General features: G+C 66.6%; 56 protein-coding genes and 1 other annotated feature (1 of these 57 only partly in view). Of the genes, 22 read left to right on the top strand and 34 right to left on the bottom strand.

The window, feature by feature from the left end:
- The 3 genes in view from sppA to HZY97_RS10365 are tightly spaced (at most 55 nt apart) and all read left to right on the top strand, a layout consistent with a single transcriptional unit that may run on beyond the window.
- Nucleotides 1–435, top strand: partial view of a signal peptide peptidase SppA gene (sppA, locus tag HZY97_RS10375; RefSeq protein WP_180143300.1) — the end only. Its footprint begins 1458 nt before the window's first position; only the last 435 of its 1893 coding nucleotides appear in the window; its start codon lies off the left edge, out of view; the stop codon is at nucleotides 433–435.
- Nucleotides 432–1001 carry a GNAT family N-acetyltransferase gene (locus HZY97_RS10370; protein ID WP_180143297.1) on the top strand — a complete coding sequence of 190 codons (570 nt, stop codon included), beginning with the start codon at nucleotides 432–434 and terminating at the stop codon, nucleotides 999–1001. Before sppA ends, HZY97_RS10370 begins: the two co-directional genes overlap by 4 nt.
- Nucleotides 1002–1056: 55 nt before the next feature.
- On the top strand, nucleotides 1057–1443 hold the full coding sequence (locus HZY97_RS10365) for an STAS/SEC14 domain-containing protein (protein WP_180143295.1): 387 nt from the start codon (nucleotides 1057–1059) through the stop codon (nucleotides 1441–1443).
- Here the strand turns inward: HZY97_RS10365 and HZY97_RS10360 are convergent.
- A complete protein-coding gene (locus HZY97_RS10360) occupies nucleotides 1440–2075 on the bottom strand; it encodes a trimeric intracellular cation channel family protein (RefSeq protein ID WP_180143293.1) in 636 nt (211 codons plus the stop codon). The two genes, HZY97_RS10365 and HZY97_RS10360, sit on opposite strands and share 4 nt — an antisense overlap.
- Nucleotides 2076–2137: 62 nt before the next feature.
- Between HZY97_RS10360 and HZY97_RS10355 the strand changes: the two genes are divergently transcribed.
- Nucleotides 2138–2803 carry a YoaK family protein gene (locus tag HZY97_RS10355; RefSeq protein WP_180143291.1) on the top strand — a complete coding sequence of 222 codons (666 nt, stop codon included), beginning with the start codon at nucleotides 2138–2140 and terminating at the stop codon, nucleotides 2801–2803.
- Here the strand turns inward: HZY97_RS10355 and HZY97_RS10350 are convergent.
- From HZY97_RS10350 to HZY97_RS10315, 8 genes are all read right to left on the bottom strand, one after another.
- Complete coding sequence (locus HZY97_RS10350; protein WP_218943017.1) at nucleotides 2800–3216, bottom strand: DUF1801 domain-containing protein; 417 nt, start codon at nucleotides 3214–3216, stop codon at nucleotides 2800–2802. The two genes, HZY97_RS10355 and HZY97_RS10350, sit on opposite strands and share 4 nt — an antisense overlap.
- A gap of 99 nt (nucleotides 3217–3315) precedes the next feature.
- Nucleotides 3316–4710 carry a dihydrolipoyl dehydrogenase gene (gene lpdA, locus HZY97_RS10345; RefSeq protein ID WP_180143288.1) on the bottom strand — a complete coding sequence of 465 codons (1395 nt, stop codon included), beginning with the start codon at nucleotides 4708–4710 and terminating at the stop codon, nucleotides 3316–3318.
- Nucleotides 4711–4846: 136 nt separating this feature from the next.
- Nucleotides 4847–6055, bottom strand: coding sequence for a 2-oxoglutarate dehydrogenase complex dihydrolipoyllysine-residue succinyltransferase (gene odhB, locus HZY97_RS10340; protein ID WP_180143287.1), 1209 nt, complete (start codon nucleotides 6053–6055; stop codon nucleotides 4847–4849).
- 27 nt (nucleotides 6056–6082) lie between these two features.
- Entirely contained in the window at nucleotides 6083–9019 is a 2937-nt protein-coding gene (locus tag HZY97_RS10335) for a 2-oxoglutarate dehydrogenase E1 component (RefSeq protein WP_180144477.1), read from the bottom strand.
- Nucleotides 9020–9086: 67 nt separating this feature from the next.
- Nucleotides 9087–9971, bottom strand: a complete 885-nt coding sequence (gene sucD / locus HZY97_RS10330; protein ID WP_180143286.1) for a succinate--CoA ligase subunit alpha — start codon at nucleotides 9969–9971, stop codon at nucleotides 9087–9089.
- A gap of 4 nt (nucleotides 9972–9975) precedes the next feature.
- Nucleotides 9976–10563, bottom strand: coding sequence for a hypothetical protein (locus HZY97_RS10325; protein WP_180143285.1), 588 nt, complete (start codon nucleotides 10561–10563; stop codon nucleotides 9976–9978).
- Nucleotides 10564–10673: 110 nt separating this feature from the next.
- Nucleotides 10674–11636, bottom strand: a complete 963-nt coding sequence (gene mdh / locus HZY97_RS10320; protein WP_180143283.1) for a malate dehydrogenase — start codon at nucleotides 11634–11636, stop codon at nucleotides 10674–10676.
- A 186-nt stretch (nucleotides 11637–11822) separates the two neighbouring features.
- Nucleotides 11823–12341: a winged helix-turn-helix transcriptional regulator gene (locus HZY97_RS10315; RefSeq protein WP_180143281.1), complete on the bottom strand. Its 519-nt coding sequence runs from the start codon at nucleotides 12339–12341 to the stop codon at nucleotides 11823–11825.
- A gap of 82 nt (nucleotides 12342–12423) precedes the next feature.
- Here HZY97_RS10315 and HZY97_RS10310 point away from each other — a divergent pair, with 82 nt between their 5' ends.
- Both HZY97_RS10310 and HZY97_RS10305 read left to right on the top strand, forming a co-directional pair.
- Entirely contained in the window at nucleotides 12424–12834 is a 411-nt protein-coding gene (locus HZY97_RS10310; RefSeq protein WP_180143279.1) for a VOC family protein, read from the top strand.
- A gap of 48 nt (nucleotides 12835–12882) precedes the next feature.
- Complete coding sequence (locus tag HZY97_RS10305) at nucleotides 12883–14028, top strand: acyltransferase (RefSeq protein WP_180143277.1); 1146 nt, start codon at nucleotides 12883–12885, stop codon at nucleotides 14026–14028.
- Here the strand turns inward: HZY97_RS10305 and HZY97_RS10300 are convergent.
- The 8 genes from HZY97_RS10300 to HZY97_RS10265 form a co-directional block, all read right to left on the bottom strand.
- Nucleotides 13969–15804 (bottom strand): glycoside hydrolase family 2 protein, encoded by a 1836-nt coding sequence (locus tag HZY97_RS10300; RefSeq protein WP_180143275.1) that lies wholly within the window; start codon nucleotides 15802–15804, stop codon nucleotides 13969–13971. The genes HZY97_RS10305 and HZY97_RS10300 overlap by 60 nt on opposite strands.
- A 76-nt stretch (nucleotides 15805–15880) precedes the next feature.
- Nucleotides 15881–16657, bottom strand: coding sequence for a hypothetical protein (locus tag HZY97_RS10295; RefSeq protein ID WP_180143273.1), 777 nt, complete (start codon nucleotides 16655–16657; stop codon nucleotides 15881–15883).
- A 9-nt stretch (nucleotides 16658–16666) separates the two neighbouring features.
- Nucleotides 16667–17398 carry a transporter gene (locus tag HZY97_RS10290; RefSeq protein ID WP_180143271.1) on the bottom strand — a complete coding sequence of 244 codons (732 nt, stop codon included), beginning with the start codon at nucleotides 17396–17398 and terminating at the stop codon, nucleotides 16667–16669.
- Nucleotides 17395–18510: a cell division protein ZapE gene (gene zapE, locus HZY97_RS10285; protein ID WP_180143269.1), complete on the bottom strand. Its 1116-nt coding sequence runs from the start codon at nucleotides 18508–18510 to the stop codon at nucleotides 17395–17397. The genes HZY97_RS10290 and zapE overlap by 4 nt, the downstream gene beginning before the upstream one ends.
- On the bottom strand, nucleotides 18507–18965 hold the full coding sequence (locus HZY97_RS10280) for a PaaI family thioesterase (protein ID WP_180143268.1): 459 nt from the start codon (nucleotides 18963–18965) through the stop codon (nucleotides 18507–18509). Before HZY97_RS10280 ends, zapE begins: the two co-directional genes overlap by 4 nt.
- On the bottom strand, nucleotides 18962–19747 hold the full coding sequence (locus HZY97_RS10275) for a succinate dehydrogenase iron-sulfur subunit (protein ID WP_180143266.1): 786 nt from the start codon (nucleotides 19745–19747) through the stop codon (nucleotides 18962–18964). The genes HZY97_RS10280 and HZY97_RS10275 overlap by 4 nt, the downstream gene beginning before the upstream one ends.
- A 60-nt stretch (nucleotides 19748–19807) precedes the next feature.
- Nucleotides 19808–20401, bottom strand: a complete 594-nt coding sequence (locus HZY97_RS20950; RefSeq protein ID WP_180144474.1) for an ATP-dependent Clp protease proteolytic subunit — start codon at nucleotides 20399–20401, stop codon at nucleotides 19808–19810.
- A gap of 274 nt (nucleotides 20402–20675) precedes the next feature.
- The gene (locus tag HZY97_RS10265; RefSeq protein WP_180143264.1) at nucleotides 20676–21650 is read right to left on the bottom strand and encodes a C13 family peptidase; all 975 of its coding nucleotides are present in this window, start codon (nucleotides 21648–21650) and stop codon (nucleotides 20676–20678) included.
- Nucleotides 21651–21777: 127 nt separating this feature from the next.
- Nucleotides 21778–21833 (top strand) — a sequence feature (sul1 is cis-regulatory element that is thought to sense ions involved in sulfur or methionine metabolism; They are found in Alphaproteobacteria).
- A 66-nt stretch (nucleotides 21834–21899) separates the two neighbouring features.
- Here HZY97_RS10265 and HZY97_RS10260 point away from each other — a divergent pair.
- A complete protein-coding gene (locus HZY97_RS10260; protein ID WP_180143262.1) occupies nucleotides 21900–23390 on the top strand; it encodes a SulP family inorganic anion transporter in 1491 nt (496 codons plus the stop codon).
- 19 nt (nucleotides 23391–23409) lie between these two features.
- On the opposite strand, the gene HZY97_RS10255 is transcribed toward HZY97_RS10260, so the two are convergent.
- The 4 genes from HZY97_RS10255 to sdhC form a co-directional block, all read right to left on the bottom strand.
- Nucleotides 23410–23961, bottom strand: coding sequence for a hypothetical protein (locus HZY97_RS10255; RefSeq protein ID WP_180143260.1), 552 nt, complete (start codon nucleotides 23959–23961; stop codon nucleotides 23410–23412).
- Nucleotides 23962–24065: 104 nt separating this feature from the next.
- Nucleotides 24066–25868: a succinate dehydrogenase flavoprotein subunit gene (sdhA, locus tag HZY97_RS10250; protein WP_180144471.1), complete on the bottom strand. Its 1803-nt coding sequence runs from the start codon at nucleotides 25866–25868 to the stop codon at nucleotides 24066–24068.
- Nucleotides 25865–26254, bottom strand: a complete 390-nt coding sequence (sdhD, locus tag HZY97_RS10245; RefSeq protein WP_180143258.1) for a succinate dehydrogenase, hydrophobic membrane anchor protein — start codon at nucleotides 26252–26254, stop codon at nucleotides 25865–25867. The genes sdhA and sdhD overlap by 4 nt, the downstream gene beginning before the upstream one ends.
- The gene (gene sdhC / locus HZY97_RS10240; RefSeq protein WP_180143256.1) at nucleotides 26247–26642 is read right to left on the bottom strand and encodes a succinate dehydrogenase, cytochrome b556 subunit; all 396 of its coding nucleotides are present in this window, start codon (nucleotides 26640–26642) and stop codon (nucleotides 26247–26249) included. The genes sdhD and sdhC overlap by 8 nt, the downstream gene beginning before the upstream one ends.
- A 227-nt stretch (nucleotides 26643–26869) precedes the next feature.
- On the opposite strand from sdhC, the gene HZY97_RS10235 reads away from it, so the two are divergent.
- The 4 genes from HZY97_RS10235 to HZY97_RS10220 all read left to right on the top strand — a co-directional run bounded on the left by HZY97_RS10235 (nucleotide 26870) and on the right by HZY97_RS10220 (nucleotide 31381).
- Nucleotides 26870–28213, top strand: a complete 1344-nt coding sequence (locus tag HZY97_RS10235) for a methyl-accepting chemotaxis protein (protein ID WP_180144468.1) — start codon at nucleotides 26870–26872, stop codon at nucleotides 28211–28213.
- Between the two features lie 9 nt (nucleotides 28214–28222).
- Complete coding sequence (locus HZY97_RS10230) at nucleotides 28223–29593, top strand: methyl-accepting chemotaxis protein (RefSeq protein ID WP_257214999.1); 1371 nt, start codon at nucleotides 28223–28225, stop codon at nucleotides 29591–29593.
- A 115-nt stretch (nucleotides 29594–29708) separates the two neighbouring features.
- Nucleotides 29709–30410, top strand: a complete 702-nt coding sequence (locus HZY97_RS10225) for an SDR family NAD(P)-dependent oxidoreductase (protein ID WP_180143254.1) — start codon at nucleotides 29709–29711, stop codon at nucleotides 30408–30410.
- Nucleotides 30407–31381 carry a 50S ribosomal protein L11 methyltransferase gene (locus tag HZY97_RS10220; RefSeq protein ID WP_180143252.1) on the top strand — a complete coding sequence of 325 codons (975 nt, stop codon included), beginning with the start codon at nucleotides 30407–30409 and terminating at the stop codon, nucleotides 31379–31381. Before HZY97_RS10225 ends, HZY97_RS10220 begins: the two co-directional genes overlap by 4 nt.
- Nucleotides 31382–31414: 33 nt before the next feature.
- Here HZY97_RS10220 and phhA read toward each other — a convergent pair whose 3' ends face one another.
- Nucleotides 31415–32284 (bottom strand): phenylalanine 4-monooxygenase, encoded by an 870-nt coding sequence (phhA, locus tag HZY97_RS10215; RefSeq protein WP_180143250.1) that lies wholly within the window; start codon nucleotides 32282–32284, stop codon nucleotides 31415–31417.
- Nucleotides 32285–32331: 47 nt separating this feature from the next.
- Here phhA and HZY97_RS10210 point away from each other — a divergent pair, with 47 nt between their 5' ends.
- A complete protein-coding gene (locus HZY97_RS10210) occupies nucleotides 32332–32961 on the top strand; it encodes a TIGR02117 family protein (protein ID WP_257214998.1) in 630 nt (209 codons plus the stop codon).
- Nucleotides 32958–33668: an alpha/beta fold hydrolase gene (locus HZY97_RS10205; RefSeq protein ID WP_180143248.1), complete on the top strand. Its 711-nt coding sequence runs from the start codon at nucleotides 32958–32960 to the stop codon at nucleotides 33666–33668. Before HZY97_RS10210 ends, HZY97_RS10205 begins: the two co-directional genes overlap by 4 nt.
- On the opposite strand, the gene HZY97_RS10200 is transcribed toward HZY97_RS10205, so the two are convergent.
- From HZY97_RS10200 to HZY97_RS10180, 5 genes are read right to left on the bottom strand one after another with little or no spacing between them, the layout of a single operon-like run.
- Nucleotides 33665–34096, bottom strand: coding sequence for a DUF5990 family protein (locus HZY97_RS10200; protein WP_180143246.1), 432 nt, complete (start codon nucleotides 34094–34096; stop codon nucleotides 33665–33667). The two genes, HZY97_RS10205 and HZY97_RS10200, sit on opposite strands and share 4 nt — an antisense overlap.
- A 2-nt stretch (nucleotides 34097–34098) precedes the next feature.
- Nucleotides 34099–34398, bottom strand: coding sequence for a putative quinol monooxygenase (locus HZY97_RS10195; RefSeq protein WP_180143244.1), 300 nt, complete (start codon nucleotides 34396–34398; stop codon nucleotides 34099–34101).
- Nucleotides 34398–35261, bottom strand: a complete 864-nt coding sequence (lepB, locus tag HZY97_RS10190; protein WP_180143242.1) for a signal peptidase I — start codon at nucleotides 35259–35261, stop codon at nucleotides 34398–34400. Before lepB ends, HZY97_RS10195 begins: the two co-directional genes overlap by 1 nt.
- A gap of 4 nt (nucleotides 35262–35265) precedes the next feature.
- The gene (locus tag HZY97_RS10185; protein WP_180143240.1) at nucleotides 35266–35622 is read right to left on the bottom strand and encodes a GntR family transcriptional regulator; all 357 of its coding nucleotides are present in this window, start codon (nucleotides 35620–35622) and stop codon (nucleotides 35266–35268) included.
- Nucleotides 35623–35640: 18 nt separating this feature from the next.
- The gene (locus tag HZY97_RS10180) at nucleotides 35641–36240 is read right to left on the bottom strand and encodes a nitroreductase (protein WP_180143238.1); all 600 of its coding nucleotides are present in this window, start codon (nucleotides 36238–36240) and stop codon (nucleotides 35641–35643) included.
- A gap of 168 nt (nucleotides 36241–36408) precedes the next feature.
- Here HZY97_RS10180 and HZY97_RS10175 point away from each other — a divergent pair, with 168 nt between their 5' ends.
- Nucleotides 36409–38205, top strand: coding sequence for a peptide MFS transporter (locus tag HZY97_RS10175; RefSeq protein WP_180143237.1), 1797 nt, complete (start codon nucleotides 36409–36411; stop codon nucleotides 38203–38205).
- 335 nt (nucleotides 38206–38540) lie between these two features.
- Here the strand turns inward: HZY97_RS10175 and HZY97_RS10170 are convergent, their stop codons facing one another.
- A complete protein-coding gene (locus HZY97_RS10170; protein WP_180143236.1) occupies nucleotides 38541–39191 on the bottom strand; it encodes a TetR/AcrR family transcriptional regulator in 651 nt (216 codons plus the stop codon).
- 83 nt (nucleotides 39192–39274) lie between these two features.
- Between HZY97_RS10170 and HZY97_RS10165 the strand changes: the two genes are divergently transcribed.
- Entirely contained in the window at nucleotides 39275–40015 is a 741-nt protein-coding gene (locus HZY97_RS10165) for a 3-oxoacyl-ACP reductase family protein (RefSeq protein ID WP_180143235.1), read from the top strand.
- A 63-nt stretch (nucleotides 40016–40078) separates the two neighbouring features.
- Here the strand turns inward: HZY97_RS10165 and HZY97_RS10160 are convergent, their stop codons facing one another.
- The 3 genes from HZY97_RS10160 to acs form a co-directional block, all read right to left on the bottom strand.
- Nucleotides 40079–42109 (bottom strand): M13 family metallopeptidase, encoded by a 2031-nt coding sequence (locus HZY97_RS10160; protein ID WP_373684335.1) that lies wholly within the window; start codon nucleotides 42107–42109, stop codon nucleotides 40079–40081.
- Between the two features lie 75 nt (nucleotides 42110–42184).
- Nucleotides 42185–42688, bottom strand: a complete 504-nt coding sequence (locus HZY97_RS10155; protein ID WP_180143233.1) for an O-acetyl-ADP-ribose deacetylase — start codon at nucleotides 42686–42688, stop codon at nucleotides 42185–42187.
- Nucleotides 42685–44628, bottom strand: a complete 1944-nt coding sequence (acs, locus tag HZY97_RS10150; RefSeq protein ID WP_180143231.1) for an acetate--CoA ligase — start codon at nucleotides 44626–44628, stop codon at nucleotides 42685–42687. Before acs ends, HZY97_RS10155 begins: the two co-directional genes overlap by 4 nt.
- A gap of 167 nt (nucleotides 44629–44795) precedes the next feature.
- Between acs and HZY97_RS10145 the strand changes: the two genes are divergently transcribed.
- The 4 genes from HZY97_RS10145 to HZY97_RS10130 are packed head-to-tail and all read left to right on the top strand — an operon-like array spanning nucleotide 44796 to nucleotide 49632.
- Nucleotides 44796–46271 (top strand): efflux transporter outer membrane subunit, encoded by a 1476-nt coding sequence (locus HZY97_RS10145; protein WP_180143229.1) that lies wholly within the window; start codon nucleotides 44796–44798, stop codon nucleotides 46269–46271.
- The gene (locus HZY97_RS10140; protein WP_180143227.1) at nucleotides 46261–47694 is read left to right on the top strand and encodes an efflux RND transporter periplasmic adaptor subunit; all 1434 of its coding nucleotides are present in this window, start codon (nucleotides 46261–46263) and stop codon (nucleotides 47692–47694) included. The genes HZY97_RS10145 and HZY97_RS10140 overlap by 11 nt, the downstream gene beginning before the upstream one ends.
- Nucleotides 47681–48424: an ABC transporter ATP-binding protein gene (locus HZY97_RS10135; protein ID WP_180143225.1), complete on the top strand. Its 744-nt coding sequence runs from the start codon at nucleotides 47681–47683 to the stop codon at nucleotides 48422–48424. Before HZY97_RS10140 ends, HZY97_RS10135 begins: the two co-directional genes overlap by 14 nt.
- Entirely contained in the window at nucleotides 48424–49632 is a 1209-nt protein-coding gene (locus HZY97_RS10130) for an ABC transporter permease (protein ID WP_180143223.1), read from the top strand. The genes HZY97_RS10135 and HZY97_RS10130 overlap by 1 nt, the downstream gene beginning before the upstream one ends.
- Here the strand turns inward: HZY97_RS10130 and HZY97_RS10125 are convergent.
- Together HZY97_RS10125 and HZY97_RS10120 are read right to left on the bottom strand one after the other, a co-directional pair.
- A complete protein-coding gene (locus tag HZY97_RS10125; RefSeq protein ID WP_180143222.1) occupies nucleotides 49601–50245 on the bottom strand; it encodes a nucleotidyltransferase family protein in 645 nt (214 codons plus the stop codon). The genes HZY97_RS10130 and HZY97_RS10125 overlap by 32 nt on opposite strands.
- The gene (locus tag HZY97_RS10120) at nucleotides 50232–51143 is read right to left on the bottom strand and encodes an XdhC family protein (RefSeq protein WP_180143220.1); all 912 of its coding nucleotides are present in this window, start codon (nucleotides 51141–51143) and stop codon (nucleotides 50232–50234) included. Before HZY97_RS10120 ends, HZY97_RS10125 begins: the two co-directional genes overlap by 14 nt.
- 88 nt (nucleotides 51144–51231) lie before the next feature.
- On the opposite strand from HZY97_RS10120, the gene HZY97_RS10115 reads away from it, so the two are divergent.
- From HZY97_RS10115 to HZY97_RS10105, 3 genes are all read left to right on the top strand, one after another.
- Nucleotides 51232–52278, top strand: coding sequence for a glycerophosphodiester phosphodiesterase (locus tag HZY97_RS10115; protein WP_373684364.1), 1047 nt, complete (start codon nucleotides 51232–51234; stop codon nucleotides 52276–52278).
- A gap of 7 nt (nucleotides 52279–52285) precedes the next feature.
- Nucleotides 52286–52585, top strand: a complete 300-nt coding sequence (locus HZY97_RS10110) for a hypothetical protein (protein ID WP_180143218.1) — start codon at nucleotides 52286–52288, stop codon at nucleotides 52583–52585.
- Between the two features lie 136 nt (nucleotides 52586–52721).
- The gene (locus HZY97_RS10105) at nucleotides 52722–54320 is read left to right on the top strand and encodes a hypothetical protein (RefSeq protein WP_180143216.1); all 1599 of its coding nucleotides are present in this window, start codon (nucleotides 52722–52724) and stop codon (nucleotides 54318–54320) included.
- Between the two features lie 17 nt (nucleotides 54321–54337).
- Here HZY97_RS10105 and HZY97_RS10100 read toward each other — a convergent pair.
- A partial coding sequence (locus tag HZY97_RS10100) for an acyl-CoA dehydrogenase C-terminal domain-containing protein (RefSeq protein ID WP_180143214.1) occupies nucleotides 54338–54927 on the bottom strand: 590 nt, incomplete at its 5' end.

Genomic DNA, 54927 nt, shown 5'->3' with positions numbered 1-54927 from the left:
CGCGTCAACGAGATCGCGCAGGGCCGCGTCTGGATCGGCGGCACCGCGCACCAGCTCGGGCTGGTCGACCGGTTCGGCGGGATCGACGACGCGATTGCCGAGGCGGCACGCCGGGCCAAGCTCGATCCGGCCAAGGTGCATGCCGTGTATCTCGAGAAGGAGCCTTCGAGCTGGGCCAAGCTGTTCGAGAGCCTGACCGAAGACAAGGACGAGGACGGCGACCGCACCGACGAGGCGGCGGGGCCGGACATGTTCGCGCGGGTGGCGATCGAGCAGCGCGCGATGTTCGCCCGGGCGCTGGGCGACGCGCGGCGGCTGGCGCATGGCGGATCGGTGCAGGCGCGCTGCCTCGAGTGCAGCGCGATGGGGCCGGCGACCGGAAGCCTGGAAGACCAGACGCTGTTCGACGCAATCGCTGCGCGGCTCGGCCTGTGATCGGTATCCGCGCTGCGGCGCCCGAGGATGCCGCCGCCATCGCCGCGATCTATGCGCCGCATGTGCTGACCGGCACCGCGAGCTTCGAGATTGAGGCGCCCGACAAGGCCGAGATGCGCAAGCGCATGGCGTCGAGCGACGGGCTCTACCCGTGGATCGTGGCGACCACCGGCGCGGCGGACGATCCCGATGCCGGGGTGATCGGCTATGCCTATGCCAGCAAGTTCCGTGACCGGCCGGCCTATCGCTATGTCTGCGAGACCTCGATCTATCTGACCGACACGTCGAGCGGGTCGGGGGTGGGGCGGCTGCTCTACAGCGCGCTGATCGACACGCTGCGCGCCCAGGGTTTCGTCCATGCGATCGGCGCGATCGCGCTGCCGAACGATCGCTCGATCCGGCTGCACGAAGCGGTGGGGTTCCGCCGCCAGGGTGTCTACCGCGAGGTCGGCTTCAAGCATGGCCAGTGGATCGATATCGGCTTCTGGCAGTGCGAATTGAACGAGCCGCGCGTTCCCCCGGTCGAGCCGCGGAAATTCGCCGATATGGGGATTGTCCGGGATTGAGGGGTCTTGAAGCGAGCGGCTAAGGGCGCCGCTTCCGTGGTTGAGGGACCCACGCATGTCCAATTCGGTTTCGCACAGCATTCAGGTCGATCGCGAGCGCAAGCTTGTCGATCTGCGCATCGGCGGGCTGATCGCGCCCGAGGACGCCGCCTGGATCGGCGAGGAGCTGCGCAGTGCGATCCGCTCGCTCGGCGACGATGTCGGCAAGCATGTGACGCTCTATGATGCCAGCGGCGTGCATGTCGTGCCGCAGGACACGGTGGAGCTGATCAAGAACACGCTCGACAATCCCGAGGTACGCAAGCTCTGGGCGCGCAAGATCGCGTTCGTGGTGAGCACCGCGCTCGCCCGGCTGCAGGTCCAGCGGCTCAAGGAAGTGCGGGCCGATATCGGCGTGTTCGACGATCGCGAGGCGGCGATCGCCTGGCTGATGGAGCCCTAACGCCGCCCGCGATAGGCAGGCAGGCCGAGCTTCCACACGATCGCCGCGGCGCGCAGGCCAAAGCCCGCGCTGGCGGCGAGCATTCCCGCGACGAATACCGGCAGCCCGGCAAGGGTGAGCACCACCTGCAGCATCGCAGTGAGCGCGGCGGCAGTGACGTAGAGCTCGGGGCGCATCAGGATCGACGGCTCGTTCGCCAGCACGTCGCGGATGATGCCGCCGGCGCAGGCCGTTACGACCCCCATCACTGCGGCGGGCACCGGCGGGATGCCGTAGCTGAGCGCCTTGGCCGCGCCGAACGCGGCATAGGCGGCGAGGCCGAAGGCATCGAGCCACGCGAAAGTATTGTCGCTCCACCAGCGCTGCGGGGTCATCCAGATCAGCACTGCGACGGCGAGGATCAGCGTGGCGACTGTCGCGTCATGCACCCAGAAGACCGGCGCGCCGATCAGCAGGTCGCGGATCGTGCCGCCGCCGACGCCGGTGACGAGCGCGAAGAAGGCGGCGGTGACGAAGGTCTGCGCGCGGTGCGCGGCGGCGAGCGCGCCGGTGGCGGCGAACACGGCGATGCCGAACAGGTCGAGCCAGGGCAGGATCGGCCCGATACGGGCGGCGGCGGTTACGGCTTCCATGAAAGATGTTTCATGCGGGGAACGGCTTGCTGTCAAATGCGCGGCTGGGGCATGAGAGCGCCATGCAGCGTACCGAGTCCCCCCTGATCGTCATCGCCATCTGCCTTGCCGCGCTTGCCGGCTTTGTCGATGCCCTCGCCTTCACCAGCCTGGGCGGCTTCTTCACCGCCTTTATGAGCGGCAACACGACTCGGCTCGGCGTGGGGCTGGGCGGCGATATTCCCGGGGACGCGGCGACCGCGGCGAGCCTGGTGCTGAGCTTCGTCAGCGGCGTGATCCTGGCGAGCGTGATCACGCGCTGGCGCCAGGCGCGGTTCCGCGAGAGCGTGATGGCGGCGGTGACGGTGCTTCTCGTGGTGGCCGCGACAGTCGCCAGCCTCGCGCCGGGGCCGCTCGTGCTGATCTTCCTCGCCATGGCGATGGGCTGCGAGAACGGCATCCTCAACCGCGAGGGCGAAGTGAGCGTGGGCGTGACCTATATGACCGGTTCGCTGGTCAAGATGGGGCAGAAGATGGCCGGCGCGCTGATGGGCGACAAGGACCGCTGGGGCTGGTCGCTCTATCTGTTCCTGTGGCTGGGCTTCCTCGCCGGCGTGGTGATGGGCGCGGCGAGCCATGTCCGCTGGGGCTGGACGGCCTTGTGGCTGGCGCCAATCGCCAGCGCGGTGATCAGCTTCGCGCTGGTGCGCATCCGGCCGAAGCTGAGCGGACCCTGGGCGGTCAATTAATCGCGGGCAGCGCCGTCGCGGATCGCGGCCTCGAGCGTGCTGAGGTCGATGTCCTTCAACGCCTTGAACCTGATGCAATAGCCGGTGACCTTGGCCTTGCCGAGCGTCGGCCCATAGGTTTCCGCCAGATGGTTCTTGTCCTCGATGCCGAGGATATAGACCGAGATGCCGGCGGTGTTCGCGCTCAGGCCGACCCGGTAGAATTCGCGCGTCTTGCCGTCGGCATAATGCATCGTGCGGGAGCCGAAGCCGATATTCGGATTGGAGACGATCTTGCCGGTATCGTCGGTGCCGTCGAGGAACCAGGTTTTGGCGCCGGGGAGTATCTGGAGGACGCGATCGTGCAGCGCCTGCAGGTCGCTGCGCTTGGGCTCGGGCTGGGCGGCGATATAGGCCGCGATCTGCGCTTCCACGGGCATAGGCAAGCCTGTCGTCAAAGACACCAGGCTCGATCCTAGGCGCGGGGCTTGGGTTGGCACAAGCGGCGCGGCAAAGCCGCGCCGTCGGCCGGCTCAGACGTGGATCGGCTTGCCGAGCACCGCCATCGCCGCTTCCTTGATCGCCTCGCTGTGCGTCGGGTGCGCGTGGCAGGTATAGGCGATGTCTTCCGAAGTCGCGCCGAACTCCATCGCCTGGGCGACCTGCGCGATCATCGTGCCGGCGACCGAGGTGATGATCCAGGTGCCGAGCACGCGGTCGGTCTTGGCGTCGGCGATCACCTTCACCCAGCCGACCGTGTCGTCGATCGCCTTGGCGCGGCTGTTGCCGGCCATCGGGAACTTGCCGACCTTGATCTCGCCGCGTGCCGAAGCCTGTTCTTCGGTCAGGCCGACGCCGGCGATCTCGGGGTGCGTGTAGACCACGCTCGGGATCACGTCGTGGTTCACGATGCCGGTGAGGCCGGCGATATTCTCGGCGACCGCAATGCCTTCGTCCTCGGCCTTGTGCGCGAGCATCGGGCCCGGGATGACGTCGCCGATCGCCCAGACGCCGTCGACGGCGGTGCGGAAGCTGTGATCGGTCTCGATCTGGCCGCGCTGGTTGGTGGCGAGGCCGATCTTGTCGAGGCCGAGGCCTTCGGTATTCGGACGGCGGCCGATCGAGACGAGGACGGCATCGGCCTCGAGCGTCTCGGCAGCGCCGCCGGCGGCGGGCTCGACCGTCACGGTCGCCTTGCCGCCACTCACGGTCACGCCGGTCACCTTGGTGGAGAGCTTGATCTCCATGCCCTGCTTCTTGAAGATCTTGGCGGCTTCCTTGCGGACCTCGCCGTCCATGCCCGGGAGCAGCTGGTCGAGGAACTCGACCACGGTGACCTTGGCGCCGAGGCGCTGCCAGACCGAGCCGAGCTCGAGGCCGATCACGCCGCCGCCGATCACGATCATGTGCTCGGGCACCTTGTCCAGCGCGATCGCGCCGGTCGAGTCGACGACGACCTTCTGGTCGATCTCGACGCCCGGAAGCGGGGTGACAGACGAGCCGGTGGCGATGACGATGTTCTTGGCAGTGACCTTGCGATCGCCGACCTGCACGGTGTGCGCGTCGATGAAGGTGCCGAGGCCCTTCACCCACTCGACCTTGTTCTTCTTGAACAGGAAGGCGACGCCGCCGGTGAGGCCGGTGACGGCCTTGTCCTTGTCGGCCATCATCGTCGGGAGGTCGAGCTCGACCGAGCCGAGCTTGATGCCGTGCTTGGCGAGGACGCCGTTCTTCGCCTCGTCGAACTTCTCCGACGCGTTGAGCAGTGCCTTGGAGGGGATGCAGCCGACGTTGAGGCAGGTGCCGCCAAGCGTCTCGCGGCTCTCGACGCAACCGGTGCGCAGGCCGAGCTGCGCTGCGCGGATCGCCGCGACATAGCCGCCGGGGCCCGAACCGATCACCAGGACGTCGAAATCATAGTCGGCCATGTTCTTCTCTTCCTTGTTCCCCGGCGAAGGCCGGGGCCCAGTATCGAGACGGAATCTGGTGCGCGTCTCGCCTAGTTTCAAACGTCATACCCAACTGGGCCCCGGCCTTCGCCGGGGATCAGCTGGTCTTCTGCGATCAAAGGTCGATCAGCAGACGGGTCGGATCCTCGATCGCGTTCTTGAGCGCGACGAGGAAGGTCACTGCCTCGCGGCCATCGACCAGGCGGTGGTCGTAGCTGAGCGCGAGATACATCATCGGGCGGACGACGACCTGGCCGTCGCGGACCACGGGGCGGTCCTCGATGCGGTGCAGGCCGAGCACGGCCGACTGGGGCGGGTTGATGATCGGAGTCGACATCAGCGAGCCGAACACGCCGCCGTTCGAGATGGTGAAGGTGCCGCCCTTCATTTCTTCCATCTTGAGCGTGCCGTCCTTGGCGCGCTTGCCGAAGTCGCCGATCGTCTTCTCGATGCCGGCGACCGAGAGCGTCTCGGCGTCGCGGATCACGGGGACGACCAGCCCCTGCGGGGCGGAGACGGCGACCGAGATGTCGCAATAATCGTGATAGACGATCTCATCGCCTTCGATCGAGCCGTTGACGCCGGGGATGTCCTTGAGCGCCATGCAGGCGGCCTTCACGAAGAAGCCCATGAAGCCCAGGCGAACACCGTGCTTCTTCTCGAACAGATCCTTGTACTTGGTCCGGGCCTCGATCACCGCGGTCATGTCCACGTCGTTGAACGTGGTGAGCATCGCGGCGGTGTTCTGCGCTTCCTTGAGGCGCTTGGCGACGGTCTGGCGCAGGCGCGTCATCTTGACGCGCTCTTCCTTGCGGCCATTGGCCGAGGAAGCAGCCGGCGCGGCGGCGGGGGCCGGGGTGGCGGCCGGAGCGGGCTTGTTGCTCGCCGCGGTCATCACATCGTCCTTGGTCAGGCGGCCGTCCTTGCCGGTGCCCTGCACGGTCGAGGGATCGACGCCGGTCTCGAGCACCGCGCGGCGAACCGACGGCGAGAGCGCAGCAGCTTCGTCGCTGGGCGCCGGAGCGGCAGCCGGGGCCGGGGTGGGAGCGGGCGCAGCGGCGGGCGCCGCGCTCGGTGCGGCAGCGGCGCCGCCCTCGGTCACCACCGCGATCACTGCGCCGACTTCGACCGTGTCACCGACCTTGGCGATCTGCTCACCCATCACGCCGGCAACCGGGCTGCCGACTTCGACCGAGACCTTGTCGGTCTCGAGGCTGGCGATCGGTTCGTCGAGCGCGACGGGATCGCCGGGGTTCTTCAGCCATTCGCCGACCGTTGCTTCGGTGATCGACTCGCCCAGCACCGGGACTTTAACGTCTGCCATTGTCTTTCCTCGTTCCTGGGGACGGGTTTACTGGTTGCGGGTCCGGCGAATTTCTTCGCGGACATTGTGACCGAGCGCGTCGGCGACGAGCGCCCCCTGCTCGGCCTGGTGGCGTTTCATCAGGCCGGTGGCGACCGCCGCGGCGGGCGCACGGCCGGCATAGCGCGCGCGCGCGACCTTCGAGCCGGCTTCCTTGAGGCTCGCCTCGATGAAGGGCTCGACGAAGGTCCAATAGCCGTTGTTCTTCGGCTCTTCCTGCGCCCAGATCACTTCCTCGACATTGGGCATGCGCGACAGGCGCTTGGCCAGTGCTTCGCCCGGGAAGGGATAGAGCTGCTCGACGCGGACGATCGCGGTATTCTTGTCGCCCGCCGCGTCGCGTGCCTCGATCAGGTCATAGGCGACCTTGCCCGAGCACAGGACGAGACGCTTCACATCGGTATCGGCCGGTGCGCTGGGGTCCGAGAGGATGCGCATGAAGTGGCTGTCGCCGAGGAAGTCCTCGGCCTTCGACACCGCCATCTTGTGGCGGAGCAGCGACTTCGGCGTCATCTGCACCAGCGGCTTGCGGAAGTTGCGGTGCATCTGGCGGCGCAGCAGGTGGAAGTAGTTTGCCGGCGTCGTGATGTTGACGACCTGCATATTGTCTTCCGCGCAGAGCTGGAGATAGCGCTCCGGACGTGCCGAGCTGTGCTCGGGGCCCTGGCCCTCATAGCCGTGCGGCAGCAGCATCACCAGGCCGTTGGCGCGCAGCCACTTGGCCTCGCCCGCGGCGATGAACTGGTCGATCATGATCTGCGCACCGTTGGCGAAGTCGCCGAACTGCGCTTCCCACAGCACCAGCGTCTTCGGATCGGCGAGTGCGTAACCATACTCGAAGCCAAGCACGCCATACTCGCTGAGCGGCGAGTCGAGCACCTCGAACGAACCGTGCGGGATCGTCGTGAGCGGCACATATTTGCGCTCGGTATTCTGGTCGACCCAGACGGCGTGGCGCTGCGAGAAGGTGCCGCGGCCCGAGTCCTGACCCGAGAGACGCACGCCATAGCCTTCCGACAGCAGCGCGCCGAAGGCCAAGGCCTCGCCGGTCGCCCAGTCGAAATTCTGGCCGGTCTGGAACATCGCGCGCTTGGCGTCGAGCACGCGGCCGAGCGTCTTGTGGATCTCGAGATCCGCCGGGACTTCGGTCAGCGTGCGGCCGAGGCTATCGAACAGCTTCTTCTCGATGCCGGTATCGACCGAACGACGCGCCGTCTCGGGATCGCCGGGAGCCGCGAGGCCCGACCAGCGGCCGCCGAACCAGTCGGCCTTGTTGGGGAGGTACGACTTGCCGGCCTCGAACTCGCCTTCGAGCAGCAGGTTGAACTGCTTGGTCTTCTCGTCGACGAAACCCTGGTCGATCGTGCCTTCGCCGATCAGGCGCTTGGTATAGACCGCGCTCACCGACGGATGCTGGCGGATCGCCTTGTACATCAGTGGCTGGGTGAACGAGGGCTCATCGCCTTCATTGTGGCCGAAGCGGCGATAGCACCACATGTCGATCACGACGTCGCGCTTGAAGGTCTGGCGGAACTCGATCGCCATCTTGCAGGCGAAGGTCACTGCCTCGGGATCGTCGCCATTGACGTGGAAGATCGGCGCCTGGACGCCCTTGGCGACGTCCGACGGATAGGGCGAGGAGCGCGCGAATTGCGGGCTCGTCGTGAAGCCGATCTGGTTGTTGATGATGAAGTGCAGGCAGCCGCCGGTATTGTAGCCGCGGATGCCCGAGAAGCCGAGGCACTCCCAGACGATGCCTTGGCCGGCGAACGCGGCGTCACCATGCAGCAGCACGGGCAGCGAGGCGGTGTGGTTCTCGAGATCGCCGGCGATCGTCTGGATCGCGCGGGTCTTGCCGAGCACGACCGGATCGGCGGCTTCCAGGTGCGAGGGGTTGGCGACCAGCGACATGTGGACGCTGATCCCATCGAACTCGCGATCGGTGCTGGTGCCGAGGTGATACTTCACGTCGCCCGAGCCGCCGACGTCATCGGGGTTGGCCGAGCCGCCCGAGAATTCGTGGAAGATCGCGCGGTACGGCTTGGACAGCACGTTGGCGAGCATGTTCAGCCGGCCGCGATGCGCCATGCCATAGACGATCTCACGCACGCCGAGCTGGCCGCCGTACTTGATGATGGCTTCCATCGCCGGGATCATCGCTTCGCCGCCGTCGAGGCCGAAGCGCTTGGTGCCGACGTATTTCTTGCCGCAGAAGCGCTCCCACTCCTCGGCCTCGATGACCTTGGAGAGGATCGCCTTCTTGCCGTCGACGGTGAACTGGATGGCCTTGTCCTTGCCCTCCATCCGCTCCTGGAGGAAGCGGCGCTCCTCGACGTCGGCGATGTGCATATACTCAAGGCCGACATTGCCGCAGTAGTTCGCGCGCAGCGTCTCGACGAGCTCGCGCACCGTCGCCTTTTCCAGCCCGAGCGCGCCGCCGAGATAGATCGGGCGATCGAGGTCGGCACCGGTGAAGCCGTGATATTCGGGCGTCATGTCCGCCGGCAGGTCCTGGCGGGCAAGGCCGAGCGGATCGAGCGTAGCGGCAAGGTGACCGCGCACCCGATAGGTGCGGATCAGCAGCATCGCGCGGATCGAATCGCCGGCAGCGCGGGCGATGTCGCTCTCCGACGCGGCCGGGCCGGCGGGCTTGGGCGCAGGCGCGGCGCCGCCCTTGGCGGGCTTGGGCGCCGGCTCCATCTGGGTCGGGTCGAGCCCGGCGGTGAGGGCGTCCGTCTCGGCGAGCGGCCAGCGCGGGTTCGCCCAGCTGGGGCCCGACGCCGTGTTCTCGAGTCCGTCGAAAAACTGCTGCCACTTGGGCTCGATGCCCGTGGGATCCGCCTTGTAGCGGCGGTACAACGTCTCGACGAATGCGGGGCTCACGCCGCCGGCGATGTCGTCGAAGTCCAGGCCCTCATAGCCCATGGTCACCAATCCAGTCTCTGTTAGCGCTCCCATTCCGTACAGGAGATAGGAGCGCTCCCGTTACAATTCAGCCCTTGAGCACTTCGACCAGCGTCGAGCCGAGCTCGGACGGGCTGGTCGCGACGCGGATGCCCGCTTCTTCCATCTTGGCGATCTTGCTCTCGGCATCGCCCTTGCCGCCCGATACGATCGCGCCGGCATGGCCCATGCGGCGGCCCGGAGGCGCCGTGCGACCCGCGATGAAGCCGGCCATCGGCTTCTTGCGGCCCTTCTTGGCCTCGTCGATCAGGAACTGCGCGGCTTCCTCTTCGGCCGAGCCGCCGATCTCGCCGATCATGATGATCGACTTGGTCGCCTCGTCGGCGAGGAACAGCTCGAGCACGTCGATGAAGTTGGTGCCGTTGACGGGATCGCCGCCGATGCCGACGGCCGTGGTCTGGCCGAGGCCTGCATTGGTGGTCTGGAACACTGCCTCATAGGTCAGCGTGCCCGAGCGCGAGACGACGCCCACCGAGCCCGGCGAGAAGATCGAGCCCGGCATGATGCCGATCTTGCACTGGTTCGGGGTCAGCACGCCGGGGCAGTTCGGGCCGATCAGGCGCGACTTGGAGCCCGAGAGGGCGCGCTTCACCTTGACCATGTCGAGCACCGGAATGCCTTCGGTGATGCAGACGATCAGCGGCACTTCGGCGTCGATCGCCTCGAGGATCGAGTCCGCGGCGAAGGGCGGCGGCACGTAGATCACGCTGGCATCGGCACCGGTCTTGGTGACGGCCTCGGCGACGGTGTCGAACACGGGCAGGCCGATATGCTCGGTGCCGCCCTTGCCGGGGGTCACGCCGCCGACCATCTGCGTGCCATAGGCAAGCGCCTGCTGGGTGTGGAAAGTGCCGGTCTCACCGGTCATCCCCTGGGTGATGACCTTGGTGTTCTTGTTGATCAGGATGCTCATGAGTTCACTGGGCTCCGGGGGATTTCGGATCGGGATTGGGCGCGAAGGCGCGCAGCGCGACCCAGCCACCATAAGTGGCTGCGGTCAGGCTCATGCCGTCACGGGCGGAAGTGGCTACCGACGCGCCGACCGCACTGGCGGTAGGACGCGCGAGCATCGGCACGGTTTCCTCGTTTGGCAGAACGAGCTTGCGGGCCAGATAATAATCATCCTCGGACAGGCCGAACCACAGCACGATGCAGCTCTCCGAGACGGGGCTCTTGCTGGCGGTCGGTGCGGGGACGAGCAGATAGAGCTGGCCGCCGGCGATCCGGTACATGGTGTTGGCGACGCTGGCGGCGTCGGGCGCGGGGAGCTTCTCGGCCTCGCCGCGCGACGCGGTGGTTGAGGCGCCCAGCGCGCGGCGGGCGGCCATGGGCAGGTTCTCATAGGTCGCCGGTTCGGAGACCTTCTTGCTCAGGCGGACCGCGCCGCTGACGCAGGCGGCCTGGAACAGCGGCACCGGCTCGGCGGGGGCGGTCGGCGTCGCTTCCTGCGCGGCGGCGGGAAGCGCGGCGCAGAGGCCAAGAACGAACAACGCGATCCGCTTCATCTCATTCCCCCAGCCATTGTCGCTCGACTGCACCCCGCAATGCCGCTTCGGCCGCGAACCCCCGGGGGATCACGGCCGACGACAGCAGCGCGGGTGCGCGCTTCGGCATCTCAGGCGAGCGAGCCGTCGATCGCCTTGCAGGCTACCAGCAGTTCCTTGACCGCGTCGACCGAGACTTCGAGGTTGGCCTTGGCTTCGTCGGTCAGGTTGATCTCGATGATCTTCTCGACGCCGTCCTTGCCGATGACGATCGGCACGCCGACGTAGAGATTGTCCACGCCGTACTGGCCGGTGAGATGCGCCGCGGCCGGGAGGACGCGCTTCTTGTCGTAGAGGTAGCTTTCGGCCATCGCGATCGCCGAAGTGGCGGGTGCGTAGAAGGCCGAGCCGGTCTTGAGCAGGCCGACGATCTCGCCGCCGCCCGAACGGGTGCGCGCCACGATCGCGTCGATGCGCTCCTTGGTCGAGAAGCCCATTGCGATCAGGTCGCTGACCGGGATGCCCGAGACGGTCGAATATTCGAGGACGGGGACCATCGTGTCGCCGTGGCCGCCGAGCACGAACGAGTTCACGTCCTTGACCGAGACCTGGAATTCCTCGGCGAGGAAGTGGCTGAAGCGCGCCGAGTCGAGCACGCCGGCCATGCCCACCACCTTGGTGTGCGGCAGACCCGAGAATTCGCGCAGTGCCCAGACCATCGCGTCGAGCGGGTTGGTGATGCAGATCACGAATGCGTCGGGCGCGTTGGCGGCGATGCCCTCGCCGACGGCCTTCATCACCTTCAGGTTGATGCCGAGCAGGTCGTCGCGGCTCATGCCCGGCTTGCGGGCGATGCCGGCGGTGACGATGATCACGTCTGCGCCGGCGATGTCGGCATAGTCGTTCGAGCCGGTGATCTTGGAATCGAAGCCTTCGACCGGGCCGCACTGGCTAAGGTCGAGCGCCTTGCCCTGGGGCACGCCTTCGACCACGTCGAACAGGACGATGTCGCCCAGGCCCTTGAGTGCTGCGAGGTGCGCGAGCGTACCGCCGATGTTGCCGGCGCCGATCAGCGCGATCTTCTTGCGAGCCATGGAAACTCCCTTTGGGTCTGGTTCAACCGACACACAGACGCGCGTACCGGCGCGCCGGTGAAAGCGGTGGCGGCTTAGGCCCATAATAGGAGAGTCGCAACCCATGAATAGGAGTGCGGCTGGATTATCTTTGCAACTAATTCGCAAGTGCAATAGTGGCTTGGGGGCGCCTGTTCGCGAGAGGCTTTAACCGGTCAGTGCCCTCGCCAGTTCCTGGCCCTTGGCGGTGAGCGCATAGAGCGGCAACGGCGGATAGCGGTCCTCCAGCCGGCGGTGCACCAGCGCCTCGTCGATCACTGCCTTGAGCGTGGTCGAGAGTGCGCGCGGCGTGACCGGCGCGAGCTGCGCCTGGATCTCGCCGAAGCGTGCCCAGTCCGGGCCGAGTCCCGCGACCAGGGGAAGCGACCAGCGCGGCAGGGCACCCGTGGCGAGCTTCAGCCGGGCTCGCGCCGCCTCGATCCGCTCGCACAGCGCCCCGACCGGGCGGCCGGCTTCGCTCAGCAGATATTCGGGGCGCAGCGGGTGGCCATGGCCGGGATTGGGGATCACCCAGCCGCACTCCTTCAGATGGACGAGGCAGCGGGTCAGGCTGTTGTGCGAGAGATCGAAGGCGCGCGCGATCACTGCAAAGCGCGAGCCCTGCTCACGGCTGAGCAGCGCCAGCACCGGGGTCGCCCAGCGATTGGCCTCAAGCAGCCGGAGCATCTGCGGCGGGGAAGGGAGCATTGACTCCATGGCCAAATTCATATCGACTATATAAACGGAACCATAGAGTCGGAGAATCGAAATGGCAACTACGTTCGAAGCACCCGCCCAAGCGACCGTGCTTGGCTATGATGGCGGCCTCACCTGCGCGATCAGCGTCACCAATCTCGATGCGAGCATCGCCTGGTATCGCGACGTGCTGGGGATGAACTTTCTCTACCGCGTCGATGAGATCGCCTGGTGCGAGCTGGAAAGCCCGGTGGCACGGGTGAATATCGGCCTGTCGCAGGTCGAGAGCGTGCCGCAGGGCGGCGGTGCGACGCTGACCTTCGGCGTCGCGGACCTCGACGCGGCCAAGGCGGTGCTCGATGCCGCGGGCGTGCGCCAGGACGGGCCGGTGCAGGAGATTCCGGCGATGGTGCGCCTGCTCACCTTCTACGATCCCGATGGCAATGCGTTGATGCTCTATCAGGATCTGTCGGGTCAGGCCTGAGGCGCGCGCTGACCCGCTGTTAACTTCCAGCGTGCGAAACCCGCAGCGATGGGTGGGGGCAGCAAGCGGAGCTTTGAAGCCATAGACCTGCTGCGCTTCCTGAGCGCGGCGGGTGTGGTCGCCTATCATTACGGCAGCGCCTATGGCCGGATGCCCAACGGGCATGCCGCGTCCTGGCCGCGCCTGGTCCCGCTACCCGAAAGCTGGCTGGCGATGAGCTGGTGGGGCTGGATCGGCGTCGAATTGTTCTTCGTGATCTCCGGCTGCGTGATCGCCGGTTCAGCGCGCGGCGCGACGCCTGGGGGCTTTGCCGGCAGGCGCCTCGCCCGGCTGTTCCCCGCCGCCTGGGTCTGCGCGAGCCTGACGCTGGCGGTGCTGCTCGTCACCGGCGCCTCGGGGCCGCTGTTCACCCAGTGGCTTGGCGCGTTCACCTTGTGGCCGATGGGGCCGTGGATCGACGGCGTCTATTGGACGCTTGGCGTGGAACTCGCCTTTTACTGGCTGGTGGCGGTGCTGCTTGCCCGCGGCGCCGGCGATCGGCTCGAAGGGCTCGCCCAGGGGCTGGCGGTGGCCAGCCTGCTCTACTGGCTGGTGCTCGCTTCGGGCTTGCTGCCGGCGGGCTGGATACATCCGCGCATCGCCGATCTGCTGCTGCTGACGCATGGCTGTTTCTTCGCGCTGGGCATCCATGTGCGTGCCGCGCTCGATCATGGCCTGACCCGGCGGCGCGCCGCGGCGATGGGCCTGTGCCTGATCCCTGCGGCGCTCGAGATCGTCGCCCATGGCTATGATCTCGGCCCGGCGCTCGGCCTGGCCGGAACGCCGACCGTTCCGCTTGCCGTTTTCCTGGCAGGGCTGCTGGTGATGCTCGGTGCCGACCGGCTTCAACCCTATCTCGAGCGCTGGTTGCCCGCAGGGCTTGCGGCACGGCTCGGGCTGGCGACCTATCCGCTGTATCTCCTCCATCAGGAGGCCGGCGCGGCGGTGCTTTCGCGGCTCGTGCGCAGCGGGATGCCGGCAACCCTTGCAGCGCTGGTCGTGGGCGCAGCGATGCTGGCCGCGGCGCTGGCGATCTCCGCCTTCGCGGAGCCCTGGCTGCGCCGCGGGTTGTCGCGCCTGGCGGCGGCGCTGCGTTCAGCGCTGTTCCGCTTCCGCCCGGTGCCGATATTCCTCGGCGAGCACGCCGAACGCTAGCTTGCGCTGGCCGGTCTCGGAGATCAGGCCCTTGCGGTTCCAGCCCTGCTGATAGACCGGGTGCTGGCGGCGCGGCGAGCGGAAGTCCTTGAGGATCCAGGGACTCATGCCCCGGAGATACGGCACCTTCGCCGCCATCTCGAGTGTGCGGCGATAATATTCGGCCTGATATTCCTCGCTGAACTTGTGCGGTGCGGCGGCTGCGTCGTGATAGCCGTAGAGCGCATCGGCGCCGAATTCGGAGAAGATCAGCGGCTTGGTCACCGGGCTCTTCCAGGTGAAGCTCGGCACCTCGGCGAGCGGGTCGTCCGAATACCAGCCATTATAGGTGTTGATCGCCATTACATCGAGATCGTCGACCAGCGGATCGTTGATGCGCATCTCCTTGCCCTTGCGGTCGCTGAGCAAGGCGGCGGTGACCAGGCGGCTGCCGTCGAGCGCGCGGACATCGCCGATCAGCGTGCGGAGGAAAGCGTTGCGCGCGTCGCTGACCGGGGTTTCGTTGGCGACGCTCCACAATATGATCGCGGCGCGGTTGCGGTCGCGGCGGATATTCTCGGCGATCATCCGGCGCGCAGTGGCCAGCGTGTCCGGATTGCTCCACGCGACGCGCCAATAGACCGGGACCTCGCTCCAGATCAGCAGGCCCATCTGGTCGGCGAGACGCGTGGTGCCTTCGTCATGCGGATAGTGCGCAAGCCGGACGAAATTGCCGTGCAGGGCGTATTTGATCTCACCGAACAGCGCGGCGGCAGCGGCGGGGCTCATCGCGCGGACCGGGTCCTTGCCGAGCTCCTCCTCGTGCATCGAGATGCCGCGCAGGAAGATCGACTTGCCGTTGAGCAGGATCTTGTCGCCCTGCACTTCGATCGTGCGGAAGCCGATACGGTCGGTGAAGCGGTCGGCGCCGGTGGTTATCTGGACATCGTAGAGCGTCGGGCTCTCGGGCGACCAGCGCTTGAGGCCGCGCGGGGCGGGGAGGCTGGCGCTCCAATTGCCGTCGCCATCGGTGCGGCCGTCGAGCGTGGCGCCGAGCGCAGGAATGGCCAGCTTGATCGGCGCGTTGGCGGCCTGCGGCCCGAGCAAGTGCGTGGAGATCGCGATGCGGCCGTCCTTGCCCAGGCGCACAAAGGCGTCGTCGACAAAAGTCTCGGGCACGGTGACCAGTCGGATCGAGCGGGTGATGCCGCCATAGGTCTCCCAATCGGTGACCGGCGGGGGCACATCGCTGTCGGTGCGGGCGGAATCGACGCCGACGGTGACCTGGTTGCTGCCGGCGCGCAGAATGTCGGTCACGTCGAAGGCGAAGGGGGTGAAGGCGCCGACATGCTTGCCGACCGGCTTGCCGTTGAGGAACACGCTGGCGGCATAGTCAGCGCTGCCGAAGCGGAGATAGACGCGCTTGCCCGGGCCCGCGGGGGCGTAGTCGAAGGTCCGCTGGTACCAGACCAGGCCCTGATAATAGCGCATCTCGGGCGCATGGCCGATCCAGCTGCCGGGCAGATGGGTGACCGGCGAGCGCTGCATGTCGAACTCGAACAAGGCAGTCGGGCGTTTCGCCGCCTCGTCCTCCTGGATCTTGTCCTGATAACGCGCAGTGCTCTCGCTCGGCGGCCCGCCATGGAAGCCGGCGACGCCGTCGCGATAGGGATCGACCGACCAGTGCCAGGCGCCGTCGAGGCTCTGGTTCTCGCGCAGGTCGGCAGCGACCAGCGTCTGCGCCGAGGCGGCCAGGGGTGCCAGCAACGCCGCAAGCGCGAGCCCGATCCAACGCATAAACTCTCCCTCTTTTACGGGGAGCCTATCGTTTGTCAGGCCATTCGGCCAGACCAAAGGCCCGAAAATGGAGGCTTTATGCTTCCGGGGAAGGGCTGCCTGGATGCGTTCCCGGACGCTGCGGGATAACGAAAATCAGGATCAGGATAGCGACCGCGAGCACTGCCGAGGCGAGCGGCCGGCTGAAGTCGAGCCCGCCCTTGGCAAGCGGCTTGTCGAGGAAGTCGCCCACGGTCGCGCCGAGCGGGCGAGTGAGGATGAACGCGGCCCAGAACAGTGCCACGCGGCTCGCCCGCGTCCAGAAATAGAGCGCCGCCAGCACCGCGAGGGCGCAGCCGAACAGCGCCGCGCCGCCGAGATAGCCGAGCCCGCCGTCGTCCGCGGCCCAGTCGCCGAGCGCGGTGCCGAGCGTTTGCGAGAAGGTGATCGTCAGCCAGTAGAAGCCCTCGGCCCGTGGCGCGCTGACTGTATCGACCGATACCGACCCCAGCACCGCGTGCCACAGCGCCAGCGAGGCGAGCACGCAAGCGAGCAGCAGCGCCGAGCCGCCGGTATAGCCGATGCCGAGCGAGCGAGTGGCGAAGTCCGCCATCGTCGTGCCCGCGGTGGTCGAGGCGATGATCGTTGCCCAGTAGAGCAGGGGATGGAAGCGCTTCGCCCCGATCTGGCAGGCGACTAGGATCGCCAGCGGCACGATGAAGATCGCGGTGCTGATGAGATAGCCCATCTCCCAGGTCATCGAGACGGTGTCGCCGCCGGTCTCGCCCAGCGTGGTGGCGAGGATCTTGATGATCCAGAAGCCCAAGGTGACGGCAGGCACCTTGGTGACGATGTCGCGCTGGGCGGGGGTCATCGGAGTCTCCTAGAAGTTGAGCAGCAGCGCGGCATAGGCATGGAACTGCGCCTGCCGGGTGCCGCGCTCGAAACCGGGGCCGGCCGAGAAGAGCAGCGACATCGGCTTGCGGATCCGCCAGGTACCGCCGAGGCCGAGCGTGGTCGCGGCGCCGGCGTCGCGAGCATCGGGCCCCTGGTGCGTCGCTTCGGCGCCGAGCGTCAGCCGCGGCGTGACTTCGCGGGTGAGCGCGACACCGCCCTTCCAATAGTCGCGGTTGCCAGTGCCGGGATTGAACGTGTAGCCGCCCCCGCCGAACAGCGACCAATGCCCCATGTCCTTCTGCGCCCAGAGCGGAAGCTGGAAGGCGGCGCGGCCGGTGCCGAAGCGATGCCCGCCGCTCGGCACGATCACGCGCGGGAAGGCGGCGAACGCCACGCCGGCGGCGTCGTTGTGGAAGAAGCGATATTTGACGCCGAGTTCGACATTGCCTGCGCCGATCCGAGTCGCCTGGTCGTGGCTGAAGGCCATGGGCAGCGTGGCGGTCAGCTGGACGTCGGGTACCGCGCCATAGTTGAGATCGAGCCCCAATGCGCCGTCAGTGGTGCCGCGAAAGCCCGATCCCGCGACGAAGCCATAGACTTCCCAGTGCCGGAAATCGGTCGGTTCGGGATCGTCGGTATCATAAGGCGGGCCGGCAAAGGCGGGAATGGCGACGAGAGCGGTGAGGGCCGTCAGTGCCAGTGCCGCCTTCCGGATCATCCCGCTTCTCCGTGTCCCTGCGCCAGATACGCATCCGAACGCATTTCCATCAAGCGACTGACGGTGCGATCGAACTCGAAGCGGCCGTCGCCGGCTTCGTAGAGATGCTGCGGCTCGGCATCCGCGGCAGCGAGCAGCTTGACGTTATGCTCGTAAAGCGCGTCGATCAGCGTGACGAAGCGCGCCGCCTCGTTGCGGTTCTCGGGGCCGAGGCGCGGGATCCCGACCAGGATCACGGTGTGGAAGCGCCGGGCGATGGCGAGATAGTCGGCGGCGCCGCGGGCCTCGCCGCACAGCCGCTTGAACGAGAAGACCGCGACGCCCTTCAGGCATTTGGGCACATGGAGTTCACGCCCGCCCTGCACGTCGATGTTGCAGGCGGGGACATGCGCGGCGTCCTCGACCGGATAGTCGGTCAGGCGGAAAAAGGCCGCGGAGAGCTGCTTCGTGGCCTCGGAGCCGTTCGGCACCAGCCAGGTGTCCATCTGGCCGAGGCGATCGAGCCGGTAGTCGGTCGGTCCGTTGAGCGCGAGCACGTCCATCTGCTTCTCGATCAGTTCGATGAAGGGAATGAACAGCTGGCGGTTGAGCCCGTCCTTGTAGAGATCGCGCGGCGGCCGGTTCGAGGTGGCGACCATGGTCAGGCCATGGCCCATCATCTCGGTGAACAGGCGCGAGAGGATCATTGCGTCGGCGGGGTTGTTGACCACCATCTCGTCGAACGCGAGCAGGCGGATATCCTCGGCCATCGCATCGGCGACCGCGACGACGGGATCGCGCGTGTCCTTCTTGCGCTCCTCGTTGAGCCGCTCATGCACTTCGAGCATGAACTCGTGGAAATGGACGCGGCGCTTCCTGCGGATGTTCACGGTCTCGTAGAACAGGTCCATCAGCATCGACTTGCCGCGGCCGACGCTGCCCCAGATGTAGAGACCGCGCGGCGGCTCGGGCATGCGGCCGAGCGCGCGCCACAGGATGCTGCCCTTTCTGGGCACGGCTTCCAGTTCGTTCGCGAGCTGGTGGAGCCGTTCGGCGGCGGCGGCCTGTTCGGGGTCGGGGCGCAGCTCGCCCGCGGCGATCAGCGCCTTGTAGCGATCGATCACGCTGGTCATTGCGGCGGAGAACTCTTGCGGATGGTGCCGAGGAAGCTGGCGACGGTCACCTCGCCCTGGCGGACGACACCGCGCAGGAAGAGCATCCGGCCGGTCTCGCGCAACAGCTCGACTTCGGCCTCGGTCTCGGTGCCGATCGCACCGCCGGCGATGAACTGGATCGACATGTCGACGGTCGAGGCGGGGCCGGCGAGCACGCCGAGACCGCGGGCGGCGGCGAACAATGCCATGTCGATGAAGCCGGCCAGCGCGCCGCCATGGATATGGTCGCGCAGGTTCGAATGCTGGCGTTCGAAGCGGTGGCGGACCAGCGCGGTCCGATCCGTGGTTGCCTTGACCGACAGCGAACCGATGAAGCTGTTGAAGCGCCCCTGATCCAGGATCTGCCAGCGCTTCCAGCCGGGCAGATCCGGATCGTCCTCATATTGGAAATGTTCCGGGGCAGGCGCGCTCAAAGCGTGCGCTCGGCTTCCATCTTCTTGATCTCGGCGATCGCCTTGGCCGGGTTCAGGCCCTTGGGGCAGACGTTCGCGCAATTCATGATCGTGTGGCAGCGATACAGGCGGAACGGATCCTCGAGATTGTCGAGGCGCTCGCCGGTCATTTCGTCGCGCGAGTCGGCCAGCCAGCGATAGGCCTGGAGCAGGATCGCCGGGCCGAGGAACTTGTCACTGTTCCACCAATAGCTGGGGCACGAGGTCGAGCAGCAGGCGCACAGGATGCACTCGTACAGGCCGTCGAGCTTCTCGCGGTCCTTCGGGCTCTGCAGGCGCTCCTTGCCCGACGGCGTGGTCGAGACCGTCTGCAGCCACGGCTTGATCGAGCTGTACTGCGCGTAGAAATGGGTGAAGTCGGGAACGAGGTCCTTGATCACGTCCATGTGCGGCAGCGGCGTGATGCGGATGTCGCCTTTGATGTCCTCGATCGCAGTGGTGCAGGCGAGGCCGTTGCGGCCGTCCATGTTCATCGAGCACGACCCGCAAATGCCCTCGCGGCACGAGCGGCGGAAGGTCAGCGAGCTGTCCTGCTCGGACTTGATCTTGATGAGTGCGTCGAGGACCATCGGGCCGCAATCGTCGAGGTCGATCTCGAAATTGTCGTAGCGCGGGTTCTCGCCCGAATCCGGGTCGTAGCGGTAGATCTTGAACTTCTTGACGTTCTTCGCGCCCGGGTCCGCCTTGTGCTCCCGGCCCTTGGTCGAGATGCGGCTGTTCTTGGGAAGGCGGAAGTCGGCCATCGAGGGGTATCCTTATGCTTGGGGCGGGCGATAGCCAATCGCGCCGCGCCGCTCAACCTCTCAGATGATGTCGAGCACCAGGCCGAGCGAACGGGCCTCTTCCGCTTCGATATACCAGTTGGCCGGCGCGCGGGCCTGGACGTCGTCGAAGGGGACGCGGCTGCCGGCGATGATGTTGCGAAAGCCCTCCTCCTCGATCCGCACCGATTCCTCGATCTCGTGCAGCTTGGCCTTGAGGCTGGCGACCTGCATCTTGAGCGGGCCGGACAACTCCACGGTCGACTGGATCTGGCGCTCGTGGATCATGATCCGGGTGCCGCGCGTCAGGAAGCGCTTGTCGGCGGGGAAGGCGGCCATGAAGGTCGCGCCCGCCGAATAGACCGCGACCTTGCCGAGGAAGAGGATCTCGCGCCCCGAATAGTCGCGTAGCAGGCGGATCTCGTCGCCCATCAGCCGCGCGACTTCGGGATCGCCGCCGAGCGTGGAGAGCGAGACGACCAGCGTGCCCTCGCGCGGCGCGTTCGCCAGCTGCTCGCGGAAACTCGCGTACATCGCCTGGTCGATCGGGCCGGACAGCGCGACCTGCGGCTGGGCGAGCAGCGGATAGCGCGTCGCCTGCGTGCCGTCATCGGGGAGGAAATGGCTTTCGGTCACGGGCGCGGTAACCGGCTGGGACGCATAGGGTTCCGGCGCGCGCGGCAATGCGGGCGCGGCGGGACGCGGGGCAAGTGCCTTGCGCTTCGCTTCGCGCCGCTCGATCCAGCGACGGACCACGAAGGCGAGGCCGACGCTGATCAGCAGGCCGAGCCCGACCTGGAGCAGCCGGTTGCGGAAGCCGCCAGGAAGCGCCTTCTGGATCGCCGCGGGGATCTGGTGTTCCAGATCGCCCGGGATCAATCGCTCCAGAAGGGTCTCCTGGTCTGCCATTTCATCCGCCGGCCTTGAGCGTATCGGTCGCGGGGCGGCCGACGGGCGGGGTGTCGGTCTTGGGCATCCGCGCTTCGAGCGGGGCGAGCCAGGTCGCGACATCGGCGCCGATGCTCACCTGCGGGTTGCTCGGGATCACGCCTGCCGCGCCTTCCCACTCGCCGATCATCGTCCGCGCCTCGTCCGACGCGGCTTCGAGCGGCTGGCTCTTGCGCAGCGCGTGGTTGATCATCGCGTCGCCGAAGAAGGTCCAGTCATTGTCCGCCTGGCAGCCGAAGCTGGTCCGGTCCGACGAAGCGGCGGTCAGCAGCGCGGTGTCGGGGCCCGAGAGCGGCCCGACGAAGATGCCCGAATAGCAGGCCGAGAGGATCAGCACGCGGTTCTTGATGCCGAGCTCGTCGAGCAGCGCCTCGAGCCGCTTGGGGCTGAGGATGCCATAGCCGACATCGCCGTCATGATAGGCGATTCCCACCGGCGCGCCGTGGCTGGTGGTGTAGAGGACAAGGACGTCCTGCTGCTTGTCCATCACCTCGGCGACGCGGGCGAGCGCCAGGGTCAGGCTGGTGAGCGAACCGCCCGGCAACTCGCTCGGCATCGTGCCGGTGCTGCCGGCCAGCGTGATCGTGCGCCCGGCAGCGTCGAAGCGGCGCGAGAGCACCTTGCTCGCCTCCCGCGCCTCGCGGCCGAACACCGGATCGCTGTCGAGCGCGACCGAGACGACATAGGCATCGACGAGCGCCTTGCGCTGCGGCTGGAGCGCATTGAGTGCGACGGTGAGCTTGCGCGTGTCGGCAAGCATCGCCTTGGCCGAGCGCCCGCGCTGCAGTTCGGGCCCGGGATCAAGCCCTTCGATCCCGTCAGGCCCCGACACCATCCCCGGCCACTGCGCGTCGTGCGTCGGCGCCTTGTGCTGGGCGGCGGCCGGCGAAACGGCGAGCGCGGCAGCCGCCGCAAGGAAGGCGAACGCGGTACGCATGGGCAGGCCGAACCCCCGGGAATAGTTAACGCCCCACTCTCGCGGGTGCGCGGGCGGTGTCAAGCGGGCGCGGGTGGTTTCGTCCCGTTGCGGCACTCGCCGCCAGCCGCTAGAGGGCAGTCATTCGCAAGGATCCGGTGCAAGTCCGGATGGCTATCCCGGCCGCCGATCCGCCGGGCAACTCGAAGCACGACAAAGACCCCGTCTCACGCATTCAGGCGCGGGGCCGTGCGCGCGATTGGCAGTTTCATGGCAGATTTTCTCTCCTCCCTCCGGGCCGAATGGCTCCCGGGCCGCGTCCAGGCGCGCCGCGACCTTCTGGCCGGCATCGTGGTGGCGCTGGCGCTGATCCCCGAGGCGATCGGCTTCTCGATCATCGCCGGCGTCGATCCGCGCGTCGGCCTTTACGCCTCGGTGACGATCGCGATGGTGATCGCGCTGCTCGGCGGGCGGCCCGCGATGATCTCGGCGGCGACCGCCGCGGTGGCGGTGGTGGTCACGCCGCTCGTGCGCGATCACGGCCTGTCGTATCTCTTCGCCGCAACGGTGCTGATGGGACTGTTCCAGATCATCGCCGGGCTGATCCGCCTCGATCTGCTGATGCAGTTCGTGTCGCGCTCGGTGATCACCGGCTTCGTCAACGCGCTCGCGATCCTGATCTTCATGGCGCAGTTGCCGCAGTTCACCGGCGTCACCTGGGAGACCTATGCGATGGTCGGGGGCGGGCTGGCGATCATCTATCTCTTCCCGCGCCTGACCAAGGCAGTGCCGTCGCCGCTCGTCGCGATCCTGGTGCTTGCCGGCTTGAGCATCTGGCTCGGCCTGCCGGTGCGCACCGTGGCAGACATGGGCCATCTACCCGAAGGGCTGCCGAGCTTCGCGCTGCCCAGCGTGCCGCTGACGCTCGAGACGCTGCAGATCATCCTCCCTTATTCGCTGACCATGGCCGCGGTCGGCCTGCTCGAATCGATGCTGACCGCGCAGATCGTCGACGACATGACCGACAGCGAAGGCGATCGTCGGCGCGAATGCATGGGGCAGGGCGGGGCGAACATCGTCGCCGCGCTGTTCGGCGGCATGGGCGGCTGCGCGATGATCGGCCAGACGGTGATCAACGTCTCCTCGGGCGGCCGCAGCCGGCTCTCGACCTTCACCGCCGGTGCCTTCCTGCTGTTCCTGCTCGCGGTGCTCGGCCCCTGGGTCGGGCGCATTCCGATGCCGGCTTTGGTCGCGGTGATGGTGATGGTGTCGATCGGGACGTTCAGCTGGAACTCGATCCCCAATTTGCGCCGCCATCCGCCGACCTCGTCGATCGTGATGCTGGTGACCGTGTTCGTGGTGGTCGCGACGCGTGACCTGTCCAAGGGCGTGCTGGCGGGCGTACTGCTCTCGGGCATCTTCTTCGCCGCCAAGGTGCGCCGCATGTTCGCGGTCGAGCGCAGCGAGGCGGACGGCCATGCCGTCTACCGGGTGACCGGCCAGCTGTTCTTCGCCTCGGTCGACCGTTTCGCCGCGGCCTTTCGCGGCGAGGAGCCGGCGCGGCGCGTCACCATCGACGTTTCGGCGGCGCATTTCTGGGACATCTCGGCGGTCGGTGCGCTCGACCGGATCGTCGCGCGGCTGCGCGGCAACGGCACCGAGGTCGAGGTAATCGGCTATAACCGGGCCAGCGCCGACCTGATCGACCGCTTCGCGCTCCACGACAGGACCGGGGTGGAAACCGGCGCGATTCCGCACTGAGGGAGCAGGCCGCGCCGGCTCAGTGCCAGACCGCCGAGAGCGGGTAGAGCAGGATCAGCCACGCCAGGCATCCGACCACTATGCGTCGGTCGCGCGCCAGGATCGCGAGCAGCGAGATCGGGAAGAAGGACCAGGTGAGCAGCACTGCCCGCAGGGTGAACATGCCCTGTGTTCCCCCAACCGCGAAGGTCGTGGCCATCAGCGCGATGTTGCAGAGCAGCACGGCGCCCATCACCTTGCGGTAATGCTTGTCGAAATAGGTGCCCAGGTCGCCCCATTCCTCGAAGTCGTCGGGGAAGACGAGCGAGGCGGCGACATAATAGATGCCGGTGACGACGAAGCCGCCGAACAGCACCGGCCAGCTGAGCGGCAGCAGGTCGCGCAGCGCCCAGCCATACATCCAGAAGGTGACGACGTCGCACGAGACGAAGATGCCGAGCAATGCGGTCGCCCAGCCGATATGCACCTTGTGGCTGGCCTTGAGCGCGCGCGACAGCCCGCCCAGCCCCTCGGCCAGCGCCAGGCCGAGCAGCAGCCCGAACAGCGTAAAGATGAATTCGAACCCGCTCATGATGCCCCCTTTGCTCGCCGTTAGCTAAGCCGCTGTGCGCCCCAAAGAAAAGGGCCCGCTCGCACCTGGCGAACGGACCCTTTCCAAATTCAGGTCTCGAAGGATCAGTACACCCGCTTCTTCGGCTTGATGTAGTCGATCTCGTCGGTGAGCGTGTAGTCGTGCACCGGGCGGTAGTCGATGCTGGTCTTGCCGCCCTTGCCGCCCCAGCCATCGAAGGTGGCGACGGTGTGCTTCATCCAGTTCTTGTCGTCGCGATCGGGGAAGTCCTCGTGCATGTGCGCGCCGCGGCTTTCCTTGCGGTTGGCGGCGCACTCGATGGTGACGACGGCCTGGCCGATCAGATTGTCGAGCTCGAGCGTCTCGACCAGATCGGTGTTCCAGATCAGCGAGCGGTCTGCGATGCCCACGTCCTGGAAGCCCGAATAGACTTCCTGCATGTGCTTCACGCCCTCGGCGAGCAGCGCGCTGTCGCGGAACACGGCGCAGTGGCGCTGCATCGTCTTCTGCATGTCGGCGCGGATCTGCGCGGTGGGCTTGCTACCCTTGGCGTTGCGGAAATGGTCGAGGCGGCCGAGCGCATAGTCTTCCGAGCCCTTGGGGAGCTCATTGTGCTTCATACCGGGCTTGAGCAGCTCCTTGAGGCGCAGGCCGGTCGCGCGGCCGAACACCACCAGATCGATCAGCGAGTTCGAGCCGAGGCGGTTGGCGCCGTGGACCGATACGCATGCCGCTTCACCGACCGCGAACAGGCCGGGGACGACCGAGTCCGGATCGCCATCCTTATTGCGGACGACTTCGCCGTGATAATTGGTCGGGATGCCACCCATATTGTAATGGACGGTCGGGACCACCGGCAGCGGCTGGCGGGTCAGATCGACATTGGCGAAGATCTTGCCGGTCTCGGTGATGCCGGGCAGGCGCTCGTGCAGCGTCTTCGGGTCGATATGGTTGAGGTGAAGGAAGATGTGATCCTTCTCCTTGCCGACGCCGCGGCCCTCGCGGATTTCCATCGCCATCGAGCGCGCGACAACGTCACGGCTGGCAAGGTCCTTCGCGCTGGGCGCATAGCGCTCCATGAAGCGCTCGCCCTCGGAGTTGGTGAGGTAGCCGCCTTCGCCGCGCGCGCCCTCGGTGATGAGCACGCCGGCGCCGTAGATGCCGGTCGGGTGGAACTGGACGAACTCCATGTCCTGCAGCGCGATGCCCGCGCGCAGCGCCATGCCGTTGCCGTCGCCGGTGCAGGTGTGCGCCGACGTCGCCGACTGGTAGACACGGCCGCCGCCGCCGGTGGCGAGGACGACAGCGTGGCTGCGGAAGCGGTGGATCGAGCCGTCTTCCATGCACAAAGCGATCACGCCGCGGCACTCGCCATTTTCCATGATCAGGTCGAGCGCGAAATATTCGACGTAGAAGTCCGCGTCATACTTCAGGCTCTGCTGGTAGAGCGCGTGGAGCATGGCGTGGCCGGTACGGTCCGCCGCGGCGCAGGTGCGCTGCACGGGGGGGCCTTCGCCCATATTCTGCATATGGCCGCCGAACGGACGCTGGTAGATCGTGCCGTCGTCGTTGCGGCTGAACGGCACGCCGGCATGCTCGAGCTCGTACACGGCCTGCGGGGCTTCGCGGACCATATATTCGATCGCGTCCTGGTCACCGAGCCAGTCCGAACCCTTGACGGTGTCGAACATGTGCCACTGCCAGTGGTCGGGCGTATTGTTGCCGAGCGAGGCGGCGATGCCGCCCTGCGCCGCGACGGTGTGCGACCGGGTCGGGAACACCTTGGTGATGCACGCTGTCTTCAGGCCGGCCTCGGCGCAGCCCATGGTGGCGCGCAGGCCCGAGCCGCCGGCGCCGACGACCACCGCGTCATAGCTGTGGTCGATGATCTTGTACGCGGACATCAGAGCGCGGCTCCTGCCGAGAAGGCGATCTTGAGGATCGCGTAGATGGCGGTGGTGCCGGCCGCCAGCGTGAAGAAGTTGAGCACGACCATCAGCACGATGTGCGTCTCGTCATGCTGATAGTCTTCGATCACAACCTGCAGGCCGAGGCGGAAGTGATAGAAGGTGCTCGCGACGAGGAGGATCAGCGGCACGGCGACCTGGGTCTGGCCGATCCAGTGGCGGATCGTCTCGAAGTCATGCGCCGGCAGCAGCGCGATGCTCAGCACGAACCACAGCATCAGGATCAGGTTGGACCCTGCGCTGAGCCGCTGGTGCCACCAGTGATGCGCGCCCTCCTTGGCGGAGCCGAGACCGCGGACGCGGCCGATGCTGGTGCCGTTACCCATTGGTCTTCCCCCAGATGATGAAGCCCCAGAAGGCCGCGGTGAGGACGATCGCGGCGACATAGGTCAGCAGCGCGGTCGTCTTGTTGGCCTTGAGCTCGAAATTCGCGCCCTGGTCGAGGAAGAAGTGGCGGATGCCCGAGCTCATGTGCTGGAAAAAGGAGAGCGTCAGGCCGATGCCGAAGACATAGCCGGCAATGTTGAGCGCGCCCGACTTCAGCGTGAACAGGTCGAGGAAGAAGCCATAGGCCGCCGGGCCCGACGCGAGAGCGACCAGCCACCAGACGAACAGGAGCGTCCCAACGGTCGCCATGCCGCTTCCGGTGACGCGGTGGGTAATCGAGACCGCCATCGAGGGGCCCCACTTCCAGATCGATAGATGCGGCGACATGGGTCGCGCCGTGTTGCGCACATTGGCCAAGAGCAAGTCCTTCCTCGGTCGGTGCTCGTCTCCTTAGTCCGGGTACGGGCGGATGCAAGTCGGCACGCGCAAACCGGGCCTTTGACTAACCCGGTCTTAACCAGTTCCCCCGCATATCCAGCAACCGAGCGGCCTTATCGTCCCATGGCCGCCACAGGGGACATTGTTTCGTGACCAACGCCGTTTCGCTTGAGGATCTGCCGACGCCGGGCACCGTTGCCGCCCGCATCGACGTGCGTGCCCGCCTGCGCATCTTCGATTTCGAAGGCACGCTGCTCGCCTCGGGCCGCGCCGCCTGGCAGGCGCTGGAACCCGAGATTCGCGCGGTTTCCGAAGCATTTTGGGAACAGTGGCTGCGTTGCTTCGCCGATGAGCGCAACTGGGCGACCGACGATACCCAGAAGATGATCGACGTCGGCGTCGTATTCCTGAAGAACCGATTTCTTGAAACCGAGGGCCGTGCCTGGATCGAGTCGATCGAGCGCTCGGTCGCCGCGGCCTATGCCGCCGGCGTGCCGCCGATGGCGCTGCTTTCGATGATCAGCGCGAGCGACCGCGCCGCGCTCGAGATCCTGATCCGCCGCGTCGGCACCGAGGACGCGCGACTCGCCGGGCTGATCGACACGCTGATGCGGCTCTCGGCGCTCGAAGGCGACATCACCGTCGAGATCTACAACATGTATCGCGAGCACAGCGCCCAGGCGGCGCGCGACCGGCTCGCCGAGGATTTTCGCGACTCGATCGGCGGCACCGTCCAGCGCGCTTCGCGTGAGGGCGAGCAGCTCCGTATCCAGGCCAGCCACACCTCCGCTTCGGCGCGTGGCATGCTCGGCAAGGCGAGCGAAGTCGCTGCCGCGGCCGAGCAGTCGGCGGTTGCGATGCGCGAAGCCGCGCAGACCGCCGCGGGCCTGATCCGCGCGATAGAGGACGCCCGTATGGAAGTCGAGACCGCGGCGGATATCGCCACGCGCGCTTCCTCGCAGGCAAGCGAAGCGGTCGGCATGAGCGAGGCGCTGAGCGATCACGCCAAGTCGATCGAATCGATCCTCGGCCTGATCCGCGACATTGCCGGCCAGACCAACCTGCTCGCGCTCAACGCGACGATCGAAGCTGCCCGCGCCGGTGACGCCGGCCGCGGCTTCGCGGTCGTCGCGCAGGAAGTGAAGAGCCTGGCCAACCAGACCGCCCGCGCGACCGACGACATCGCCGCCAAAATCGCCGCGATCCAGTCGGCGACCAAGGGCACGGTGGAAACCAATGCCTCAATCCGCTCGACGGTGACCGAGGTGCAGGAAAGCGCCAACCGCATCCGCACTGCGATGGAAGTCCAGGCACAGACGGTGACTGCGATCACTGCGGCGGTCGACGAGACGGCGCTCGCCGCCGATTCGATGTCGGCGACGATCGGCGCGATCCGCGAGGATACCGAGGCCGTCGCCAGCGAGATCGATCGGGTCGGGCAGGGCTTTGCCGCGCTCGAGGGGCAACTTGGAAGTCTTAAGGGCAGCGCGAGCGATTTCATCGCCAAAGTCGCGGCCTAGGGGGAGAGCATGATGGTTACGAGGCGCGAACCCGGCCGCTGGAGCGGCGGCACGCGGACGGTGGAAGACCATCGCCGCGAATATGACTGGGACGGTGCAATCGAGGCCGGCTGCCGCGACATCGTCGCGCTGATCGGCCATCGCCAGCGCGAGATCGCCGAAGGCTTCTGGCGCCATTTCAGCGCGATGCCGGCGAGCCAGCCGATGCGCAAGATCCTCGAGGATCCGCAGGCCTATGAGGCGCAGGTCGCCCACGGCGCGCGCTATGGCACGCTCAAGTTCGAGAAGCCGTTCAGCGAGGAATGGGTGGAGATGGTGTGCGGCTATGCCGCGCAGACCTATGGTGCGGGCATCCCGCTGCCGGCAGTGGTCGCCGCCTTTTCCTTCGCGCATAGCGCGACGATGCGCGCGCTGGGCGAGGCGTTGCCCAACGATGGCGAGAAGCTCGGCCGGCTGTGCGATGTCGTCCAGCGCATGGCGATGGCGGAGGCCGATCTGATGGCCGGCCATCTCGGCGCGCGCGATGCCGCGTACGCAGACGAGGCGCGTCGCGATCGCTCGGCACAGTTCAAGGCGAGCATCGCCGAATCGATCGAAGGGGCCACCGGCCTCGCCAATCGCATCCGGGTGCAGGCGCAGGGCGCTTCGGGCTCGGCGCGCGGCATGCTGGGCAAGGCTTCGGAAGTCGCTGCGGCAGCCGAACAGTCGGCCGTCGCGATGCGTGAAGCCGCGCAGACCGCAGCTGGCCTGATCCGCGCGATCGAAGACGCCCGTATGGAAGTCGAGACTGCGGCGGATATCGCAACGCGCGCCTCCAGCCAGGCCAGCGAGGCCGTCGGCATGAGCGAGGCGCTGAGCGACCACGCCAAGTCGATCGAATCGATCCTCGGCCTGATCCGTGACATTGCCGGCCAGACCAACCTCCTCGCGCTCAACGCAACGATCGAGGCTGCCCGTGCCGGTGATGCCGGCCGCGGCTTCGCAGTGGTCGCGCAGGAAGTGAAGAGCCTGGCCAGCCAGACCGCCCGCGCGACCGACGACATCGCGTCGAAGATCGCCGCAATCCAATCGGCGACCAAGGGCACGGTGGAGACCAACGCCTCGATCCGCTCGACGGTGACCGAGGTCCAGGAAAGCGCGAACCGCATCCGCAGCGCCATGGAAGTCCAGGCGCAGACGGTGACGGCGATCACCGCGGCGGTCGACGAGACCGCGCTCGCCGCCGACTCGATGTCCGCCACGATCGGCGCGATCCGCGAGGACACCAAATCGGTGACGCACGAGATCGACACCCTCCAAAAGGATGTTGCGGAAGTCGACGACCGTCTCCACAAGCTCCGCGCCGCGGCGGACAGCTTCTCGAGCAGCGTCGCCGCCTAAGAGCTTCGTCATCTCCGCGCAGGCAGGAATCCAGGGTCTACGGACAGCACCATGTCTCTGGATCCCCGCCTGCGCGGGGATGACGGAAACCGGGTGAGGCGCTAGGGCTGGCGGCATGGCCACCCATATCCTCCTCACCGGCGCGAGCCGCGGCATTGGCGCCGCGATCGCCGAGAGCTTCAAGAATGATGACGTCCGCCTGATCGGACAGGGCACGAAGAGCGGCATCCCCGCCGACTTCGCCGATCCGCAGGCGCCCAAGGCGCTGTGGAACAAGGCGCTCGACGCGCTGGATGGCCGCATCGACGTGGTCATCAACAATGCCGGCATCTTCGACAGCAATCCGCTCGACATCGATCATGAGGATTGGGTGGCGAATTGGGAGCGGACGATGCGGGTGAACCTCACCGCGTCCGCCGAGCTCTGCCGCCTCGCCATCTGCCACTGGCAGGCCGAGGGGCGCCCCGGCCGCATCGTCAACATGGCGAGCAGGGCGGCCTATCGCGGCGACTCGCCTGCGCACTGGCATTATGCCGCCTCCAAGGCAGGCATGGTCGGCATGACCAAGAGCATCGCGCGCGGCTATGCGCGCAATGGAATCCTCGCCTTCGCGATCTGCCCCGGCTTCACGATGACCGGCATGGCCGAGGATTATCTCGCCAGCCGCGGTGGCGAGAAACTGCTCGCCGACATCCCGCTGGGCCGGGTGGCCGATACCGACGAAGTGGCGGTGCTCGCCCGCTTCTGTGCCCTCAATGCGCCACCCTCGATGACCGGGGCGGTGCTCGACATAAATGGTGCGAGTTACGTTCGATGAGCAGCTGGAAACTGACCCTCCCGTGCACCCGTGCCGAGGCGGAAGCGATCGATGCCGATGACAGCGTGGTGTTCGAGATCGAACCTTCGCCGGTGCTGCTCACCAGCGAGCTGGTCGCGGACGATCCGCTGCGCTGGCAGCTCGAGGCCTATTTCGAGAGCAAGCCGAACAGCGCCGCGCTCGCTGCGGTGCAGGCGCTCGCGCCGAGCTCGAAGGGCGTGAAGGCGGTCGCGGAGAAGATCCGCGACGCCGACTGGGTGACGCTGAGCCAGGCCGGGATCGAGCCGGTCCATGCCGGCCGCTTCTATATCCATACCGGCACCAACAAGGGCAAGGTGCCCGCCGGTGCCACCGCCTTCCGGATCGATGCCGGCCTCGCCTTTGGCACCGGCACGCACGAGACGACCTCGGGCTGCCTGCTCGCGCTCGATCGGCTCAAGGCCGAGGGCAAGCGCTTCGAGAATATCATCGATGTCGGCACCGGCACCGGGCTTCTCGCCTTCGCCGCGCTCCATCTCTGGCCGCGCGCTTATGCGACGGCATCGGACATCGATGCGCGTGCGGTGGACGTCACCGGCGATAATGCCGAGCTCAACGGCATCAAGCTGGGCGGCGGGCAGGGCGCGCTGGCGCTGGCCGCGGCGGCGGGCGTCGAACATCCGCTGCTGATCGGCCGCGCGCCCTATGACCTGGTGATCGCCAATATCCTGGCCGGCCCGCTGATCGAGCTGGCGCCCAGCCTGGGCGTGGTACTGGCCGAAGGCGGCACGCTGATCCTCGCCGGGCTGCTCAAGGGTCAGGCCGAAGCGGTCGCGCAGGCCTATCGCCGCCAGGGCCTCCGCCTGGTCGATCGCACCGACCGCGGCGACTGGCCGACGCTGACGCTGACCAAGCGCGTGCGCTACGGCACCGAGCGGGTGACGCGGCTGAGCCGGGGCAAGGGTGAAGCGCCGGGATTCGGCAGCTGGTGAACATGTTCCCCTCCCTAAGGGAGGGGCTCAAGCTCAGGCCGCCTTGCTCTTCGCATATTCCTGCGTGCCGTGGGTGATCACGTCATCGCCCGGCAGAATCTCGGCGATCGGGATGTCCGGTTTGCCGATGATCTCGTCATAGAGCGGTGCGAAGTCGGTTTCGACCGTCTGGCGCAGCAGTTCCTCGTAGCTGGGGATGACGAAATAATTCTGCTGGAAATCGTCGATCCGGTAATCGGTCTGCATCACCCGCTTCATGTCGAAGCCGATGCGGTTGGGGCTATCGCTCTCCAGCGCGAAATGGCTTTCGGCCGAGGACGAGACGATGCCCGCGCCATAGATGCGCAGATCGTCGTCCTCGCGGATCAGCCCGAACTCGACCGTGTACCAGTAGAGCCGGCCGAGCTGCTTGAGCGCGCCGAGTTCGAGCGCGCGGTTGCCGCCGCGGCCATAGGCAGCGAGGTAGTCGGCGAACACCGGATCGGCGAGCATCGGCACATGGCCGAACACGTCGTGGAAGACGTCCGGCTCCTGGATGTAATCGAGCTGGTCGGGCCGGCGGATGAAATTGCCGGCGACGAAGCGGCGATTGGCCATATGATCGAAGAACACGTCATCGGGCACCAGCCCGGGCACCGCGACGACCTGCCAGCCGGTCAGCTTCATCAGCCGCTCGGAAAGCTCCTCGAAATTCGGAATGCCCGAGTCGGAGAGGCGCAACGCGTCGAGGCCCTTCAGATAGGCCTTGCTCGCGCGGCCCGGCAGCAGCTTCGCCTGACGGGCGTAGAGCTTGTCCCAGGTTGCGTGTTCTTCGGCAGTATAAGCCTGCCAGTCCTGCGGTATCGTCCAGTCAGCCGATGCGCCCTCCGGCGGGCGATCGAGCACATGCGTGTCTTGAGCCATGAATATGGCATAGCATGCGATGGTGCAGGTGCGAAATGGGGGCGGGTTTGCGGCTGATCAAACGGATGCTTGGGGGGCTGGTGCTGATGGTGGTGCTGTACCTCGCCGCCGCGGGGTTGGGCGCGGGACTCGCTACCAATAGCGGGCGCGAGCCGCCGACGGAGGGCGTACGCATCTATGTCGCCGACAATGGCGTGCACACCGACCTGATCCTGCCCGTCGACGCCTTTCGCGACTTTGCGCGGCCCGAGCATCTCGCCGATCCGCGCTATGGCGCCGAGCCGTATCTCGCCTTTGGCTGGGGCAATCGTGACTTCTACCTGCACACCGCCAAATGGACCGACGTCAATGCGTGGCGCGTGGGCAAGGCGCTGGTCGGCGCGGGGTCGACGGTGCTGCACGTTGCGCATGTGCCTGAGCCGCGGGCCGGCGGGTCGGTGCGCACGCTGCTGCTGCGGCCCGAGGAATATCGCCGGCTGGTCGACCATGTCCGCGGCACTGTTGCCGCCGGGCCAGTGGTGCGCGGCTATGGCGCGCGCGACGCCTTCTACTCGGCCAAGGGCGGCTATAGCGCGCTCACCACCTGTAATGAATGGACGGGCCGGGGCCTGCGCAAGGCGGGGGTGCCGATGGGGATCTGGACGCCGATGACCTGGGGCGTGATGCTGTGGCTATGATCCCAAAGACCGCCGCCGAGCCGCCGCCAAGGCTAGCCTTCGCACTCGAAGGCGCGCGCGCCGCGATCACCGTGGCGCAACTTACCCGCTTCCGTCTCGCCGGCCTGCCGCGTGGCGACGGCCGCCCGGTGCTGGTTTCGCCGGGCCTTGGCAACACCGATCGCTCGAACTTCGTGCTCCGCACCATGCTCAAGCGACTTGGCTACCGGCCTTATCCGTGGCAGCTCGGCCGCAATTTCGGCGTCCGCACCGTCGGCCCCGAATGCGAGAAGCTGATCGCACGGGTCGAGGAGATCCATGCCGAGACCGGTGAGCAGGTCACGCTGATCGGCGTGTCGCTGGGCGGAATCATGAGCCGCATCGTCGCGCATCGCCGGCCCGATCTGGTGCGCGGCGTGCTGACCGTCAGCTCGCCCTTTGCCGGGCCGCCCAGCGCGACGAATGTGTGGCGCCCGTTCCAGCTGCTCACCGGCGAGAAGATCACCGATCCGGTCGTCGTAGGCCGGCTGGAGGAAGCGGCGCGACCGCTGCCGATGCCGTCCGCGGCGATCTGGAGCCGCAGCGACGGGTTCGTGAACGGCCTGATCTGCCGCGAGGCCGAGGGCGCCGCCTGCCGCGCGGTCGAAGTGCGCAGCAGCCATTTGTTCGTCCAGATGAAGCCGCAGGTGCTGCGCGCCGTGGCGGAGATATTGGGCGGCTGGGCCTAGCCCGCGACGAGGCGCCGCCCGGTCGGCCTTATGGTGGCGCAAGCGGGCGTGCCGTCCTTGCCGGTGCCGTTGATCGTGGTTTCGATGATGCCACCGCCTTGGGCTGCACGGTCGAGCAGTGCGGCATCGATGTCGTGGATGTCGATCTTCATCCGGCGCGACCAGGGCGAGCCGGCATCGCCCGCCGCCTGGCCGATGCGAATATAGACGAAGCGCCGTTCGGGCCCTTCGCGGCGCACCTGGTCGCCGAAGAATTTGGGCCCCGGCGCAACACGCACCTGAAAGTCGAAGCTGAGCGCCTCGCCAGCGTGCGAGGCCTTGGGATCGAGCGGCAGATCGTCCTTGGCCTGCAGGCTGTGGCGCACGCCGATGACCGGCTGCTCGATGGTGATGCGCAGCGGGATCAGAATCTCGTCCGCCTTCGCCATGGCTAGGCCGGCGTTCCCGAATCCGCCTCGAACAGCGTCAGGTCGCGCCCGCCGATGCCCAGCTCGGGCCAGGCCGCGCGCCACGCCTTGATATGCGCGGCGGCCCAGTGCGCTTCGAGAGAGGCACGGTCCTGCCAATGTTCGGTGACGTGAATCAGCCCGGGCTCGAGCACATCCTCGCCATAGCTATAGTGGAGGCACCCCGCCTCGAGCCGGCTCGCCTGGACCATCGCCGCCATCGCCGGCCGCGCCGAATCGAGATTGTCCGCCGCAAGGCGGAAGGTGCCGGTGATGATCAGCATCAGCGGTGCTCGGGGCGCAGCGATTTGCCGGCACGATGACCGCGCAGCGAGGTGAAATAGGCGAACGGGTTCAGCCACGATCCTTCGCCGGTATAGCTGTGCGTGATCAGCTCGGCGCGTCCGCCCAGGCTTTCGACCGGCACCGGGCCGCCCAGGCCGTTCTCCTCGAGCGAGAAGCGGCTGTCGGCCGACTGGTCGCGATTGTCGCCCATCAGGAAGACTTGTCCCTCCGGAACGCGGACCGGAGCGAAGTTGTCCCGCGGGGAGATATAACCGCCGGGCAGATACGTATCGCCCAGGTCGAGAACGAAGTAGCTCGTTCCGTTCGGAAGCGTCTCCTTGAACCGCGGAAGTTGGCAGTAGAGCCGGCCATCGGGCCCCGGCTTGCGGAAGGGGAGCAGCATGGGCTCGTCACAGGGAACATTGGCGTCCACTGCGATCATTGCCGGCCCCGCAGCCACGCGCGGCACCGGCGTGCCGTTGAGGATCACCACGCCGTGGCTGACTGCGATCGTGTCGCCCGGCAGGCCGATTACCCGCTTGATCAGGTCCGACCCGTCCCCGCGCCGCGCCACCGTGACGATGTCGCCGCGTTCGGGCAGCTTGCCAAACAGGCGGCCGGGGATGACCTCGCTGCCATGGATCGAGAGCGAGGCATAGGACCAGCCATAGGGATATTTGGAGACGACCAGCCGGTCGCCCTTGAGCAGCGCCGGCATCATCGAGCTGGACGGAATGTAGAAGGGCTTGGCCGCCACGCTCTGAAAGGCGAAGACGCCGGCGAACAACAGGCCCCAGGCGAGCGCCGTGCGCGCCCAGCTCGTCTTCTCCGGTACGGCGAGCGTTTCGTCGGCCGCCGTCATCGGATTAGGCCGTTTCGCGGTCGAGCAGTTCGTGGACGTCGAGGCCGAGCAGCGCGATATGCTCCTTCACGCGCGGCCAATAGCCCTTGAGGAAGCGATCGCGCTCGGCGATGCGCAGCTTCTCCACTGCGCCCGGCAGCACGAACATGCCAACGCCGCGGCGGACCTCGACATAGCCATCGTCCTGGAAGCTCTGATAGGCCTTGGCGACCGTCAGCGGGTTGGCGCCATGTTCGGCGGCCAGCGCACGCACCGACGGAAGCTGATCCCCTGCCCGGTATTGCCCGCGCAGGATCGCCGCAGCGATGCTGGCGCGCAGCTTGAGGTAGACCGGGCTGTCCTCGTGCTCTAGCGCTGTCATGCTGCTATAATACACCAATTAGGCTTGGGGTCCATACCCCGGATTCCATTCCTGTGCGATTTCGGACAGTGCCGGCCTGGGACGCTCTTCCAATGGCAAAGCCGGTGTGCCGATGAAGACGAATCCCGCGATCTTCTGCGACGCATCGCCGAACAGGTCGCGCACTGCGTCCGAATAGGCGGCCCAGCCCGTGATCCACGCGCCAGTGAAGCCCATCGCGTGCGCGGCGTGGAGCAGGTTCATGCAGACCGCGCCGGCCGAAAGCTCCTGCTCCCAGACCGGGATCTTGTGCGGCACCACCGGCGCGGAAAGCACGACCACCAAAGCCGGTGCCTGGGTGGCGAACTGGATCGCGGCTTCCTCGTCGCGCGCAGTGCAGTCCTGCTTTTCGCTGCGCAATATCGCAGCGAGCTTGTCGCCCAGCGCGGCGCGCGCCGCGTCGGGCACCGTGACGAAGCGCCAGGGGAAGAGCTTGCCATGATCGGGGGTGCGCGCGGCGATCTCGAGCATCGCCTCCAGCTGTTCGGGGCCGGGGCCGGGGCCGGCCATGTCGCGGGGCTTGCCCGATCGGCGAGTCCGGAGATGGGCGAGCAGGCTGGAAGTGTCGTTCAAAGTCATGACGGGTCATCTAGGGAGCCGCGGCGGCCGCGCCAACGCGCTTTTGTGCGCAGCGTGATCGGACCCGGCCAAAATCGCGCATGCTTTACAGCGGCTTCATTCCCTATAGTTTGGCCGCCCATGCGCCGGGCCTGAGCCCGGATACCGATATCAAAGGGCAATAACCGCATGGTCGACACTCCAACCGCCGATAGTCCGGCAGAGCCGGACATCACCCACGTCAATCCCGCCAGGGAAGCGACGTGGTTCGGGCATCCCCGCCAGCTGGCGCGCCTGTTCACCACCGAGATGTGGGAGCGCTTCGGCTATTACGGCATGCGCGCGCTGCTCACGCTGTATCTTACCCAGCACTTCATGTTCGGCGATCGCGAGGCGACGGGCATCTATGGCGGGTTCACGGCCCTAGTCTATTTGACCCCGCTGGTGGGCGGCTATCTGGCCGACCAGTATCTGGGTTCGAAGCGCGCAGTGAAGTTCGGCGCGATCATCATGTCGCTCGGCTATGCCATCCTCTGTTTCGGCGGCCCGACCGCGACGCCGCACGCGACGATCGACGGCCAGCGCTATGAAGTGTCGATCGCGAAGAACGCCGAAGGCAAGGAAGTCCGCTACGTCGTCGACGGCGCGAAGAAGCTTGAGATCAAGGGCAATGACGACGGCAGCGTCGACCTGCTCAACGCGGGTGTGTCCGAGCGCAAGGTCGCCAAGGGCAGCTTCGAATCCGGGGCGGACCGCAGCGCGCTCTATGTGATGGTGATGCTGATTGCGCTGTCGATGGTCTCGGTGGGCAACGGCTTCTTCAAGCCGAACATCTCGACCATGGTCGGCGAGCTCTATGAGCAAGGCGACCGGCGCCGCGACAGCGGTTTCACCATCTTCTACATGGGCATCAACACCGGATCGCTTTTCTCGCAGATCCTCTGCCCCTGGCTGGCCGTCGCTTATGGCTGGAGCTGGGGCTTCGGCCTTGCCGCGATCGGCATGATGATTTCCTGGGCGCTGATCCAGTTCAACGGCGGCAAGCTCGACGGCTATGGCGAGCCGCCGGCCAAGCCCGGCGTGCAGCGCCAGCAATGGATCATCTATGCGGCGGCGCTGTGCGTCGTGCCGCTCTTCTACCTGCTCTATGTCAACCTGATGCACTCGGCCGCACCGGCCGAGGGTTCGGGCTTTATCGGCTATGTCGCTTCGCTGCCGCTGATGGGCAAGCTGCTGTTTGGCTCGTTCCTGCTCGGCGTGCCGGCAATCCTGGTCTGGTCGTTTGTCGCAGGCAGCAAGACCGAATTCCAGATGATGCTGGCGGCAATGGTGCTCATCGTCTTCAACGTCGTGTTCTGGACGCTGTTCGAGCAGGCGGGCTCGTCGCTCACGCTGTTCGCCGATCGTAACACCAACCTGTCGGTATTCGGCTGGTTCACGATCACCGCGGGGCAGACCCAGTTCTTCAACGCTGCGTTCATCGTGCTGCTCGCGCCGTTCATGTCGATGATGTGGACCGCGCTGGCGCGGCGCGGGCTCGAGCCTTCGATCCCGGTGAAGTTCGGCATTGCACTGATCGGCGTGGCGGCAGGCTTCCTGCTGCTCGTCTGGGGCTCAAGCTATGCCGATTCGAACTTCCAGGTCGGCCTGTGGTGGCTGGCGGGTCTCTATTTCATCCACTCGTTCGCCGAGCTTTGCATCTCGCCGGTGGGCCTCAGCATGATCACAAAGCTGTCGATCGCGCGCGTGGTCGGCCTGATGATGGGCGTGTGGTTCCTGTCGATCTCGGTGGCGCAGTATTTCGCCGGCGTGATCGCGCAGTTCGCCAGCGTCGACACGGTTGGTGGCCAGGTGGTCAACCTCAAGGTCAGCCTTCAGGCCTATGTTGATGTGTTCACCACGATCTCGATCGCGGCGATCATTCTCGGCGTGCTGCTGCTCCTGCTGAGCTGGCCGCTGAAATACTGGATGCACGGTGTGAAGTAAGCGTCGCGCAATCGCAAAAACGAAAAGGGGGAGCGTCGCCGCTCCCCCTTTTTGTGTCAGGTGGCCGCCGGATCAGGCAGCGCCCTCTGATGTTGCCGATCAGGCGGCGAGGCGCAGCTCGACCGGCTCGTCGGCCTGGACTGCGACAGGAGCTGCAACCGGCAGCGTCACCGGGCGGCGCGCGGCGAGATAGAGCGAGATAAGCGAAAACATCGGGAAACCCTCATTGCGTGTTTGCTGCAATGCAACATAGACGCAAATGGGCGAGGGTTGCGGTTTCTGCAACTGCAATGACACCGGTAGTCGATTGCATGAAATGCAATCGCATCGCGGTCTCAGCCAGCGACGCGCGCATCCCAGCCCAGCATCGCGATACGCGCGGCTTCCTCGAGTTCGGCGCGGCCGGCGCCGTCACGGGCGAGGATCGACATGCCGCTCTGCATCGTCTGTGCGAAGCGGGCGAGCGCCTGGATATCGGCCGAAGCCGGCAGCTCGCCCTCGGACACGGCCTGCGCCAGCCGCGCCTCGAGCCGCTCATATCCCGTCCGGCGCGCCGCGCGCATCGTTTCGCTCAGCGCCGATGCGCCGTCGCTCCCGGCCGAAGCCAGCGTCACCATGCAGCCGAGCGGATTGTCGGCGAGCGAGCCGGTCAGCGCCGCCGCTGAATCGAGCAGATAGGCGAAAACCGCCTCGCGCGCTGTCGTGGCAGCGCGAAACCCGTCCCACACCAGCGCGTCGTAATTCTCGCCATAGTGGCGCAGCGCTTCGAGATAGAGCGCTTCCTTCGATCCGAACGCGGCATAGAGGCTGGGTGCGCCGATGCCCATCGCCTCGGTCAGATCGGCGATCGACGTCGCCTCATATCCCTTTTGCCAGAACAGCCGGGTGGCGCGCGCCAGCGCGGCCTCGCGATCAAAGGCGCGCGGGCGGCCCCTACCGCGAGGGGTAGCTTCCTGGGCTCCAACGGGTGAGTCAGAATTTTGCATCGATCGCTATATAATTCCCTTGACGTCCTGCGACAACATCCCCAGCTAATATTGTAACGATCACTACAGAAAAAGGATTGATCATGTTGGAACTGACGGGAAAGCGCGCTCTGGTAACGGGTGCGGCGCGGGGCATCGGCGCCGGGATCGCGCTGGCGCTGGCGGACAAGGGCGCCGACGTCGCCATCACCTATGAGCGCTCGGCCGATCGCGCCGCCGAACTGGTCAAGGCAATCGAGGCCAAGGGCCGGCGCGCGCTGGCTATCCAGGCCGACAGCGCCGATCCCGAGGCGATCAAGCGTTCGGTGGCGGAAGCGGTGGCGGGGCTCGGCGGGCTCGACATCCTGGTCAACAATGCCGGCATCGCGCGCTACAGCAATGTCGATGATCTCAACCTCGCCGACATCGATGCGCTGCTCAACGTCAATGTGCGCTCGGCGGTGATCGCCTCGGGCGCGGCGATGCCGCATCTGCCCGAGGGCGGCCGGATCATCACGATCGGCTCGTGCCTTGCCGAGCGCGTGTTCGCGCCGGGATCGACGCTCTATTCGATGACCAAGTCGGCGCTGCTCGCCTTCAATCGCGGCCTGGCCCGTGATTTGGGCGCGCGCGACATCACGGTGAACCTGGTCCAGCCGGGCCCGATCGACACCGACATGAACCCGGCCAATGGCGAACATTCGGACGGGCTGCGCAGCTTCACGGCGCTTGGCCGCTACGGCACGGTCGAGGATATCGCCGCGGCGGTGATGTTCCTCGCCAGCCCGTCGGCGCGCTTCATCACCGGCTCGATGCTCGCTGTCGATGGCGGCCTGAACGCCTGACCCCCGGCAGCAAAACGGCCCGGCATCGCTGCCGGGCCGTTTCGTTCTGGTGGGCCTGAAGGCTTACCAGATGTGCACGCGCTGCTCGGGCGCGAGATAGAGTGCGTCGCCCGGCTGGATGTTGAACGCCTTGTACCAGGCATCGACATTGCGGACGATGCCGTTGACGCGGAACTTGGCCGGCGAGTGCGGATCGGTCAGCGCATACTGGCGGGCGGCATCCTCGCGCACCTTGGTCTGCCAGGCCTGGGCATAAGCGAGGAAGAAGCGCTGGTCGCCGGTCAGGCCGTTGATCACTGGCGCCTTGCCGTGCTCGGCCTGGTACTTCTGGAACGCGCCATAGGCTGCCTCGACGCCGCCGAGATCGCCGATATTCTCGCCGAGCGTCAGCTTGCCCTGCACCTTGGTGCCGGGAACGGCCTCATAGCCGTCATATTGCGTCGAGAGCGCCGAGGTGCGCTCGCCGAACGCCTTCTTGGCGCTGTCGGTCCACCAATTCTCGAACTTGCCGGTCGGGCCGAACATGCTGCCCTGGTCGTCGAACCCGTGCCCCATTTCGTGGCCGATGATCGCGCCGATTGCGCCATAGTTCACCGCCGGATCGGCGTTGGGATCGAAGAAGGGCGGCTGCAGGATCGCGGCCGGGAAGGTGATCTGGTTGGCCAGCGGGTTGTAGTATGCGTTCACCGTCTGCGGGGTCATGTCCCACAGGGTGCGATCGACCGGCTTGGGGAAGCGTTCGAGCTGGAGCTTCTGCTCGAACTCGCCCGAACGCATCGCATTGCCGAGCAGGTCGCCGCGGACGACCTTGAACGACGAATAGTCGATATATTTGTCCGGGTGGCCGATGCGCGGCTCGAAGGCGGCGAGCTTGGCGAGCGCGGCCTTCTTGGTCGCGTCATCCATCCAGGTCGAGGCGCCGATCCGCTCCTGATAGGAGGAGCGCAGATTCTCGATCAGCTCGGCCATCTGCTTCTCGGACGCGGGCGGATAATATTTGGCGACATAGGCCGCGCCGACGGCTTCACCGAGCGCGCCGTTGACCATCTGCACGCCGCGCTTCCAGCGCTCGCGCTGCACCTTCACGCCCGACAGCGTCTGCGAATAAAAGGCGAAGCGGGTGTCGTCGAAGGCCTTGGGCAGGAACTGCGCATGATCGCTGACGAAGCGATAGGCGAGATAGTCCTTCCAGCCCTGGAGCGGGGTGGCGACCATCAGCTTGCCGAGCGCGGTGACGGCAGTATTCTGCGTCATCAGCACCTTGGGCGAGCTCTCGAGACCGGCGGTCTTGAGCATCAGCGCCCAGTTGAACTCGGGTGCCTTGGCCTTCAGGCCCGCAAGCGTCTGCGGGTCGTTGAGCTTGGCGATGTCGCGGCTCTCGGCAGGCGACCACTGGACCTTGGCCATCGCGGTTTCGAGCGCGACGATCGCATCGGCCTTGGCCGCGGCATCGGGGATGCCGGCCAGTTCCTGGATCTTCTGGACATAGGCGCGATACGCGGTGCGGAAGGCGTCGTACTTGGCGCCTTCGAGCAGGTAATAGTCGCGCGGCATGCCGAGGCCGCCCTGGCCGGTGACCGCGGTATAGTGCGTCGGGTCGGCGAGGTCGGGGATCACGCCCAGCTCGACCGGCGAGGCATAGCCGACGCTGGCGAACAGCACCTGCAACGCGTCGAGGTTGTTCACTCCGGCGATCCTGGCGAGATAGGGCTTGAGCGGCGCGGTGCCGAGCGCCTCGATGCCGGCCTGGTCCATCCAGCTGGCGTAAAAGTCGCCGACCTGCTTGCCGCTGGCGCCGTACGCCGCCGGGTTCTTCGCCATGTCGTCGAGGATGGCGCGGACATTCGCTTCGGCCTCGACCGAGAGCTGGGTGCCGAAGCCGGCCGACGTGCGATCGGCGGCGATCTCGACGCGGTCGTTCCAGCCGCCATTGGCGTACATCCAGAAGTCGTCGCCCGGCTTCACGCTCGGCTTTTGCGACGTCAGGTCGATGCCGAAGCTGCCATATTTCGGCGCCTGCTTGGCGGTCTGCGCGATCGCCGGCGAAACCGCGACCAGCGCCACGCCAGCGGCGAGACGGACCAAAACACTCATTTTCATAGGATTCCCCCGGGTGACTGTATTAGCCGGGTGTAACGCCGGGTAGTAACGCCCGCAACGGGATTCGCGTTACAATTCGTGTCTGTATGCCGCAGTGATTTCCGCGCCGAACGTGGCGAAGATAACCTGCAGATCGGGATCCTCGGCCAGCGCCTTGCGTGTCTCTGCGACGGCGATCCGCGTCGCTGCGTCAATCGGATAGCCATAGACGCCGCAGCTGATCGCCGGGAAGGCGAGGGTGCGAAAGCCATTGGCCCGGGCGATCTCGAAGCAGCGGCGATAGCAGCTGGCGAGCAGTTCGGGTTCGCTGTGCCGGCCGCCTTGCCAGACCGGGCCGACGGTGTGGATCACATGGGATGCGGGCAGGCGGTAGCCGCGCGTAAGCTTGGCGTTCCCGGTCGCGCAGCCGCCGAGCGTGCGGCACTCGGCGAGCAGCTCGGGGCCGGCGGCGCGGTGGATCGCGCCATCCACCCCGCCGCCGCCGAGCAGCGAATTGTTCGCGGCATTGACGATCGCATCCACGGCGAGGGCGGTGATGTCCCCCTCGATCACGCGGATGCGATCCTCGCTCATCCCACGCGGTTCCTGACGAGATCGTCGACCACCGACGGGTCGGCGAGCGTCGAAGTGTCGCCCAGCGACGAGACGTCGCCCTCGGCGATCTTGCGCAGGATGCGGCGCATGATCTTGCCCGAGCGGGTCTTGGGCAGGCCGGGCGCGAACTGCAGCGCGTCGGGCGTCGCGATCGGGCCGATCTCGGTGCGGACCCATTTGATCAGCTCGGCGCGCAGCGCATCGTCGGCCACGCAGTTCGCGTTGAGGGTGACATAGGCATAGATGCCCTGGCCCTTGATGTCGTGCGGCATGCCGACGACCGCGGCCTCGGCCACCTTGGGATGGAGCACCAGCGCGCTCTCGACTTCGGCGGTGCCCATGCGGTGGCCCGAGACGTTGATCACGTCGTCGACCCGGCCGGTGATCCAGTAATAGCCGTCCGCGTCGCGGCGGCAGCCGTCGCCGGTGAAATACTTGCCGCGATAGGTGCTGAAATAGGTCTGGAAGAAACGCTCGTGATCGCCCCAGACGGTGCGCATCTGGCCGGGCCAGCTGCGGGCGATGACCAGATTTCCTTCGGTCGCGCCGTGGAGGATGTTGCCGTCGGCATCGACGATCTGCGGATCGACGCCGGGGAAGGGCTTGGTCGCCGAGCCGGGCTTGAGCGCGATGGCGCCGGGCAGCGGGGTGATCATCTGCCCGCCGGTCTCGGTCTGCCACCAGGTATCGACGATCGGGCAGCGGCCCTCGCCGACAATGTCGTAATACCAGCGCCAGGCCTCGGGGTTGATCGGCTCGCCGACGCTGCCGAGCAGCTTGAGCGACTTGCGCGAGGTGCTCGTCACATATTGGTCGCCCTCGCGCATCAGTGCGCGCAGCGCGGTCGGTGCGGTGTAGAGGATCTCTACCTGGTGGCGGTCGACCACCTGCCAGATTCGGCTGGCATCGGGCCAGTTGGGCACGCCTTCGAACATCAGCGTGGTGCCGCCGTTCGCCAGCGGGCCGTAAACGATATAGCTGTGCCCGGTGACCCAGCCGATGTCCGCCGCACACCAATAGACCTGGCCGGGGCGGTAGTCGAAAACGAGCTCGTGCGTCATGCTCGCCCAGAGCAGATAGCCGCCCGAGCTATGGAGCACGCCCTTGGGCTTGCCGGTCGATCCCGAGGTATAGAGGATGAACAGCGGGTCCTCTGCGCCCATCGGCTCGACCGGGCATTCGGCGGGAACCTCGGCGGCTGCCTCGTGATACCAGAGGTCGCGGCCCTCCTGCATCGGCACATCGCCGCCGGTGGCCTTCACCACGATCACCTTTTCGAGGCAGGCAACATGCTTGGCAGCCGCATCGACATTGGTCTTGAGCGGAACCTTCTTGCCGCCGCGCCGGCCCTCGTCGGCGGTGATGACGACCGAGGAGTCGCAATCGGTGATGCGGCCGGCCAGTGCTTCGGGCGAGAAGCCGCCGAACACCACTGAGTGGATCGCGCCGATCCGCGCGCAGGCGAGCAGCGCGAAGGCGGCCTCGGGAATCATCGGCATGTAGATCGTGACGCGGTCGCCCTTCCGGACACCCTGCGCCTTCAGCACATTAGCGAAGCGGCAGACTTCGGCATGGAGCTGGCGATAGGTGAAGTGCTTCGGCTCCTCCTCCGGCGCGTCGGGCTCCCAGATGATCGCGACTGCATCCCCGCGCTTGGCGAGGTGGCGGTCGATGCAGTTGGCAGAGACGTTGAGCTTGCCGTCGGCGAACCAGTTGATCCGGAAGTCGCTCTCGTCGAACGACCAGTCGCCGGCGATCTCGGGGCGCTTGATCCAGTCGAGCCGGCGCGACTGTTCGAGCCAGAAGGTGCCCGGATCGGCCAGGCTGCGGCCATAAAGCTTCTCATAGCCTTCAGCATCCACCCGAGCGTTGCGTGCCCAGTTTTCCGGCACGGGGTAGACGCTGACACTATCGCTCATCGCTTCGGGCTCCTCGCTGATTGGCGCCTCTCTGCCCAAGCAAGGCGCGCTCGCCAAGCGACAAATCCGTTCCGGCAGCGCTCCGATCCGCACTTTCGTGCGCGTCGAGACATATTGCGACAATAATATACTGGAACTGAAACGGTCCACGAAACATCTAGAGGGCCATGGCCAACCGTCCGCTAACCCTGAGCTTCGCGCTCATGCTGCCGCTAGCCGCCTGTTCGGTGGGCCCGGACTATCATCCGCGCGCCGCCGCCGAGCTTGGCGTGCCCGATGCCTGGTCGGTTCCGGCAGACCAGAAGGCGCAGGAAGACCTGAGCCAGTGGTGGACGCGGTTCGACGATCCGATGCTCGCCAGCCTGGTGCAGCGTGCGCAGGCGACGAACCTCGACGTGGCACAGGCCGTCGTCCGGCTCCGCCAGGCACGCGAGTCGCTCGTCCAGCAGCGTGCCGACCTGTTCCCCAGCCTCAGCGCATCGGGCGGCATATCGCACAGCGAGCCGCTGCGCGGCGGCACCAGCACCACGACGCTGCCCGACGGCACGGTGACCAGCTTCTCACAGGGCGGCAGCACCAGCTTCTCGCTCGGCGCGGATGCCAGCTACCAGGTCGATTTGTTCGGCGGGGTGCGCCGCGGCGTCGAGAGCGCGCGGGCGGGCTATGAGGCGAGCGGCTATGACTATGCCGCGGTGCTGATCTCGGTCGAAGCCGAGACGGCGCGTAACTATGTGCTGGCCCGCGTCGCACAGGCGCAGATCGCCAATGCGCATGACAGCCTGGGCATTTCCAACGACAATCTCGAGATCGCCGGCTGGCGCGTGCAGGCGGGACTCGTCTCGTCGCTCGACCAGGAACAGGCGCGCGCCAACAACGCCCAGATCGCTGCGGCGATTCCGTCGCTCGAGGCGAACTACAACTCCTATGTGTCGCGGCTTGCCGTGCTCACCGGCCAGGCGCCGGGCGCGCTCAAGGCCGAGATGGCAGCGGTGAAGCCGATCCCCAAGGGGCCGGCGGAAGTCGCCGCTGGCATCCCCGCCGATGCGCTGCGCCAGAGGCCTGATGTGCGCGCGGCCGAGCGCAATCTCGCTGCCGCCACCGCCAATATCGGCGTCGCCACTGCGCAGCTCTATCCCGCACTGTCGATCGGCGGCAGCATCGATTCGGGTTCAAGCGCGCTCACCTCGATCCTCGACACGATCACCGGGCGGCTGTTCGCCAACATCGCCCAGACGATCTTCGACGGCGGCCGCCGCGCGAGCCAGGTCCGTTCGTCCGAGGCTGCGGCGGACGGCGCCTTCCTCGCCTACAAGTCGACGGTGCTGACCAGCCTTGAGGATATCGAGAACGCGATCGTCGCGCTGCAGACGGCGCAGGCGCGCGAGAAGCAGTTCGCCATCGCGTTCGAGGCATCGACCAACCAGGCGCTGCTTGCCCGGATGCAATATCGCTCGGGCCTCACCGATTTCACGACGCTCAACCAGGCCGAGGCCTCGCTCATCACTGCGCGCAACGGGCTCGTTTCCTCGCATTCGGACGAGGCGACCGCGCTGATCCAGCTCTACCAGGCGCTGGGCGGCGGCTGGGACGCGAGCAAGACCCCCACCGCTCCCACGACAGGCAGCACCGCCAATGGCAACTGATCCCAACCAGAACCTCGACAGCTTTCTGGGCACTCCGCCGCGTCCGTGGTGGCGGCGCTGGCTAAAATGGGGCCTGATCGGACTTGGCGCGCTGCTGGTGATCCTGCTCGGCTGGCGCTTCTTCGGCACCAGCACCGAGACCAGATATGCGACCGAGGAAGCCCAGCGTGGCAACCTGACCGTGACGGTTTCCGCCACCGGCAAGCTCGCCCCGACCAACCAGGTGCAGGTGGGTTCGGAGCTTTCGGGCCTGGTCGAGAAGGTGATGGTCGATGTGAACGACCGGGTGGTGAAGGGCCAGCCGCTGGCAGTGCTCGATACCTCGCGCCTCGATGACGCGATCACCCAGAGCAAGGCGACGCTCAACGCTGCGATCGCCACGGTCGCGCAGAACCAGGCGACGCTTGCCCAGGCGCAGGCAAACCTGGCGCGTCTGGAGGAAGTCAGCCGGCTGTCCGGCGGCAAGGTGCCTGCCAAGGTTGAAATGGAAACGGCCCGCGCCGATGTGCAGCGTGCCGTCGCCGGCGTCCGCTCGGCGCAGGCCAATGTCGTGTCGCAGCGCGCCGCGCTCTCCTCGAACGAGACGCAGCGCTACAAGGCGGTGATCCGCGCGCCGGTGAACGGCGTGGTGCTCGTCCGCCAGATCGACGAGGGCCAGACGGTCGCCGCCTCGTTCAACACGCCGACCCTGTTCGTCATCGCCGAGGATCTGAGCGCGATGGAACTGCAGGTCGCGATCGACGAGGCCGATGTCGGCTCGGTCAAGGAAGGCCAGCTCGCCAGCTTCACCGTTGACGCATTCCCGGGCAAGACCTTCCCGGCGACGATCACCCGCGTCGATCTCGGCTCGAACCTGACCGCATCGACCTCGTCGAGCAGCAGCACGACGACGAGCACCACCAGTGCGCAGGTCGTCTCCTATGCAGCGGTGCTGAGTGTAGCCAATGCCGACCAGCAGCTGCGCCCGGGCATGACCGCGACGGCGGAGATCATCACCAAGTCCAAGCCGAATGTGCTGCTGGTGCCCAATGCCGCGCTGCGCTTCACGCCGGCAACGCCGTCTGCCAGCGCCAGCAGTTCGGGCAGCGGTATCGCCGGGGCGCTGGTCCCGCGTCGACCCAGCCGGCGCAGCGCTGGCGGCGCGGACAAGCAGGCGGGCGGTGCCGCGGGCACGGGCAAGCAGCAGATCTATGTCCTCGATGCAGAGGGCAAGCCGCAGCCCGTCGCAGTCACCACCGGCGATACGGACGGTACCGTGACCGAAGTCACCGGCGGCGATCTCAAGCCCGGCGCCAAGGTGATCACCGGCCAGCTTGCGGGCAACAGCTCCGGCCAGCGGCGCTCGGGCAGCGGTCAGCGCCGCTCGGGCGGCCAGGGCGGCAGCTCGGGCGGTGGTTCGGGAGGTCAGCGTGGCGGCCAGTGATGGGCGCAGCAAGGGCGGCGCGCCGCTGATCCAGCTCCGCAAGGTCATCAAGACCTATGGCGAAGGCGCGACCGCTTTCCAGGCGCTGAAGGGCATCGACCTCGACATCAGCGCCGGCGATTTCGTCGCGGTGATGGGCCCGTCGGGATCGGGCAAGTCGACGACGATGAACATCCTCGGCTGCCTCGATGTGCCGAGCGGCGGCGAGTTCCGGTTCAAGGGCGTGCATGTCGAAAAGCTTGGCCGCGATCAGCGCGCGCTGCTCCGGCGCAAATATCTTGGCTTCGTCTTCCAGGGCTTCAACCTGCTCGCGCGCACCTCGGCGCTCGAGAATGTCGAGCTGCCTCTGCTCTATCGCGGCGATCCAAAGAAGGAACGGCGCGAGGCGGCGATGGCCGCGCTCGACAAGGTTGGGCTCAAGGACTGGTGGGATCATACCCCCGGCGAGCTTTCGGGCGGCCAGCAGCAGCGCGTTGCGATCGCCCGCGCGATCGTCACCAATCCCGATGTGCTGCTTGCCGACGAGCCGACGGGCAACCTCGACTCCGAGCGTTCGGTGGAGATCATGGAGCTGCTCACCGATCTCAACAAGACGAGCAACATCACCGTGCTGATGGTCACGCACGAGCCCGACATGGCCGCGTTCGCGCGTACTATCATCCATTTCAAGGACGGGCTGGTCGAGCGGATCGAGGCGAACCACCACCAGGGCGAGGTCGTGACCCAATAATGTTCGGCACTACCTTCATCCTCGCGATCCGATCGATCCTGCGCCACAAGCTGCGCTCGATCCTGACCGCGCTCGGCATTATCATTGGCGTCGCGGCGGTGGTCACCATGGTCACGCTCGGCAAGGCGACAACGGCCGCGGTGCAGCAGCAGATCTCTGCACTCGGCACCAACATCCTGCAGATCCGCCCGGGCCAGGGCTTCGGCCGCGGCGGCGGCGGCCCGCGCCCGCCCGACTTCAAGGAAGACGATGTCACTGCGATCCGCCGGCAAATCACCGGCGTCACTGCGGTCGCGCCCCAGGCGCAAAGTACCGCGACGGTGATCTATAACGGCGCCAACTGGTCAACGACGATCAACGGCACCACCAACGACTATTTCAAGGTCCAGCCCTGGCCGCTGGTCGAGGGGCGTTACTGGAACAACACCGAGGAGCAAGCCGGCAAGGCCGTCTGCATCATCGGCAACACGATCCGCACCAACCTGTTCCATGGCGGCGCGGCAGTGGGCGACCGGATCCGCGTCAACGGTGTATCGTGCGACGTGATCGGCATCGTCTCCACGCGCGGCCAGGCGGGCTTTGGCGGCGACCAGGACGATGTGATCATCATGCCGATCAAGCAGGTCCAGCGCCGTTTCACCGGCACGCGCGACATTCGCCTGATGCTGGTCGGTACCGATCCCGACTATGACAGCGCGCAGGTCCAGGCGTCGATCACCGACCTGCTGCGCCAGCGCCGCAACATCACCGGCGGCAAGGACGATGATTTCAACATCTTCGACACGGCGCAAATCAGCGCGACATTGACCGGTACGACGACGTTGCTCACCCAGATCGTCGCCGCGGTGGCTGGAATCAGCCTGGTCGTGGGCGGCATCGGCATCATGAACATCATGCTGGTGTCAGTCACCGAGCGGACGCGCGAGATCGGCATCCGCCTCGCCATCGGCGCCGTCGCCGCCGAGGTGCTGATGCAGTTCCTGGTCGAGGCCGTGGTGCTATCGATGCTGGGCGGCGTGATCGGGCTGCTATTGGCACAGATGGCCGTGGCGCTGATGTCGTGGCTGGGCTCCTTGCCCTTCCTGTTCGACATCCAGATCAACGTGATCGCCTTTGCGATCTCGGCAATCATCGGCGTGGTGTTCGGCTATTTCCCGGCGCGGCGCGCGGCGAGCCTCAATCCGATCGACGCGCTGCGTCACGAATGAGCGCGGGCGGCTGTTCGGGCAGCCCGTCGGTTCGCAAGCCATAGAGCTCGCGCAGTTCGCGCAGGTCGTCCTGCGTGTCGATGTCGACGAGCTCGGCGGGCGGGGCGATGACATGGTGGCCACGCCGGATCAGGTCGCGCGCGCCGTGATCGCCTTCGAGCTTGAGCAGTTCGGGAAACACGTCCCTGCCGAACAGCGCCGGCGGCATCGGGCTCACCCCGTCGGACGAAGCGACGATCGTCGCAGCACCGTCGGCGGCGTCCATCATCCGGCGGATATGCGCGGCGGTGACGCGGGGCATGTCGGCAAGCGCGACCAGCACCGCTTCGGCGCCGAGTTCTTGCGCGCGCGATACGCCGAAGCAGAGCGAGCGCGCCTGGCCGAGCGAAGGATCGGGGTTCTCGACTACGTCATAACCGAGCGCGGCGAAGTCGAGTTCGGTGTCCGATACCACGGCGATCCTGGCGGCAAAGGGTACGTGCGAGAGCGCCGTTACCACATGATAGGCGAGCGGCTTGTCGAGGAAGGGCTCGGCAAGCTTGTCGCCATCGTTGAACCGGTGCGAGCGGCCCGCGGCGAGCAGGATGAGGGCGACCTGATCAGGCTTGAGCATGAAATTTCTTCACCATGGCTGCGGCGATGGAAAGCGCGATCTCGGCGGGGCCGATCGCGCCGATGGCGAGCCCGGCAGGGCCTTCGATCCTGGCGACGTCGGCCTCGGAAAATCCCAGCGCAGCAAGCCGCTCCAGCCTGGCCGCGTGGCTCTTGCGCGAGCCGAGCGCGGCCACATAGCCGGTGCGGAAGCGCAGTGCCGCGGCGAGCGCGGCATCGTCGATCTTGGGATCGTGACTGAGCGTCACCACGGCCGTGGCGGGATCTGGCTGCAGGGCGGTCACGGCCTCGTCGGGCCATCTGTCGTCGAGCGTCACTCCGGGGAAACGCTCGGGCGTCAAAAATCTCCCGCGCGGATCGATGATTGTTGTTGCGATGCCCAGTTCGCGCGCCAGCCCGGCGAGCGTCTGGGCGATCTGCACCGCGCCGATGATCAGCAGCCGGCGTGGCGGATCGTAGCGGTTGAGAAACTCCCCCGGCCCGGTTCCGGAACGGCCGGTGGCGAGGTCGGTGTCGATATCGAGGTAATGGCCGCAGGCGCGTGCCGCGTCGATTGCGTCGAACAGCGCGGCGGGAAAGCCGCGATCCGATACCGGCTGGACCAGGACCGAGATCTCCCCGCCACAGGGGAGGCCGACCTCCCACGCCGCGGGATCGGCGACGCCATATTGCTTCACTGTCGCGGGCGCGCCGGCGATCACTTCTGCGGCGGTCTGCAATATGTCGGTCTCGACGCAACCGCCGGAGACTGATCCCTCGAACCGCCCGTCTTCGTGGACGATCATATGGCTGCCGCGCGGCCGCGGTGCAGACCCCCAGGTCGAGACGACGGTGGCCAGCGCCAGTCGTTCGCCCTTCCAGGCGCGGGCCGCCGCAAGCACGCTGTCGTTATCCGCCATATCGCCTCGCAACCGTCACAAGCCGGGTTTAGGCCCAACCCCGTAACGAAGGGAGAGTTTCGTGACGAGATCGTTGATTGCCGCGTTGATGCTGATGGTGCCGGGCGTGGCACTGGGGCAAGGTCATGCCATGCACACGGACAAGGTCATCGTCATCGCGCATCGCGGCGCCTCGGGCGAGCGCCCCGAACACACGCTGCTCTCCTATACTCGCGCGATCGAACAGGGTGCCGATTTCATCGAGCCCGATCTGGTGCCGACCAAGGACGGTGTGCTGGTCGCCCGGCACGAAAATAACATCACCGAGACCACCGACGTCGCGAACCACCCCGAGTTCGCTGCTCGCAAGGCGACCAAGACGATCGATGGCGAGACGATGACCGGCTGGTTCACCGAGGATTTCACCCTCGCCGAGCTCAAGACGCTGCGCGCCAGGGAGCGCCTTCCCAAGCTGCGACCCGAGAACACCAAGTTCGACGGCCAGGCCGAGATCCCGACGCTCGACGAAGTGATCGCGCTCGCCAAGAAGGCGTCGAAGGAAACCGGCCGCACGATCGGCATTTATCCCGAGACCAAGCATCCGACCTATTTCGCTTCGATCGGGCTGCCGGTCGAGCAGCGGCTGGTCGACAAGCTCAAGGCGGCGGGCTGGGATCGCGCCGATGCGCCGGTATTCATCCAGTCGTTCGAAGTGAACAACCTCAAGAAGCTCAGGACGATGACCAAGGTCCGCCTGATCCAGCTGATGGCGGGCGCCGGCGGCCCGGCTGACGGCGCGCAGCCGAGCTACAAGGCGATGATCACGCCGGAGGGGCTGAAGGCGGTCGCCACCTATGCCTATGGGATCGGTCCCGAACTGACGATGATCCAGCCGGCTTCGGGTCCTGCGACGACGCTGATCGCCGATGCGCACGCCGCCGGCCTGAAACTTCACCCCTGGACGTTTCGCGCGGAGAACTTCTTCCTCCTGCCCAGCTACCGTTCCGGCGCAAATCCGGCCGAACATGGTCGCATCAAAGAAGAAATCGAGTATTTCATCGGACTTGGCGTGGACGGTTTCTTCACCGATTTCCCCTATATTGGGGTAGAAGCGCGGGATGCGGCAGCGGGGTCGCACGGGCGCGCGGGGGGCTAAGGTTTTTATGCGCAAGTTTCTGGTTCCGATCGTTGCGGCGCTGCCGCTGCTCAGCGGTGGCTGCATCGCCAAGACGATCGTCGATGTTGCTACGCTCCCGGTGAAGGCCGGCGCGCAGGCAGCGGACTGGGCGACGACCAGCCAGGACGAGTCCGATCGCAATTACGGCCGCAAGATGCGCGAGAAGGAAGCTCGCGAGGGCAAGGAACTGCGCAAGCTCTGCAAGAAGAACCCCGAGGACGAGCGCTGCGTCGCCGGTGCCGATAACGGCTTCCGCGCCGATCCGGGCGGCAACCGCAGTCACTGATCGTTTTAAAGCGGCGCGGCGGTTCGGGGTTTTCCTGTAGCTATTGCTTCAGGTTAAACCAATTCGGCGCCAATAGCCTGCAAGACATTTCCCGCAAGCGCGTATGTTGCATGGCATCCAAAGTCAGGGGGATGCCATGTCTATACTGGACGCGCGCCTGAATAATCCGGCGCTGTTGCTGCTTCCCGCAGCGGTTTTGCTTGCTGGAATTGTCGCCTGCACCGAAAAGCAACCTGAGCCGGGCACCGCCGCGGGCGGCGCACCGCAGGTCTGCGTCAATCCTGCACCGATCCCGGCCAATTTCGATTATCCGCAACCGCCCGGCACGATCGAGAAATGGGTGGCCGCAGGCGATCAGGCACGCGCGCGCACGCATGGCTGGTATCTCTGGGCGGCGCTCAACAGCGGTGCCGGCGAGCCGGTGTGGCGCAGCTGGTGCACCTCCACCCAGGCCTTTGCCGGCAACACGCCCAGCCCGAGCCCGAGCCCGAGCCCGTCGGCCAGCGCGGCGATCACGGCGGAAGACGGCACCAAGCTGATCGGCGGCATGCTCGCCGGCCCGCCGACACTGCCGATGCGGCAGCGCAAATTCCTCAATGGCAGCGATCCGATCAACTTTCCGGTGGCGCCGCAATATCCGCTGCCTGCCGAAGTGGTGAAGCGCTATGCGAAAACGCAGTGCATCCAGGGCAGCGGCGCCAGCGCTGCGCTGGCCGATGGCCCGACCTTCGAGAACAATGGCGACATCATGGTCGCCGGCGTCACCTACAACCAGGCGGCGTTCGACTGGATTCGCGGCAAGGGTCTCTACCAGACCGCCACCTTGCAGGGGATGCTGCCCAAGGGGTCGGCTCAGGCCGATATCCCGGCGATGCCGCCTCAGTCGATCGTGCTCAAGCCGATGATGTGGCCGGTGCCCAGGGGTGGTTTCTCGGCGCTGCCGGTCTGGGACGACCAGGCGTCGGACGCTGGCCAATATGCCGGCTACGAGATCCAGAAAATGTGGCCGCGCGCCGTCGCGGTGACGGCCACGCCGCAGGCACAGGTCATCCCCGCCTCGGTAAGCTTCCTGCACGGCGTCACCATGGGCGGCACGCCGATCGGGCCGAACACCTATCAGAGGCCGCAGGTGGTCGGGACGGAGCAGTTCTACCATTACGAGCCCAACCTCGCGACGATGGACGCGTGTGACCGCGCGATCCTCGATGCCTCTGCCTATTGGGCCTATGGCCGGATGTTCCAGCCGGGCGACCAACTGGTGATGATCGCGATGCACATGATCACCAAGGAGCAGGGCGCCTGGACCTTCCAGTCGGTCTGGTGGCACGACAAGCCCGATCAGGGGCCTTATGCCGCCAACCGGCCGAACATCCCGGCCGGCCAGGCGCCCGGGCCGTGGCGCCATTATCTGATGACCTCGACCTATGGCTTTCCGGCGGTGCCCAGGGGGACGACCTGGCCGGTCGCCTACAACCCCTATATCGAGCTGGCGGCCGATCACCCGATCCGCACCAACTGCATGAATTGCCATCACCGCGCCGCGGCGCCGAACGGCAATTCGAGCTATCTTGCCAAGCCGGGGCCAGGCGCGCTCGACATCTATCAACAGAGCAATCCGATCTTCAACGGACTGCTCAAGGTCGATTCGATGTGGGCGATCAGCGACCGGGTGCCGGTGCCGAAGAATACGCCTACGCCGTCCCCGACCACAACCTCGGGGCCGGTGGGCAAATGAGTTAAAGGGGGAAGGCTCTACGCGGCGAAGCCCTCGGCATCGATCGCGTAGAGCATTTCCGCCTTTGCCATCGCGGCAGGCTTGAGCCCCATTGCCTCGGGGACGATCTGCTCGACATAAAAACGGGCGGCTGCCTGCTTCATCTTGAGGAAGGCCGGGTCACCCTCGCTGCGCGCAGCGGCGCGGCCCGAGGCTTCCATCAGCCAGCCGCAGACTGCCGTCGAGAGCATCGTCAGGAACGGATAGCTGGCAGCGAGCCGGTCATCCATTTCGCTGGTCAGCAGGTTGCGCGCGACTTCCTCGCAGGCGTCGATCAGGTTGAGCAGGCCGGTATCCTCGGCATCCTCGCGCATCTCGCTGAGCAGCCCCAACAGCGTGCCGCCATTGTCCATGCTGAGCTTGCGCCCGACCAGATCGGCAGCCTGAATGCCGTTGGTGCCCTCATAAATCGGCGTGATCCGCGCGTCGCGGAAATGCTGGGCGGCGCCGGTCTCCTCGATATAGCCCATGCCGCCATGGACCTGGACGCCGAGGCTGGCGACTTCGTTGCCGAGATCGGTGCCATGCGCCTTGGCGAGCGGGGTGAGCAGCTCGACGCGCTTGTCGG

Source organism: Sphingomonas sp. R-74633 (assembly GCF_013416555.1).
In the GTDB taxonomy this organism is placed as follows: Bacteria; Pseudomonadota; Alphaproteobacteria; order Sphingomonadales; family Sphingomonadaceae; genus Sphingomonas.
The sequence above is the reverse complement of the archived record's forward strand: the minus strand, read 5'-3'. Positions and strand labels throughout refer to the sequence as shown.

Coding starts and splice junctions, on each gene's coding strand:
- HZY97_RS10365 (WP_180143295.1), top strand. CDS start 1,057: ATGTCCAATTCGGTTTCGCACAGCATTCAGGTCGATCGCGAGCGCAAG.
- HZY97_RS10360 (WP_180143293.1), bottom strand. CDS start 2,075: ATGGAAGCCGTAACCGCCGCCGCCCGTATCGGGCCGATCCTGCCCTGG.
- HZY97_RS10355 (WP_180143291.1), top strand. CDS start 2,138: ATGCAGCGTACCGAGTCCCCCCTGATCGTCATCGCCATCTGCCTTGCC.
- lpdA (WP_180143288.1), bottom strand. CDS start 4,710: ATGGCCGACTATGATTTCGACGTCCTGGTGATCGGTTCGGGCCCCGGC.
- odhB (WP_180143287.1), bottom strand. CDS start 6,055: ATGGCAGACGTTAAAGTCCCGGTGCTGGGCGAGTCGATCACCGAAGCA.
- HZY97_RS10335 (WP_180144477.1), bottom strand. CDS start 9,019: ATGGGCTATGAGGGCCTGGACTTCGACGACATCGCCGGCGGCGTGAGC.
- sucD (WP_180143286.1), bottom strand. CDS start 9,971: ATGAGCATCCTGATCAACAAGAACACCAAGGTCATCACCCAGGGGATG.
- HZY97_RS10325 (WP_180143285.1), bottom strand. CDS start 10,563: ATGAAGCGGATCGCGTTGTTCGTTCTTGGCCTCTGCGCCGCGCTTCCC.
- mdh (WP_180143283.1), bottom strand. CDS start 11,636: ATGGCTCGCAAGAAGATCGCGCTGATCGGCGCCGGCAACATCGGCGGT.
- HZY97_RS10315 (WP_180143281.1), bottom strand. CDS start 12,341: ATGCTCCGGCTGCTTGAGGCCAATCGCTGGGCGACCCCGGTGCTGGCG.
- HZY97_RS10310 (WP_180143279.1), top strand. CDS start 12,424: ATGGCAACTACGTTCGAAGCACCCGCCCAAGCGACCGTGCTTGGCTAT.
- HZY97_RS10305 (WP_180143277.1), top strand. CDS start 12,883: ATGGGTGGGGGCAGCAAGCGGAGCTTTGAAGCCATAGACCTGCTGCGC.
- HZY97_RS10300 (WP_180143275.1), bottom strand. CDS start 15,804: ATGCGTTGGATCGGGCTCGCGCTTGCGGCGTTGCTGGCACCCCTGGCC.
- HZY97_RS10295 (WP_180143273.1), bottom strand. CDS start 16,657: ATGACCCCCGCCCAGCGCGACATCGTCACCAAGGTGCCTGCCGTCACC.
- HZY97_RS10290 (WP_180143271.1), bottom strand. CDS start 17,398: ATGATCCGGAAGGCGGCACTGGCACTGACGGCCCTCACCGCTCTCGTC.
- zapE (WP_180143269.1), bottom strand. CDS start 18,510: ATGACCAGCGTGATCGATCGCTACAAGGCGCTGATCGCCGCGGGCGAG.
- HZY97_RS10275 (WP_180143266.1), bottom strand. CDS start 19,747: ATGGCCGACTTCCGCCTTCCCAAGAACAGCCGCATCTCGACCAAGGGC.
- HZY97_RS10265 (WP_180143264.1), bottom strand. CDS start 21,650: ATGCGTACCGCGTTCGCCTTCCTTGCGGCGGCTGCCGCGCTCGCCGTT.
- HZY97_RS10260 (WP_180143262.1), top strand. CDS start 21,900: ATGGCAGATTTTCTCTCCTCCCTCCGGGCCGAATGGCTCCCGGGCCGC.
- HZY97_RS10255 (WP_180143260.1), bottom strand. CDS start 23,961: ATGAGCGGGTTCGAATTCATCTTTACGCTGTTCGGGCTGCTGCTCGGC.
- sdhD (WP_180143258.1), bottom strand. CDS start 26,254: ATGGGTAACGGCACCAGCATCGGCCGCGTCCGCGGTCTCGGCTCCGCC.
- sdhC (WP_180143256.1), bottom strand. CDS start 26,642: ATGTCGCCGCATCTATCGATCTGGAAGTGGGGCCCCTCGATGGCGGTC.
- HZY97_RS10230 (WP_257214999.1), top strand. CDS start 28,223: ATGATGGTTACGAGGCGCGAACCCGGCCGCTGGAGCGGCGGCACGCGG.
- HZY97_RS10225 (WP_180143254.1), top strand. CDS start 29,709: ATGGCCACCCATATCCTCCTCACCGGCGCGAGCCGCGGCATTGGCGCC.
- HZY97_RS10220 (WP_180143252.1), top strand. CDS start 30,407: ATGAGCAGCTGGAAACTGACCCTCCCGTGCACCCGTGCCGAGGCGGAA.
- phhA (WP_180143250.1), bottom strand. CDS start 32,284: ATGGCTCAAGACACGCATGTGCTCGATCGCCCGCCGGAGGGCGCATCG.
- HZY97_RS10205 (WP_180143248.1), top strand. CDS start 32,958: ATGATCCCAAAGACCGCCGCCGAGCCGCCGCCAAGGCTAGCCTTCGCA.
- HZY97_RS10200 (WP_180143246.1), bottom strand. CDS start 34,096: ATGGCGAAGGCGGACGAGATTCTGATCCCGCTGCGCATCACCATCGAG.
- HZY97_RS10195 (WP_180143244.1), bottom strand. CDS start 34,398: ATGCTGATCATCACCGGCACCTTCCGCCTTGCGGCGGACAATCTCGAT.
- lepB (WP_180143242.1), bottom strand. CDS start 35,261: ATGACGGCGGCCGACGAAACGCTCGCCGTACCGGAGAAGACGAGCTGG.
- HZY97_RS10185 (WP_180143240.1), bottom strand. CDS start 35,622: ATGACAGCGCTAGAGCACGAGGACAGCCCGGTCTACCTCAAGCTGCGC.
- HZY97_RS10180 (WP_180143238.1), bottom strand. CDS start 36,240: ATGACTTTGAACGACACTTCCAGCCTGCTCGCCCATCTCCGGACTCGC.
- HZY97_RS10175 (WP_180143237.1), top strand. CDS start 36,409: ATGGTCGACACTCCAACCGCCGATAGTCCGGCAGAGCCGGACATCACC.
- HZY97_RS10170 (WP_180143236.1), bottom strand. CDS start 39,191: ATGCAAAATTCTGACTCACCCGTTGGAGCCCAGGAAGCTACCCCTCGC.
- HZY97_RS10165 (WP_180143235.1), top strand. CDS start 39,275: ATGTTGGAACTGACGGGAAAGCGCGCTCTGGTAACGGGTGCGGCGCGG.
- HZY97_RS10160 (WP_373684335.1), bottom strand. CDS start 42,109: ATGAGTGTTTTGGTCCGTCTCGCCGCTGGCGTGGCGCTGGTCGCGGTT.
- HZY97_RS10155 (WP_180143233.1), bottom strand. CDS start 42,688: ATGAGCGAGGATCGCATCCGCGTGATCGAGGGGGACATCACCGCCCTC.
- acs (WP_180143231.1), bottom strand. CDS start 44,628: ATGAGCGATAGTGTCAGCGTCTACCCCGTGCCGGAAAACTGGGCACGC.
- HZY97_RS10145 (WP_180143229.1), top strand. CDS start 44,796: ATGGCCAACCGTCCGCTAACCCTGAGCTTCGCGCTCATGCTGCCGCTA.
- HZY97_RS10140 (WP_180143227.1), top strand. CDS start 46,261: ATGGCAACTGATCCCAACCAGAACCTCGACAGCTTTCTGGGCACTCCG.
- HZY97_RS10130 (WP_180143223.1), top strand. CDS start 48,424: ATGTTCGGCACTACCTTCATCCTCGCGATCCGATCGATCCTGCGCCAC.
- HZY97_RS10125 (WP_180143222.1), bottom strand. CDS start 50,245: ATGCTCAAGCCTGATCAGGTCGCCCTCATCCTGCTCGCCGCGGGCCGC.
- HZY97_RS10120 (WP_180143220.1), bottom strand. CDS start 51,143: ATGGCGGATAACGACAGCGTGCTTGCGGCGGCCCGCGCCTGGAAGGGC.
- HZY97_RS10115 (WP_373684364.1), top strand. CDS start 51,232: ATGCTGATGGTGCCGGGCGTGGCACTGGGGCAAGGTCATGCCATGCAC.
- HZY97_RS10110 (WP_180143218.1), top strand. CDS start 52,286: ATGCGCAAGTTTCTGGTTCCGATCGTTGCGGCGCTGCCGCTGCTCAGC.
- HZY97_RS10105 (WP_180143216.1), top strand. CDS start 52,722: ATGTCTATACTGGACGCGCGCCTGAATAATCCGGCGCTGTTGCTGCTT.